This window comes from Enterococcus sp. AZ062, from assembly GCF_051715065.1.
GTDB classification, from domain to species: Bacteria; Bacillota; Bacilli; order Lactobacillales; family Enterococcaceae; genus Enterococcus_B; species Enterococcus_B mundtii.
Genome location: NZ_JBIOTB010000001.1, coordinates 3195685 through 3253355 on the forward strand (window position 1 = coordinate 3195685; position 57671 = coordinate 3253355).

At 38.9% G+C, this 57671-nt stretch carries 48 protein-coding genes (2 of these 48 only partly in view); 11 read left to right on the plus strand and 37 right to left on the minus strand.

From position 1 onward, the window contains the following. From IGJ00_RS14790 to xylA, 3 genes are all read right to left on the minus strand, one after another. On the minus strand, positions 1-802 hold the 5' portion of the coding sequence (locus IGJ00_RS14790) for a sugar ABC transporter ATP-binding protein (protein WP_071866497.1). 710 nt of this gene lie to the left of the window's left edge; only the first 802 of its 1512 coding nucleotides appear in the window; the start codon lies at positions 800-802; the stop codon falls past the left edge of the window. A 40-nt stretch (positions 803-842) separates the two neighbouring features. Next, positions 843-2459 carry a glycoside hydrolase family 43 protein gene (locus tag IGJ00_RS14795; RefSeq protein ID WP_074801494.1) on the minus strand — a complete coding sequence of 539 codons (1617 nt, stop codon included), beginning with the start codon at positions 2457-2459 and terminating at the stop codon, positions 843-845. A gap of 103 nt (positions 2460-2562) precedes the next feature. Then, entirely contained in the window at positions 2563-3870 is a 1308-nt protein-coding gene (xylA, locus tag IGJ00_RS14800; RefSeq protein ID WP_104776019.1) for a xylose isomerase, read from the minus strand. 258 nt (positions 3871-4128) lie between these two features. Here xylA and IGJ00_RS14805 point away from each other — a divergent pair, with 258 nt between their 5' ends. Continuing rightward, positions 4129-5280: an ROK family transcriptional regulator gene (locus tag IGJ00_RS14805; RefSeq protein WP_086335471.1), complete on the plus strand. Its 1152-nt coding sequence runs from the start codon at positions 4129-4131 to the stop codon at positions 5278-5280. 126 nt (positions 5281-5406) lie between these two features. Here IGJ00_RS14805 and tkt read toward each other — a convergent pair whose 3' ends face one another. The 10 genes from tkt to IGJ00_RS14855 all read right to left on the minus strand — a co-directional run bounded on the left by tkt (position 5407) and on the right by IGJ00_RS14855 (position 16332). Further along, complete coding sequence (gene tkt, locus IGJ00_RS14810) at positions 5407-7401, minus strand: transketolase (protein ID WP_142433082.1); 1995 nt, start codon at positions 7399-7401, stop codon at positions 5407-5409. A gap of 268 nt (positions 7402-7669) precedes the next feature. Continuing rightward, on the minus strand, positions 7670-8359 hold the full coding sequence (alsE, locus tag IGJ00_RS14815; RefSeq protein ID WP_074800902.1) for a D-allulose 6-phosphate 3-epimerase: 690 nt from the start codon (positions 8357-8359) through the stop codon (positions 7670-7672). Further along, positions 8360-9013: a fructose-6-phosphate aldolase gene (fsa, locus tag IGJ00_RS14820; protein ID WP_142433083.1), complete on the minus strand. Its 654-nt coding sequence runs from the start codon at positions 9011-9013 to the stop codon at positions 8360-8362. A gap of 31 nt (positions 9014-9044) precedes the next feature. Next, positions 9045-10145 (minus strand): PTS fructose transporter subunit IIC, encoded by a 1101-nt coding sequence (locus IGJ00_RS14825; protein WP_010734015.1) that lies wholly within the window; start codon positions 10143-10145, stop codon positions 9045-9047. A 25-nt stretch (positions 10146-10170) separates the two neighbouring features. Beyond that, the gene (locus tag IGJ00_RS14830; protein WP_010734014.1) at positions 10171-10485 is read right to left on the minus strand and encodes a PTS fructose transporter subunit IIB; all 315 of its coding nucleotides are present in this window, start codon (positions 10483-10485) and stop codon (positions 10171-10173) included. A 21-nt stretch (positions 10486-10506) separates the two neighbouring features. After that, on the minus strand, positions 10507-10956 hold the full coding sequence (locus IGJ00_RS14835) for a fructose PTS transporter subunit IIA (RefSeq protein WP_142433084.1): 450 nt from the start codon (positions 10954-10956) through the stop codon (positions 10507-10509). 15 nt (positions 10957-10971) lie between these two features. After that, positions 10972-11283 carry a PTS fructose transporter subunit IIB gene (locus tag IGJ00_RS14840; protein ID WP_019722933.1) on the minus strand — a complete coding sequence of 104 codons (312 nt, stop codon included), beginning with the start codon at positions 11281-11283 and terminating at the stop codon, positions 10972-10974. A 30-nt stretch (positions 11284-11313) separates the two neighbouring features. Beyond that, positions 11314-11724, minus strand: coding sequence for a PTS sugar transporter subunit IIA (locus IGJ00_RS14845; protein WP_142433085.1), 411 nt, complete (start codon positions 11722-11724; stop codon positions 11314-11316). Continuing rightward, positions 11714-13198, minus strand: a complete 1485-nt coding sequence (locus IGJ00_RS14850) for a BglG family transcription antiterminator (RefSeq protein WP_142433086.1) — start codon at positions 13196-13198, stop codon at positions 11714-11716. The genes IGJ00_RS14845 and IGJ00_RS14850 overlap by 11 nt, the downstream gene beginning before the upstream one ends. Positions 13199-14004: 806 nt before the next feature. Then, a complete protein-coding gene (locus IGJ00_RS14855) occupies positions 14005-16332 on the minus strand; it encodes a WxL domain-containing protein (protein ID WP_071867930.1) in 2328 nt (775 codons plus the stop codon). Between the two features lie 539 nt (positions 16333-16871). On the opposite strand from IGJ00_RS14855, the gene IGJ00_RS14860 reads away from it, so the two are divergent. Beyond that, positions 16872-18359: a helix-turn-helix domain-containing protein gene (locus IGJ00_RS14860; RefSeq protein ID WP_071867931.1), complete on the plus strand. Its 1488-nt coding sequence runs from the start codon at positions 16872-16874 to the stop codon at positions 18357-18359. A 138-nt stretch (positions 18360-18497) separates the two neighbouring features. Here the strand turns inward: IGJ00_RS14860 and IGJ00_RS14865 are convergent, their stop codons facing one another. From IGJ00_RS14865 to IGJ00_RS14905, 9 genes are all read right to left on the minus strand, one after another. After that, complete coding sequence (locus IGJ00_RS14865; protein WP_071867932.1) at positions 18498-19283, minus strand: class A sortase; 786 nt, start codon at positions 19281-19283, stop codon at positions 18498-18500. A 92-nt stretch (positions 19284-19375) separates the two neighbouring features. Then, complete coding sequence (locus IGJ00_RS14870) at positions 19376-21808, minus strand: hypothetical protein (protein WP_071867933.1); 2433 nt, start codon at positions 21806-21808, stop codon at positions 19376-19378. Positions 21809-22033: 225 nt separating this feature from the next. Continuing rightward, positions 22034-22498 (minus strand): hypothetical protein, encoded by a 465-nt coding sequence (locus tag IGJ00_RS14875; protein WP_071867934.1) that lies wholly within the window; start codon positions 22496-22498, stop codon positions 22034-22036. Beyond that, complete coding sequence (locus IGJ00_RS14880; protein ID WP_071867935.1) at positions 22464-23828, minus strand: helix-turn-helix domain-containing protein; 1365 nt, start codon at positions 23826-23828, stop codon at positions 22464-22466. Before IGJ00_RS14880 ends, IGJ00_RS14875 begins: the two co-directional genes overlap by 35 nt. Positions 23829-23975: 147 nt before the next feature. Beyond that, positions 23976-25121 carry a DUF916 and DUF3324 domain-containing protein gene (locus IGJ00_RS14885; protein WP_071867941.1) on the minus strand — a complete coding sequence of 382 codons (1146 nt, stop codon included), beginning with the start codon at positions 25119-25121 and terminating at the stop codon, positions 23976-23978. A 227-nt stretch (positions 25122-25348) separates the two neighbouring features. After that, the gene (locus tag IGJ00_RS14890; RefSeq protein ID WP_115358402.1) at positions 25349-26101 is read right to left on the minus strand and encodes a WxL domain-containing protein; all 753 of its coding nucleotides are present in this window, start codon (positions 26099-26101) and stop codon (positions 25349-25351) included. A gap of 30 nt (positions 26102-26131) precedes the next feature. Next, positions 26132-26908 (minus strand): WxL domain-containing protein, encoded by a 777-nt coding sequence (locus IGJ00_RS14895; RefSeq protein WP_071867937.1) that lies wholly within the window; start codon positions 26906-26908, stop codon positions 26132-26134. Between the two features lie 35 nt (positions 26909-26943). Then, a complete protein-coding gene (locus tag IGJ00_RS14900; RefSeq protein WP_071867938.1) occupies positions 26944-27765 on the minus strand; it encodes a WxL domain-containing protein in 822 nt (273 codons plus the stop codon). Between the two features lie 27 nt (positions 27766-27792). Beyond that, a complete protein-coding gene (locus tag IGJ00_RS14905) occupies positions 27793-28125 on the minus strand; it encodes a hypothetical protein (protein ID WP_071867939.1) in 333 nt (110 codons plus the stop codon). Positions 28126-29611: 1486 nt separating this feature from the next. Here IGJ00_RS14905 and IGJ00_RS14910 point away from each other — a divergent pair. Further along, positions 29612-30079, plus strand: coding sequence for a hypothetical protein (locus tag IGJ00_RS14910; protein WP_081367470.1), 468 nt, complete (start codon positions 29612-29614; stop codon positions 30077-30079). Positions 30080-30196: 117 nt separating this feature from the next. On the opposite strand, the gene IGJ00_RS14915 is transcribed toward IGJ00_RS14910, so the two are convergent. From IGJ00_RS14915 to rplM, 4 genes are all read right to left on the minus strand, one after another. After that, complete coding sequence (locus IGJ00_RS14915; RefSeq protein WP_181880078.1) at positions 30197-31261, minus strand: Fic family protein; 1065 nt, start codon at positions 31259-31261, stop codon at positions 30197-30199. After that, on the minus strand, positions 31242-31418 hold the full coding sequence (locus IGJ00_RS14920) for a hypothetical protein (protein WP_176285333.1): 177 nt from the start codon (positions 31416-31418) through the stop codon (positions 31242-31244). Before IGJ00_RS14920 ends, IGJ00_RS14915 begins: the two co-directional genes overlap by 20 nt. Before the next feature lie 161 nt (positions 31419-31579). Further along, a complete protein-coding gene (gene rpsI, locus IGJ00_RS14925; protein WP_010733940.1) occupies positions 31580-31972 on the minus strand; it encodes a 30S ribosomal protein S9 in 393 nt (130 codons plus the stop codon). 15 nt (positions 31973-31987) lie between these two features. Then, a complete protein-coding gene (gene rplM / locus IGJ00_RS14930; protein ID WP_153830627.1) occupies positions 31988-32416 on the minus strand; it encodes a 50S ribosomal protein L13 in 429 nt (142 codons plus the stop codon). A 376-nt stretch (positions 32417-32792) separates the two neighbouring features. Here rplM and IGJ00_RS14935 point away from each other — a divergent pair, with 376 nt between their 5' ends. The 3 genes from IGJ00_RS14935 to IGJ00_RS14945 all read left to right on the plus strand — a co-directional run bounded on the left by IGJ00_RS14935 (position 32793) and on the right by IGJ00_RS14945 (position 36631). Beyond that, complete coding sequence (locus tag IGJ00_RS14935) at positions 32793-34004, plus strand: argininosuccinate synthase (RefSeq protein WP_071867567.1); 1212 nt, start codon at positions 32793-32795, stop codon at positions 34002-34004. A 101-nt stretch (positions 34005-34105) separates the two neighbouring features. Continuing rightward, positions 34106-35491, plus strand: coding sequence for an argininosuccinate lyase (gene argH / locus IGJ00_RS14940; protein WP_142433089.1), 1386 nt, complete (start codon positions 34106-34108; stop codon positions 35489-35491). Between the two features lie 156 nt (positions 35492-35647). Beyond that, positions 35648-36631, plus strand: coding sequence for a hypothetical protein (locus tag IGJ00_RS14945; protein WP_071867569.1), 984 nt, complete (start codon positions 35648-35650; stop codon positions 36629-36631). Between the two features lie 29 nt (positions 36632-36660). On the opposite strand, the gene IGJ00_RS14950 is transcribed toward IGJ00_RS14945, so the two are convergent. The 3 genes from IGJ00_RS14950 to IGJ00_RS14960 all read right to left on the minus strand — a co-directional run bounded on the left by IGJ00_RS14950 (position 36661) and on the right by IGJ00_RS14960 (position 39204). Then, the gene (locus IGJ00_RS14950; protein ID WP_233433741.1) at positions 36661-36876 is read right to left on the minus strand and encodes a hypothetical protein; all 216 of its coding nucleotides are present in this window, start codon (positions 36874-36876) and stop codon (positions 36661-36663) included. Positions 36877-37016: 140 nt separating this feature from the next. Further along, a complete protein-coding gene (locus IGJ00_RS14955; protein WP_062805959.1) occupies positions 37017-37484 on the minus strand; it encodes a Dps family protein in 468 nt (155 codons plus the stop codon). A gap of 166 nt (positions 37485-37650) precedes the next feature. Next, positions 37651-39204 carry a gluconokinase gene (locus IGJ00_RS14960; RefSeq protein WP_071867595.1) on the minus strand — a complete coding sequence of 518 codons (1554 nt, stop codon included), beginning with the start codon at positions 39202-39204 and terminating at the stop codon, positions 37651-37653. Positions 39205-39260: 56 nt separating this feature from the next. On the opposite strand from IGJ00_RS14960, the gene IGJ00_RS14965 reads away from it, so the two are divergent. Further along, positions 39261-39935, plus strand: coding sequence for a prepilin peptidase (locus IGJ00_RS14965; protein WP_438844565.1), 675 nt, complete (start codon positions 39261-39263; stop codon positions 39933-39935). An 89-nt stretch (positions 39936-40024) separates the two neighbouring features. Here IGJ00_RS14965 and msrA read toward each other — a convergent pair whose 3' ends face one another. The 3 genes from msrA to rpoB form a co-directional block, all read right to left on the minus strand. Then, positions 40025-40549 (minus strand): peptide-methionine (S)-S-oxide reductase MsrA, encoded by a 525-nt coding sequence (gene msrA, locus IGJ00_RS14970; RefSeq protein ID WP_010733927.1) that lies wholly within the window; start codon positions 40547-40549, stop codon positions 40025-40027. A 287-nt stretch (positions 40550-40836) separates the two neighbouring features. Next, positions 40837-44490: a DNA-directed RNA polymerase subunit beta' gene (gene rpoC, locus IGJ00_RS14975; protein ID WP_019722521.1), complete on the minus strand. Its 3654-nt coding sequence runs from the start codon at positions 44488-44490 to the stop codon at positions 40837-40839. Positions 44491-44570: 80 nt separating this feature from the next. Further along, complete coding sequence (gene rpoB / locus IGJ00_RS14980; RefSeq protein ID WP_010733925.1) at positions 44571-48188, minus strand: DNA-directed RNA polymerase subunit beta; 3618 nt, start codon at positions 48186-48188, stop codon at positions 44571-44573. A gap of 476 nt (positions 48189-48664) precedes the next feature. Between rpoB and IGJ00_RS14985 the strand changes: the two genes are divergently transcribed. Further along, positions 48665-49648, plus strand: coding sequence for a biotin--[acetyl-CoA-carboxylase] ligase (locus tag IGJ00_RS14985; protein ID WP_074800989.1), 984 nt, complete (start codon positions 48665-48667; stop codon positions 49646-49648). A gap of 828 nt (positions 49649-50476) precedes the next feature. On the opposite strand, the gene IGJ00_RS14990 is transcribed toward IGJ00_RS14985, so the two are convergent. Beyond that, positions 50477-50710, minus strand: coding sequence for a hypothetical protein (locus tag IGJ00_RS14990; protein ID WP_071867572.1), 234 nt, complete (start codon positions 50708-50710; stop codon positions 50477-50479). A gap of 303 nt (positions 50711-51013) precedes the next feature. Between IGJ00_RS14990 and IGJ00_RS14995 the strand changes: the two genes are divergently transcribed. The 3 genes from IGJ00_RS14995 (at position 51014) to IGJ00_RS15005 (ending at position 54618) form a co-directional block, all read left to right on the plus strand. Further along, the gene (locus IGJ00_RS14995) at positions 51014-52387 is read left to right on the plus strand and encodes a hypothetical protein (protein ID WP_438844566.1); all 1374 of its coding nucleotides are present in this window, start codon (positions 51014-51016) and stop codon (positions 52385-52387) included. Between the two features lie 287 nt (positions 52388-52674). Beyond that, positions 52675-53547 carry a hypothetical protein gene (locus tag IGJ00_RS15000; protein ID WP_438844567.1) on the plus strand — a complete coding sequence of 291 codons (873 nt, stop codon included), beginning with the start codon at positions 52675-52677 and terminating at the stop codon, positions 53545-53547. Positions 53548-53772: 225 nt separating this feature from the next. Beyond that, complete coding sequence (locus IGJ00_RS15005; RefSeq protein ID WP_438844568.1) at positions 53773-54618, plus strand: hypothetical protein; 846 nt, start codon at positions 53773-53775, stop codon at positions 54616-54618. 627 nt (positions 54619-55245) lie between these two features. Here IGJ00_RS15005 and IGJ00_RS15010 read toward each other — a convergent pair. The 4 genes from IGJ00_RS15010 to IGJ00_RS15025 all read right to left on the minus strand — a co-directional run. After that, the gene (locus tag IGJ00_RS15010) at positions 55246-56235 is read right to left on the minus strand and encodes a polyprenyl synthetase family protein (RefSeq protein WP_074800996.1); all 990 of its coding nucleotides are present in this window, start codon (positions 56233-56235) and stop codon (positions 55246-55248) included. Between the two features lie 22 nt (positions 56236-56257). Further along, positions 56258-56824, minus strand: a complete 567-nt coding sequence (locus IGJ00_RS15015) for a Gx transporter family protein (RefSeq protein WP_010733918.1) — start codon at positions 56822-56824, stop codon at positions 56258-56260. 12 nt (positions 56825-56836) lie between these two features. Further along, positions 56837-57247, minus strand: a complete 411-nt coding sequence (locus tag IGJ00_RS15020) for a NusG domain II-containing protein (protein ID WP_010733917.1) — start codon at positions 57245-57247, stop codon at positions 56837-56839. Positions 57248-57489: 242 nt separating this feature from the next. Continuing rightward, positions 57490-57671, minus strand: the final stretch of a protein-coding gene (locus tag IGJ00_RS15025; protein WP_071867578.1) for an NAD(P)/FAD-dependent oxidoreductase. The gene runs 1750 nt beyond the window's last position; 182 of the gene's 1932 nt are visible here — the last part of the coding sequence; its start codon lies off the right edge, out of view; the stop codon is at positions 57490-57492.

Sequence of the window (57671 nt, forward strand, 5' to 3'; positions counted from 1 at the left end):
AAAGATTCAAAACTTGTAAGTAAGTTTCTCCTAATTGGGTAGGTTGTTTCGGATACAGATCGTTGATTTCTCGCCCAACTAAGCGAGCGATGATCGCTTCTTCAGACAAGTTTTTCACTTCATCGGTCAAGATATATTCTCCGTCGCGCATGATCGTGATTCGTTCACCTAATTCAAAGATCTCTTTCATCCGATGAGAGATGTAAATACTTGATACACCTTTTTCCTTCAATCTGCGAATGATAATAAACAAAACTTCGACATCTTTTTCAGACAAAGAAGTCGTCGGCTCATCAAAAATGATCACTTTAGCATTCAAACTAAGCGCTCTGGCAATTTCAACTAATTGTTTATTGGCAGTAGACAGCGAAGCAACCAGTGTAGTAGGAGAAATCGCAGATCCCACTAGATTCAGCCATTGTTGCGTGTCTTCATATAATTTTTTGAAGTCAACAATTCCTAGCGCCTTATTCTTATAGGGCAAACGACCAATAAAAATATTTTCTGCCACAGACAAATCTTCTGCTAGATTCAATTCTTGATGAACAAAGGCAATCCCTAATTCTTGTGCGAAGTCAGGAGTCATTTTAGGGATTTCTTTCCCTTCAAATATGATTTCTCCTTCGTCCTTATCAATCAATCCCGCAAGAATGTTCATTAAAGTAGACTTACCGGCTCCGTTTTCTCCCATAAAAGCATGGATCTCGCCTTTATTTATCTCAAGTCTTGCTTTTTTCAAGACGTGGACAGGGCCAAAACTTTTTTCAATATTAGACATTGAAAATAAACGTTCTTTTTCCATAAAAGATCTCCCCTCTTACTCCTGAAGCGACCACACTGTCCTATTCACTTTGCTTTTCCCGATAATCAAAATAATCAAAAACAGCTGGCAAATCATATCCTGAGTAATCGATGTTGACCATTCCCACAAACGCACCCGTAAAAAATCCACCATGGGTTTGGTTGACATATTCATCGGATAGTACTTTTGCGTCTAACTGGATCGCTAATTCGATCCATGTTTTTCCGTCAAACGAATAAGCATATGTGTAAGTTTCTCTTCTGACGATCGTTTTGAAATAAACAACTGTTACATCCTCTGGAATTGGAATGACCTGTTCCTGCAAATAACTTTTGAATACGCCTTGATTATTCTCAGTGAGTTCAATGACACGACCTTTTTCTTCATGCCAAGTCACTTGGATCATTGACCAATGTTGCGAATTGTAATAATTCGTCAGCCCTGCCATTTGCTGGAAGGTCGTTGGCGAATAGCTCAATGCAGTTTCTGCTTCAAACTCAAATGCTTGCCAACGTCTAGCAACTAGGGAGTTTCCATGTGTATTGGCTAAACTTCCGGCACCTCGTAATGTCAGCTTTCCATCTTTCAAGATGCCGATGTCCTTCGTAAAAGGAACACGTACTGTTTGAAATTGTGGTGGCAGTTCGCTTTGTTCGAAGTTAGTCCTTTCTGGCAGTTTTTCATAAGGGTGAGGTGTCACTCCTTTAGGTGCTTCCACCTCCATGCTCCCTTGTTTTCCACCAACAATTTCTGGCCACAATTCTTTAGACCATGTCACTTTTTGGATCGCTGTTTCTCTGCCTAATGTACACCAGCCACGAGGATCATGGATGGATTCATTTTTGTGATGCCACGGTCGACCAGTCAAATGGGCAAAATACCATTCGCCTTCTGGTGTATCGACTAATGCACCATGCCCGCATTTTTGCAGTGGATTTTCTGGAGAGTCATAGGCAGTTAAAAAGGTCTCTGCTTGGCTTTCAAAAGCTTCTTCTAAAGTTTTTGACCGTGCCACTACTTCTTGGTGCGTATAGACGGTACCACCTTCTGCACAAAACAAATAATAATAACCAAATAACTTATACAGATGTGGGCCTTCCACTAATTTCACGTCAGTACCTTTCCAAATGATCTTACCTGTTTCCGGCAGTAGACGTTGCTCTTCTACTGAATATTCGGTGCATTTGATCCCATTAAATGGATGATGGTATTCGCGATGATCCCATTCCATTTGAACTAGGTATTTGCGGCCATCGTCATCATGGAAAAGAGAAGCATCGAAGCCGACACCGTTCAACCGGATCGGTTGACTCCATGGACCAGTGATCTCTTCTGCGGTAGTCAAATAATTTGTACAATCTTTGAACGCTCCATTGACCACTTTGACATCGGTATAAACTAACCAAAATTTCCCATCCGCATAAGAGAGATCGGGCGCCCAAATCCCTCCTGAATCTTCATTGCCCTTCATATCTAACATCTCGACAGAAGCCAATGGATGTGCCACTAAACGCCAATTCATCAAGTCCTGCGACTCATAGATCTGAACGCCTGGAAACCATTCAAACGTTGAGTTGGCAATGTAATATGTTTCTCCCACACGCACAATAGACGGATCAGCATGAAAACCTGTTAATACTGGATTTTTAATTTTCATCGTACACCTCACTCTATTTTTTTAGGAGAATCCCTTTCAACCATCCAAAGGAGTCAGTGACATCTATCCTTAGCTAACTGAATGAGACTCTCCATAAGTTGGATTAAACTAAATAATCATTCAAACAAGATTTGACATATTCGATATGGCTTGATTCCAGCTCGATATCTTTCAACTTCAATGCATAGTCAGTCAAACTTTCCAAATCTTCCTTGTCGTTGACAATGGATTCCCCAATGCCTTCTTGGAACGTAGCATAGCGTTTCTCTTTTAAGGTATCGAAGAAGCGATCCTCTTTTAATTTCGCTGCTGCCTTCAGCCCTCTAGCAAAGGTATCCATCCCTGCGATATGTGCTAAGAATAGATCTTCCATGGCAAAACTGGAACGACGGACTTTCGAATCAAAATTGATTCCTCCTGGTGCGATACCGCCATTTTCTAAGACACCATACATGGCCAATGTGACATCATAGACGTTCGTTGGGAACTCATCAGTATCCCAACCAAGCAACACATCTCCTTGATTCGCATCTAGGGAACCTAACGCGTTGTTGATCCGTGCTACTTCGATCTCATGTTCAAACGTATGCCCAGCTAACGTAGCATGATTGGCCTCTAGATTCAGTTTGAATTTCTCTTGTAAACCATATTTTTGAATAAATTGTAAAGCCGTTGCGGCATCAAAATCATATTGATGTTTACTTGGCTCCATTGGTTTTGGTTCAATCAAGAATTGTGGCGTATGACCGATTTTTTCACTATACGCGATCGCCATTTTGAACAAACGTGCAATATTATCTTGTTCAAACGCCATATCCGTATTCAACAACGTTTCATACCCTTCACGACCACCCCAGAATACATAATTTTGACCGTTGAGTTTTTTTGATATGTCTAAGCCTTTTTTGACTTGAGCAGCAGCATAGGCAAAGACATCCGCATGATTCGTTGAAGCTGCCCCATTCACGTAGCGTGGGTGGCTGAACATATTTGCAGTATTCCAAAGTAGTTTGATTCCCGTACGCTCCATCTGTTCCTTGATCAAATCTGTGATTTCATCTAAGTTTGCATAGAATTCTTCTAAACTATTCCCTTCAGGCGCGATATCGACATCATGGAAACAAAAATATTCGACACCTAATTTTTCTAAAATCTCAAAAAAGGCCGCTACTCGATTTTTTGCGGTTTCCATTTCAGTCGCACCTAGCCACGTTCTTTGATTGACTGGTGAGCCGAATGGATCACTGCCATCTTGTGTCATGGTATGCCAGTAAGCAACAGCAAATCGTAAATGCTCCTTCATCGTTTGACCGGCAACTACCTCTTCTGGATTGAAATGGCGAAAAGCAAAGGGATTGGTTGTCGTTGTTCCTTCATATTGGATTTTTTCTATTTGTGGAAAATAGCTCATATCATATTCCTCCTAATTTATTCATTCTTTATTAGTTAGTTCATCTAACAAACTAACTTAACAAGCATATAGTATACGCTTTCATAATTATAGTCAAGTTATTTTTTTATTATTATCAAAGCATTTATATTCGAATGAAGTTAATTTATTTACTTTACAAAACGAAATAGCTATAGATAAATAACTAGAAAAATAATGAGATTACCAGTATACTTTAGAACGTATCCTCATTACATAATGAATAGGAAGTGATTTACTTTGAAAAATCCAACGTATACTCGACGGAGCCCAAATGAGTCTCTCTGTTTAGAATTGATTATGAATCAACCAGCTCTTTCTCGTGCCGAGCTTTCAGCCATAACTGGACTAACCAAAGCAACTGTGTCCTCCATTGTGAAAAAATTGATCGATGATCAACTAGTCATCGAGACCGGCATTGGAGAATCTAGTAATGTCGGTGGACGTAAACCGATCATTCTTCAATATAACGGAAAAGCTGGGCTCTCTATTTCCATTGACATCGGCTATAATTACATCCATGGTCTCCTTACTTATCTAGATGGGGAAGAGATCCAACATATCCAAAAAAAGCCAATCACATTAGATGAGGAAGCCATCCATCTATATCTTTCAGAAATCTTCACGTTATTTGAACAACATCTTCCGACGACAGAATATGGGATTATTGGAGTAGCAATTGCCGTGCATGGCCCTGTCTACCATGGTGAGCCAATTTTTGGCCCTCATTACAATTTCGATCACATTCCTTTTCGTAAAATAGCTGAAAAACTGAGAAACTATCCTGTCTATTTAGAAAATGAAGCAAATCTTGCAGCTTTAGGTGAGTATAGCTTTACCTCAGATTCGGAAAATCTTGTCAGTATCAATATGCATAGCGGCATTGGTGCAGGAATCGTCAAAAATGGGAATTTAGAGGTTGGTGCACATGGTTTTGCTGGTGAAATCGGTCATCAGATCATCGTGATGGACGGTAAGGAATGTCGCTGTGGCAACCGAGGTTGTTTGGAAATGTACGCTGCCAACAAAGTCTGCTACGATCGATTTGCTCAGAAAAAAAAGTTGGACTATGTCAATGCCATCATCCTTCGAGAATATGTTCAAAACCAAGATCGTGATGCATTACAGGTCGTGGAGGAAAATATCAACTACTTGACGATCGGTATCAACAACTTGATCGCCCATTATGACCCATCGATCATTATTTTGAATAGCTCACTTTATCGCGAAATACCTGATATGATCGAACAATTAAAAGGGAATCTGCACAATCATTTTTCGAATCAATTAGTCGTCCGCAACAGTTCCTTGAACGAAAAAGCGACACTTCTAGGAGGATTGGTCTTAAATCTCCAACACTTTTTAGAAATCAAACACCTGAAATTAAAATAATCATGAATCAATAAAAAAATCTGCCAAACCGGAAATCATTGAATTCCAGTTTGGCAGATTTTATCTAAATAAAGTACTCGTATCTTTAACTTGAAATTTTAAATAGTAAAAGAACAAAAATACCTTCTACAATTGATCAAACACTTCAACAACATGTTCCACTGTAAACTGATAATTTTGGATGATCGTTTCCCCAGGTGCGCTCGCGCCGAAACGATCAATCGCAATGATTGCCCCTGCTGTCCCTGTATAGCGCTCCCAGCCAAATGAAGCAGCCATTTCGATAGAAACACGTTTCGTCACTGCTTTTGGCAAGACACTTTCTTGATATTCCGCGGATTGTTGTTCAAACAAATCAAAACTTGGCATAGAAACCACTGAGACATCTTTTCCTTGTTCCGCCAATACTTTTTGCGCTTTAACAGCTAGATCCACTTCTGAACCTGTCGCGATCAAGATTCCTTCTGGTTGTTCCCCTTTAGCCGGAGACAAGACATAGGCACCTTTTTTAACCATATCATCTGCCACTTCTTTCGTTGTTGGAAGAACTGGTAGATTTTGACGACTCAAGACTAAGATCGTTGGTGTATCTGTGGATTCCATCGCTACTTTCCATGCCGCACGAGTTTCGTTCCCGTCCGCCGGACGTAAGACATGGACACCTGGCATACTTCTAACCGAAGCCAATTGTTCCACTGGCTCATGCGTCGGGCCATCTTCACCAACTGCTACAGAGTCATGGGTCAAGACATAAATGACTGGCGTGTTTTGGATCGCTGCTAAACGCACAGCTGGTCGCAAGTAATCCACAAAGACAAAGAATGTTCCCCCATAGATCCTGGTACCGCCATGCAATTGGATCCCGTTCATCGCTGATGCCATCGCAAACTCACGAACACCAAACCAAATGTTGCGGCCTTCATAGTGTTCAGGCGTGAAGTCTTTGTCTGCTGTGACCATCGTATTGTTTGATCCGGATAGATCGGCAGAACCACCCCAGAAACTTGGGATCGCTTTTGATAATGCTTGGATCATCTCTTTACTTGAGACACGACTGGCTTGGCTTTCACCTTCGTCGTATGTTGGAAGCTCTGCATCCCAATTCTCTGGTAATTTTCCAGCAAAGGCATCTTCGAATTGTTGCGCTAATTCTGGATACGCTGCTTTGTATGCTGCGAACATCTCACGCCAAGCATTTTCAGCTTTTTCGCCTTCTTCAACCATCGTTTGACGGAAGCGTTCCGCCACTTCTTCTGGTACGGTAAAGTCAGGGTATTCCCAACCATAGATCTCTTTGGCTTTTTGAATGCCTTCTAAGCCAAGTGGTGCGCCGTGGACCGCAGAAGTTCCTTGGTTTGGTGCACCAAATCCGATGACCGTTTTCACTTCGATCAATGTCGGTTTGTCTGTTTCGGCTTTCGCTTCTTCAATTGCTTTTGAGATGGCTTCTAAATCATTGCCGTCTTTGACCAAGAGATGTTGCCAACCGTAAGCTTCATACCGTACGCCAACATTTTCAGTGAAGGCTTTTGAGGTTGGTCCATCTAAAGAAATATCGTTTGAATCGTATAAAACGATCAATTTACCAAGTTTCATATGACCAGCCATCGAACTTGCTTCTTGAGACACGCCTTCCATCAAGTCGCCATCGCCACATAACGCATAGGTATAATGGTCAACGACGTTGAATTGGTCTTTGTTGTAGGTCGCTGCTAGATGCGCTTCTGCCATTGCCATCCCCACAGCCATCGCGATCCCTTGACCTAAAGGACCAGTCGTTGCTTCGACGCCGTCCGTATGGTTGACCTCAGGGTGTCCCGGTGTTTTTGAATCCCATTGACGGAATTGTTTCAAGTCATCAATCGTCACTTGGTACCCTGCTAAGTGCAACAAGCTGTACAACATCGCTGAACCATGTCCCGCAGATAAGACAAAACGGTCACGGTCTGCCCAGTTTTTAGAAGTTTTCGGATTCACTTTCAAGTGTTTCGTCCAAAGGGCATAAGCCATTGGCGCGGCACCCATTGGTAACCCCGGATGTCCTGAATTTGCTTTTTGTACTGCATCAACACTCAATGTACGGATCGTATTCACACCAAGCTGATCTACTTTATCAAACAATATAATTCCTCCTTGTTCATTTCTATAAAATAATGTCCATTCCTTAAATTTCACTTTGAAAATAAGACAGAAGAATCAAAAATGAATGAGGCATTCTCGATTTTCCTGTCTTATTACTCGATGGTGACCGACTTTCTCACGACCTAGATAAATGGTGTTCAAAAAGCTGACCTTCAACATTAAGCTGAAAAATCAAAAAATATAGAAAGCTATTTTCTGATTTCCCATCTTACTGCTCAGGTCAATGCGCTTTTCTCACGACCTTCTTTTACCCGATCGTTTTCCCAGTCATTTCTTCATAATCGGTTTTCATGATTTCCCATGACTTTTCGATTTTTTCATCTAAACCAAACAAGCCACTACGACCAACGATATAAATATCTGGTCCTGCTGCATCGATTCGTTTGAAGGATTTACGGTTAGAAGAGCCGTCCATTTCAATCACATAATTATACCCTTTTTCTTCGCGGAGTTCGCGTAAAGCAACGATTTTATCCAGTGTACTTTCAATAAACCGTTGTCCAGCAAATCCTGGATCGATCGTCATGATCGTGATTTTATCGACCAATTCGATGTATGGGAAGATGGCTTCGATCGGTGTTTCTGGGTTCAAAACGACGCCAGCTTTTAACCCTGCATCATGGATTTGATCGATCAAACGAAAGGCTAAACCATCTAATAATTCGGCGTGCATACAGATCCATTCACACTTTTGCTCGATTAATTGATTCACCCAAAAACTTTGGTCTTTAACCATTAAGTGCGCAGACATTGGTAGATTACTGATTTTACGTACCTCATCAATGAACCATGGAGATAATGTGATATTTGGTACATAATGACCATCCATGATATCGATATGGTAAGAATCGACATGATCATTTAAAAATTCGATTTGTTCTTTGAACTTATCTAAGTCCATCGTCATCAATGAAGGTGAAAATTCCACTTTTCCCATTTATTTGTTCCCTCCTTGAAAGCTTTCCCAGTCCGCCATGAATTGAGCAATCCCTTTATCTGTCAATGGATGGCTCCACAACGTTTGGTACAATGATGGCGGTACAGTGGCAATATGTGCGCCAACTAAACTCGCTTTTTCCACATGTTCCGAATTACGGACACTTGCTGCAATGATTTCTGTAGAGAACCCGTAAGTATCTAGTACTTCACGTAGTTTTGCGACAAGCTCGATCCCGCTTGTTCCGGTATCATCTAATCGACCTAAAAATGGTGAAATAAATGTCGCACCTGCTTTTGCTGCTAGCAACCCTTGTGCCACAGAGAAAATCAATGTGACATTGGTCTTGATCCCCAATTTAGATAATTCGTTCGTCGCTTTCAATCCTTCTTCTGTCATAGGGATCTTGATCACAATGTTTTCCGCCCATTGGACGATTTCTTTCGCTTCTGCGACCATACCGTCTGCTTCCAAACTAGTCACTTCTGCTGAGACAGGTCCGTCAACGATCGAACAGACTTCTTTGATAACTTCTTCAAACACGCGTCCTTCTTTGGCAATGATCGTCGGATTAGTTGTCACCCCATCGACTAAACCTAGCGCATTGATTTTTTTGATTGCTGTTACATCTGCTGTATCTAGAAAAAATTTCATCGATTTTGCCCCTCTTTTTTACGCACTTATTTTAAAAAATCTGAATATCATCTAAACTGATATCTTCTTCCTCTTTCTCTACTACTAAATCCATTTCTTCTTCCGGCACGTTCTTTTTGATCACAGCTAAAACGACGGCTGTTACTAAGACGTTCACTAAGATTGCGATCACACCTGCCCATGGTCGAGACATCGTTGGGATCATCAAGACACCACCGAAAGGAACCGTTGCATCCGCACCTAAGATCATCGTTGTTGCACCACCAGCAAATCCACCGATAGCTGTTGCGACTACGCCACGTACGATATCGTTCATAACTAAAGGAATCACACCTTCAACGATATTGATGACACCCATTGGTACGGCTGATTTCAGTGTTTCTACTTCCACTTTTGTATAGATATTCTTGCGGAACATTTTTGCGATAAAATAAGCTAACCCAAAACCGATCGGTGTGGCTGTATTCACCAATTGCAATGCGGTGATTGGGCCATTCAACCCTTCCGCTTGCATCGTCAAAACAAAGGCAAATACGGTTTTGTTGATTGGACCACCGTAGTCGATCCCACTTAATAAGCCGATCACACCACCAAAAATCAATAAGGAAGAATTGCCTAATCCATCTAAGAAATTCGTTAATAATAGCGTTAATGCTGCGATTGGCGCGCCAATGATATACACCATGACCAAGCCACCAACAATTGAAGCAATAAATGGAATAATCAATGTTGGCATCAATCCTTTTGCCCATTTTGGTACTTTGACATGTTTTAAAATACCTAAAACCAGATACCCTGCTAAGTAACCACCTAAAATCCCACCGATAAAACCAGCACCAATTGCATTTGCTGTTAAACCAATAATGAAACCTGGTGCGATCCCTGGTTTAGCTGCAATGGAATAAGAAATCCCAGTAGCGATCACAACTGGTAATAATCCTAAACCAGCGCCACCCATCGTCGCTAACGCATCCCAAATCGAAAACTCGCCTTGTACAAGTGTTCCTTGACTTGTTCCGCCAAATGCCATGCCGATTGCAATTAGGAATCCGGCACCGCATACGATTGGAATCAAATATGAAATCGCTGTCAATAAATGTCCTTTTAAATTTAACTTTTTAATTGCCTCCATTTTTTTGTCTCCCCCATTCTGGTAATTATTGTTGTACGACTACTTCTTCTACTTTTTCAATCAACTTACTCGGTGATTTTACAGCAACTTCTGTCGGTACTTGTACGATTCGTTTTCCTTCAAAACGTTCACGACCACTGATTTTGACATCTACAGCTAAAATCACGACATCTGCTTGACTGATTTGCTCTGCCGTCAATTCATTTTCGATCCCGATCGTTCCTTGTGTTTCCACATGTATCTCATGCCCTGCCTTTTTTGCGGCATTCTCCAACTTTTCTTGCGCAATGTACGTATGAGCGATACCCACCGTACATGCTGCTACTCCAACGATTTTCATTTTTTTCTTCCTCCTCACTCTCTAGCAAAATGCAGCAACTACTTCATCGATTTCTCTTGCAGCAATCAAACGTTCCACCACTTCATCATTTCCTAACTTACGGGCAAATAAGGACAACAATTTTAAATGTTTTTGCGCGCCCTCCGTATCGTCTCCGACTGCAAACAAGATGATCCCTTTCACGCCCTTACCATCTAATGTTTCCCAAGGGATTTCATTTTCGGTCACCCCGATCGCCACACCGACCTTCTTCACATACGCACTTTTTCCATGTGGAATAGCGATATAATTACCGATCCCTGTTTGACCTTGCGCTTCTCGTAAATAAATATCTTTCACAAATGCTTCGACATCCGTAATGTATTCTTGTTCATATAAACGATTGGCTAATTCATACAAGACCTCATCTTTCGTTTTTCCGTTTAAGTTCGTTTTGATGATTGTTGGATCAATGATTTCTTTGATCTCCATTTTCCTCACTCCTCATTAGTTACTGACAACTTCCATTGCTTTTTCGATTAATTTGTTTGGTGATTTTACCGCGATCTCTGTTGGTACTTGGATGATTTTCTTTCCTTCGAAACGTTCCCGTCCACTGATCTTGACATCCACTGCTAGAATCACGATATCGGCTTGATCGATGGCTTCTTGTGGCAATTCATTTTCAATGCCGATCGTTCCTTGGGTTTCGACATGGATCTCATGACCCGCTTTTTTCGCTGCATTCTCTAATTTTTCTTGTGCAATATACGTATGGGCAATACCCACTGTACATGCTGCTACTCCAACGATTTTCATTATTGGTTCCTCCAATTTTTGATAGTATGTTTATCGTTCTGTGAAATTACCTGCTTTCAATTCATCTAGATAGTCAGGATCAGCCAGTTGTCGCATAAAATCAGCAAGCTGTCGTTTGACTGCCAGTGTTTCGTTTTCTGCTAGTAAGACAACGATGATCAATTCCACTTGTAAGATTCGTTCCGACCATTCAGTAATTGGCTGTTGGGGACGAATCACCCAGACCTGTGTTTTGGCTAACGCTGGATGTTCAAGATGAGGTAAAATCACGCCTTCCTCAATTTGGATATCTCCTACCGCTTCTCGTTGAAACAATGCCTGTTGGATCGCTTGTGCCTCTTCTTTTGAAGCAGGAAAGACATGTTGACTGACCCATTCATAGGTTTCTGCCTTTGACGTTAATGTAATCTGATCGAATGTTTCCACGAAATTATCTATCATGATAAATATCCTCGATTTTCTTTTGGATTCTTGACTGATCATCAGCGGTCAACATCGCACTAACGATCAGAGATTGAACAGGAAACGCTTCTTTCAACCCAACTGTCGTTAAAATCAACTCGATTCCTGGCGTCTTTTCTAACACCGATTGGTAATTTTTAGTACTGATCACATCTACGATTTCTAATTCCGGGAATTTTTTGGCTAACTTCACTTTCAATAATTCAGAAGTCCCTACGCCAGTTGTACACATGATCAGTGTTTGGATTGGAAATTGGTGCGTCTCGATGATTCGTGCAAAATACAAGGTGATAAACCCGATCTCATCAGGCGTGATTGTTGGTAGCTGAAACGTTTGACTCACCTGTTCAGACACTTCAGCAACAGCATTAAAAATCGTTTCATACGTTAATTGGATTTGATCCAACAAACTATTTTTCACTCTGATTTGATGACGCAACCGATTAATCAAAGGTTTGATATGATTAGCAAGATCTGTAAAAATCATCTCGCTTGCTACATTGAGATTTAGTTTCTCACCTACTTGATACAAGTAATAAGAAGTAATCTCAATCACTTCTTCTGTGAACGTTTGGGTCTTCGTTTGACTATTATCCGTTCTGGAAGAAAGTAAATATTGATAGAGATAGTAGATCTCACTTAATGGTAATTTCGTTTTCAAATACACTTCCACTTGGCGGATCACTTCAATGGCAATATCACGGATCAAAGATTCATTATCTAAAACTTGTAATTGTTCCATCGTTAATTTTTCTCCAGTGGCTTGATAATTCGTTTTTCTTGCGCGGCGTACCGCAATGTAGAGATGGGAGAAAATATTGATATTGTATGGGTAAGGAATCGTGCCATTGAGTTTCTTTTCAATTAGCTTGATCTGTTCGATGACAAAATTCGCATCGTAGCGATTAAACGCAAATTCATCCGATAAAGCGATTTCATCAATGTCGAAAATATTCAATCGTTGAATCAACTCAGTGATTGCTCGACGGATATTCTCTTCCTTTCCTTTGATGGCTAGTGTTCGATTTTTGCGGATCAATTGCAGATCATACGCTGAAATCCGTTCCGCAATGATTTTTTCATCATTCGCGATCGCTGAATCACCAACATAATAGGTTTGATACAAATCAATGACTTTAAGGGCTTTCGGCGAGGATAATAATAATTCTTCCATCACATTATTTTGCCGTTCTGACGGTAGCACTTCCACAGAAGACACAATTGTTTGGTTCGTCTGTGCAATATATTTTTCATAATCCAGTTTGTACCCCCGACCCTTTTCAGACAAAATCAGTGGCCCATTCGGAAACTCGTCATTTATTTTTTTAACCAAGCGGTAGACCGTCTTGGTAGAGGTACTCATTAACTCTGCCAACACTTCAGCAGTAACATAATCTCTTTGCTTTGATAAAAGAAGCGTTAATTTATTCCCTCGATCCATTTGACTAGTCATAGCTCTATCCCCCCCGTATCTTTATCATAAGCGATTTTTTTTATTCTGCTTCACTACATAATGTCCCTTGCAGCGGACAAAATGTATTCGGTTACACAAGGTTGTGAAAGAAGTGGTCAGCACTGAGTAATAAGACAGAAAAATCGAAAATGGCTTTTTCATTTTTGATTTTTTTGGCTTATTATTGAAGTGTTGCTTCTTGAACACCGTTTATCATAGGTTGTGAGAAAAGCGTTTTGACCTGAGCAGTAAGATGGAAAATCAGAAAATAACTTTTCATATTTTTTATTTTTCAGCTTACTCTTGAAGGTCAGCTATTTTAACAACCAAATAGTTATATTTTTTGAAACTAAAGATAACTATATGAAAACATAACATTTTGCTCATCAATTTTAAAGCGAACATCATAAATATCCTTTTGAAATATTTTTGATAAGAGATTTTATTTCCCTCATTTGGCTTGATTTAATCGTAATTCCAACTTAAATCACTTGAACAACCTCACAGCTTTAAAATAACTATCACTATTAAATAAGATAACTTTCTTACCAAACTCATGATTTACAAATAAGTTAAACAAGTGGACTCACAAATCACGTAATGTCTTTACTATCGGATACACAATCTGTCACAGAGATAGCTTCCATGCAAATAAGGCGATATCCATAAAAATTCCAATGATTTTTATGGATATCACCTTATTTATTGAGATTAACAACTACCGTCCCACCTCAATTTTTTGATTGTTAAATATTGATTTTTTGAGGATTACCGCTTTTAACAGCAATGAAAAACGGTATTTCTCATCAATTTGCTGGTACATCACTTAATGACCAATTGATGGTCGCTTGGTAAGGTTTTCCTACCGCTATTTTATCGCCATCGACCTGCAACTGGACATCTTCATAACTTAACTCCCAAGCACCTTGACCAGTTCCAGCGGCGGCATCCATGACAGAAACCGCAGCACCATCTTCTTGTAATGTAAAGTCAAGCGCTTGAGGTGCTTTTGCAGTATTCTCTGTCGTTGTGTTTAAAGTGCCTGCATGAAAACTGATACTTGCACCTTTTAAGAATGTACCGAACGGTGCAGTCTCCAAATCAGCCATTGTATCACTCGTAAATTGTTGTGACATTGATGCTGTAACGTGCCAACCTTTGTTTGTATAGGATTCATCGGTGACTTTTAAACCCGTCTGTGTCTCACTGCCGTATGAGTGAGTTCCCGATTTCAATGTCTGTGTGCCAAACTCAACAGTTGGTACTTCATCAAGTGTTGGCATAGCTGGCGGCGCTGTGACATTTAGAGTAAAAGCTACAGTGCCTGCTTGGTAGTACTTATTCGCCCCAGCGGCTAAAGCCTCACTCAGACTTCCATACGTGTTTCCATCAGGTGCTGTCACATCTTTGATTGTGACACCAGCAGGAAGTTCAGGTAACTGCTCGCTAGGATCTTTGATGACCCCACCAGTTACACCTACCTCAGAAGGAATGTCTGGTAAACTTGGTGCTACAGCTCGCGTACTATCGACATAATTGTAGGAAAAGCTCGCAGAGGCACGTTCAGCTGTCAGATAAATACTAAAATGGTTTGCCCACTTGTTATTCGATAGGTCATCAAATGTAGGATTAGCTACAATCGCAGAAGCTAGATCTGGATATGTCTGCCCATTCTTTCCATCTGGCCCCACGATATGATCCACTTTATAGCCAGCTGGTACAGTCAACGAAGGAATATTCGTAATTGAATGACCAAAATCACCGGTAACCAATGCTGGATTTGGGACCGGTAAAGTTGCCGCTACTCCTTCTGTTACTATCATAGTTGAAGACGGATCGCCTCCAGTTAACCCAGTGATAGCATCTGTGACAATACCCGTTCCTGGTGTTTTTTCAGTGTAGTATGTCTTAAAATCCGCCGTTTCGGCTATCGGTGAATAGTACACATTGATTGCATTAGGGTTTGCTTCATTATATTCATCATAGTTTGCGACTTTGATTGAAGTAGAAGAAGAAAAATTATAGCCATTGATTCTAGGCACAACAAATGTGTAATTATCTGATGCATTTGCGAGACTATTTGTTACACCAATCGTATCCCCAGTATTCGCAGTGATTTTCGCAGCAGTTACACCTTTGATTGGCTGATTCGTCGTTTTATCAATAAAATTCACCGGGAAAGTAACTGTTCCGCGTGTTGCAGAGAACGATGCATTCTTAGAAGCATTCGCTCCTTGAATGACTCCTGTGTTATTTCCGGTAATGGCTAAACTCCCAAATGACATGTTCTTTTTTAGGGTGATTGTTCTTGAAATTGTTTGTGGTTTGTATGCGCCATTGTTGTTATACCCACTATCTGGCGCTGCAGTAAGACTCAGTGTACCCGTATAAGTACCATTTTTATTATCCACAATATTTGACCATGTCATTGTTTGCGTTTCAGAACTCCATCTAGTACTTCCTGAACCTTGAAATTGTAACGGTGCCGATATTTGTACCCACGGCACAGTGGTAGAACTTGATTGTTCGATTGCGCCATTAGCATCTGTTTTACGAATTTCAATTTTATCTTGTCCTTTATTGGTGCCACTTGGTCCATCAAATGTTCCGTTATACCAAATATCACGTCCTATAAAGAAACTATCTTTCAAGCCTGCAATTCCTAGCTGCTGTCCTGTTGCATTGGGTGCATTTTGTTTGATCATGTCATTATTTGCCGGAGTCAAAAAGAATCCCGATGCATCCCCCATTTTCCAGACATCTGCTTTATCATACCAATAGGGCGTTTTGATTGTTAATGGTTTAGAAAAATCAAGTGTTGCTCTGATTGATTGATACACCCATGAATTTTTAACTGAGTTCGCTAACCATAAATAATTATTTCCCGAAGGATCCCATTTCCACCATTTGCTGTCACCAGCTAAGATATTCCAGTTATTAGCATTCTGTTGGAATCCGCTATCCAATTCATGGTTGCCTGTATCGGAATTTCCCCCAGGTTCTAATGCTCCCGAAGTAATTACAGCAGCTTCGACCTTCAGCTCAATTCTATGGCTCAAAAGAGTAAGGGTTGGTAGGAAAAAAATTGACATTCCAACAATCACTCGAGCCAGTATTTTTTTCTTTTTGTACATAAATGTTCTCTTCTTTCTTTGGGATAGTTAACCCACTTCATAATTCACTTAGACTATGGTATATATTCAACAACAAAAAAATATCTAATAAATCACTTGATTAATCACTATATAACGTTACCTGTCATCTACTTTTTCATCTTCATTTTTAGATGTTCATGTAAAGAAATGATGTCTCGCATGAATATTTCTTATGTTCCCTAATACTTACCATATTTAAAACTCATCTTGATTTATAGTAGCAGAAAAGACTCGGTCATTATTATATTTTTTTTGAAAAAAAAGGAAAATATCACACAGATATTCATTTTAAAAAGATTCAAATCCTTCCTACAAAAAACATTCGAACAAACGATATAATATAAACATTCCAGAAAAGAAATACCATTTTTTTGAAGTTGGTAGTAGCACACATATTCCCTTATGAGAATTTTTTTATTAAGTGTAGATTACATTAGGATTTCCCTTCATATATCTATATAATATGAGTAAAAGAAAACTTATTTTCAATTAGATATAAACTCAATGGGGGTGAGAGCATGAGAGAGTATTTTTTCAACTATAAAGAAAAGGAAATCATACAATTCTTCCAATATTGTTACATAAACAAAAAAGAATACTATCCTAAAAAAAGTATCCAAGAGGCACTCAATATTTCAGAATATCGCTATAAAGCGATTGGTAATAGTGTGGAAGAAATCAAATTAAAATACCCTACTTTTCAATTTCAATATGACAAACATGGATTGTCTATTCATTTTTCAAAAGAATTTTTATTGCTCAAAGTTTATATTCTACTGTTTAAAGAAACCGTAGGATTTAAATTTCTCCTCTCTATTTATAATGAAAATTTTCAGAATTTGGATCGTTTTGCTGAATCCGTCCACCTGCATCAACAAAGCGTTCTACCTAAACTTAAACCCATTCGTATGTTATTAAAAGAATACTCACTTGAATATTTATTGTTTAAGAAGAAAATCAGTGGCGATGAATATCGTACTCGTCATTTTTTCTTTACGCTGTTCTGGCATTTACATGACGAAGAAGATCCAATTATCCCTGAATATCCTGAAAGTTTTCAGGCTCTAGCAACTATGATTCATGAATGTCTCCCCATGCATTCTCATGAAGACATACGTAAACTTTATCTATTTATGAAAATCACGCAACATCGATTGAAAAATGGCTATATGATCACTGAATTGCCAGAAGTGATTGCTAAAGTAAGAAATCCTTTAATTTCTTATGAGGTTTTTAAACAACAAATACAAGGAAAAGAAATAACTAATCTTTTTTTCAAAAAAAATCTGAATGAAGTTGAGATCAATTATCTGTACTATGTGTTTACCGTCGTACCAACTTATACTTGTTTTGAAGAAAAATTACCACCTTTTCGTGACTTTTATAACAAAGAATACAACAAAATTGAACAAACGATTTTCCACCAGTTATCTCAACATATGAAACGAAAATTAACGACACAAGAAGAAGATTTTCTTTCCGTCAATATAATCTATCGAACGACTTATTTTCTCAGTTATGGCAGTGACGAGTTTGTGCCTCCTTATTCCGACTTAGAGTACTTTGATTTTAATGATCCGACTAGAAACCATTACCATAAAATCATAGATGAGATCATCGCACAAATGCCATTGAAGGAAGAAAAATGGCAACGGATCATTACTAGTCAGTCTTTTCGTTCGTCGCTTTTCCAACTATTGTCGTGTGTTCTTGAAATACACCATGAACCGGTAAAAGTAGCAATACTATCTAAATTCGGAAAAATCCATAAGACAGAGCTAAGTAGCTACTTGATAAAACTCAATCCTCGACCGATTGAAATAGTTGCGTATGATCAATCTCCTGATATTATTTTTTGTGACTTTCCACTAAAAGAGGGACGAATACTCAATCCACAGGCAGAAATCTTTTTTATAAGTGTGAAACCGACACCGTCTCAATGGCTTGAAATAGTGAATTTCATTGATGCAGTTCGAACAAAAAAACAATTTGGTTATTTGTTATAAAATAAAAAATAAGCTGCCAAAACCTAAGTTTGGCAGCCTAATCTATCTAAAATCTCGATTATCCACCATCCTGTACAACTGAAACCTTATCAAACGAAAGGGCAATAACGCTGATAAACTTTTTTGGAGTGTCTTCAGTCACGTACGCCAAACGAAAATCAAGAAGAAAGTAGCTATAAGAATCAAACTAATGAATGGTAGCAGAAACGTAGTGATATATTGCTGACCTTCTACGTTTTTTATTGTTGCAGCCGTTTGGCTGAACTGGCTAGCATTCGGTGATTTCCCTTTGACCTTTCGCGCTTGAATAAACACGCGTCTTGAGGTTTGCTGCACTTGATCACATGTTACTAAGAAAAGGTAATCTGCTCCCTTATTCGCAAGTTGATCAATGTCTTTTTCATCAATCACCGTATTTTCTTCTACCAAGTATTGGTAATAGTGATCAAAATATTGAACATAGATCACATCTCCCTTTTTTAGCTCATCGATTCGAGCAAACAAAAGATTATACTCACCTACATGGTGTCCAATAAGTGTCAATGTCCCTCTTTCAGGTTCACGTTCAGGAAACAAGTCGACAACACCATTGATCATATTTTTTGTCGTTAGTCCAACAAAAATCGGTTGTATGATCTTTACATTTGGAATCACTATCTGACCAATTGCTGAGGTATTTTTTTCTGTTGTATGCGTAAAGATATCTTTAACATTCAAGCGCTCGATCTTCTCTGGTACGTCAATTATTTTTGGTAAATTTGTTCGAAACGCCGTCTGTGTCAATTGTGCATGTGTCGAAATCATAAAATATTTTGAAAATGGAATAGCAAAAAGTATGAGTGAGAGCATCAACAGAAAACTGATCACAAGTTTTAAAGTAACATTGCTCTTTACATATCCCGTTGGTCTATACTTGCTACTCATTGTTTCTACCTCCATTCGTTCAAAAATAAGCTAACTGCAGTTTATTGTCATTTTTTACATGTGATTTCAGCAGAGTGATTTCGAAAGATTTTTTAAGGCGCTAAAATCAAGGACCAGCTGAGAGTTCCAGTAAAACGAGTATTCGTTTTTTGATTAATTACAGGAGCTTCTAAGAAAAATCTTTGATTGACCCAACTATCTGATATATCTGTAAGACCAGTAGATGGTGCATTTTGATTAAAAATGATCAATGGACTACTACTTAAAAATTGATTGCTTGTTCCATCATAAAATCCTAGCCTACCATCAAAAGAGATCCCATTCAAAACAGTTTGGCCAGTTGCATCTACTTCATGAATTGCTTCCCTTTGAGCCACTGCCACAGACCAATTCGATTGATAACTTGAATCTCGACTGTCATTTACCGCAATCTTATCGTCTAGCTTTCCTACGAGTCGCTGTGTTTGGCTCGTTACTTCATTAAGACCAAAGTCAATCGTATGTGGCACAGTCAAGTTAATCTCCCCGCGATCAAGCAAATGGACAATAAATTCGCCTTGATCGACAAAATACGGATTTTCCATTTGTGCATCAGTTATATTATCGTAGGTCTTGCCATTAGGACCAGTTACAGTCTTGATTATTAGGTGGTCTTCCACTTGATCATTCACATCTTTAACAATGTCTGGTAGGTTTTCCCCGGTAGTTCCTTTGTACGATATAGTTTCAGGCAACGCAAAATTTTGCGACGGATCTATTTTCGCAAAAATAATTTGTACCATACTATCTGTACGTGGAGCTAACTGGACAGTAAACGTATTTTTCTCTTGTGTCATCGACGGATAGCTCTTCAATGCTTCAGCAATTGTCTGTTTCTCACTGCCGTCTGGACATGTTACCTTTGCCACTTGATACCCAAGAGGTACATTAGTCATAATTTGTGCTTCTGTCGTCGAAATCTTATCGCCGACATACCCATTTTCAAGAATACTTTTTGGAATACTTGGTGTATGTTGCGCTGTCGGATCATAAGCAAAATCAAAAGTGGTTGTTGCAGGTGATGACTTTTGTTCATACGTAATGGTCAGCACGTTCTTATCCGTTTTACTTACCAATACATCTTCTGCACGAATTGGGCTATAGCCGCTGATTGGCTTCGCATCATACGACCAGCGCGCATTGGCCGCATCCGGTGACAAGCCGTTTACTCCGATCATTGTGTCAACATTTGCTTTGATCGTCGTATTAGTGGCAATGCTTTTCCCACTTTCATCGACATAGTGGACTTCAACAGATGAAGTCGCCACCCCAAATGAGTAATCACCAACCTTAACCGAAGTCGTTAGCGGTTGAGAAGGATAATCTGGAAATGACTGACCGGCAGAAGAGACCGCTTTTCCATGTCCAATTCCTAGCGTCCAATAAGTATTTCTGCCAATACCCAATGAATATATCTGACCTTTTAACTGAGAAGGTATGGTTGTTTGAAAAACAGGCGTCGATCCGACTGCCGCAGATGCTAGATTCCCTATTCCAGTAAAACCTTTGGGAAGTTTCGCACTAGAAGTAATCGTGAGTAAACCGGAGCTTGCAGTATATTTGACACTATAGGTAGCACTTGTAAAATCTTCTGAAGGAGTAGCAATTTCTACACCATTTTCTGCAATAGTCTGGCTATAACCACTAGCTAAGGTGGTTGAACTTCCTCCTTTTTTCCAAATAAATGTCTTTCCTGGATTCTTTGGATCGAACATAGTAGCGCCGCCTTCATAATAAGTCACTCCCAATCGATCGACATTTACATAAGCCATTCTCATGGAGCTCAATTGATCTCCTGAGGCATTCAATCCAAATGCATTTGGGATTTCTGATATTAGATATCCTAATGTAGGGCCTGTTAGGGTAAGTGTTGGCAAGACCGTGCCGCCCATCGGAAATGGCACAGTCCCACCATTCTCATAATTTAACCAATCTTCTGCTCGTAAAGGAGCAAAGTATAACCCTGTTCCTTTGTTACCATAACCCGTACTTCCATCAATCCCATAGGTCATTGTAAAATCAGATGTCCAATCAATCATCGCATCTAAAAAAATGGCTGCTTGCCCGTAAGGTCCTTTTTTTTGTTTGGTGTTGATCTCCGAATTGACGGTCATTCCTGGTGGATTATCCGTACTTGTCAATACGGCTTTTCCAGTTGAATCAAATACTGGATCGACTGCTTTTAGCCCAACGGACGTCCCATTAATATCTGGCATATTCCCTGCCTCATATTCATAGTTTCCAGATCCAAATTTCTTTCTGGAAGAATAGGACATCCAATCTCTCGCAGCCAGAGAACCATCTCCTGTAATTTCCCCATAATCATCAGTTTGTGTGATTGTACTAATATCCTGATTCACTACTTCCTTCGTCTGTGCATTGACTTGCATTGAGATCAATGGTGCAGAAATAAATACAACCGTACTTAACACTAAACCAGTTAGTCGATTTCGATTTTGTCTTACTCTTTTTTTCCCTATCTTCATTTTCATCTCCGTACTTACCTTCGTATGTTTAAATTAGTATTTTCAATATCATCTAAACTTGTCTTACACCCACAAGAATCAAGTATCTCAACAATGTTGGATAAACCAGTGCTGAACTGGCTGACTTATCTTTAAATAAATGGTAACTATCAAACATCATCCCAACTTTATCTACATTTTTGTACTAGCAGCAACTGGCCATTTTGGTCACGTCATCTTTCCCCACTATCCGTCAATACCAAAGAGCATTTTTCCGGACAATGCTGCTAGCATCATCCCCGTATTCGTTTTTCCCACTCTTGCATCTTCATTCGATCCAGCAGTAGAGTGCGTTTTTTTATTTAGTACCACACGCTCTACTGGACGAAAAAAATCATCTTTCTTCACTACTGCTTTTGATTCTTTCAATTGTTTTTGCTGGTTCACATGAGGTTGTGGGACTTGTTTTGTTTCCTCATTTTTTTCTATTTGTTTTTTCTCAGGTGAAGTTACTGTTGCTTCCTCTGGAAGTTGAATATGTTCTGGATTTTTTGGTGTAACCGATTCGGAAGGATTGACTGGATTAAGTATTTCTTCCTCTGCTAGAGCTACCGTGTAATTCGTCTGAAGAAAAAGAACCAAAAAGATACCCGCATAAAGATAACCTTTACTAATTTTATTCATTGATAATTTCGGTTTGTTTTTCATCATTCTTCCCACTCTTCTTTATTTTGACATGTACAATCAAATCGCCCAATTTTTCCCAATCAGAAGATGTAGGAGGTGATAACCAAATCACCTGATGACGATGACTATGAAGCTTTAACATATCTGAAATATAAATATCCGCTTCTTCTTCTGTCGCTCCAATATACGATTCGATATTCAACTTACCGAAAGCATCCACTTGTTCTTGAATGTAGCGGCTGTAACTTTGACCAAAGGAAAAATCGATCACGATTTTTACTTTAGGCGAAAGTAGTTCGATAGGTAAACTAGATAAAAAAAGAAATATATATTCTTTTGCTAATTCATCATAATTTGCCTTAACAGTATCCGTACACCATTCAAATTCTAATAATTCTTGCACGATTCGGTAAGCAAGTGTTTCTGCTAATTGATAGTTTTCTTTGATAAATGAAAATTGTTGAATCGTTGAATTTTCAAAATTTGTCCGCTTCTGAAACAACAGTTTATTATGAATCAATGAAAGTTCCTTAGTCACCTCATGCGTGACACCCCAAGAGGTAATTGCTTGAAATTCAGTTAAGACGCTATGAATAACTTTCTGGTTCAAGATCTCTATTGTTTCTGTTTGCACCAGTTGACAATAAGGAGACAAATTTTCACTACTAATGAAGTATAATAATTCGTAAACTTCTGATTCTTGTAAGTTTTGGAAATATGGATTCAATACTTCTGTGATATTTTGTACTAATTCTTTTTTTTGACAGGTTGATACGATTTTTTCCCCATGATGACCAAAATGATTTCTGACCTTTAAAACAAACAAACGATACAGCAACTTAACCTGCTGAGAATTTGAAAGATCATCGTCAAGAAAGTGAGTGATTAAAGAAAGTTGATGAATGATTTCGACCAATTCATCTTTCATACTATCTGTAAAAGGATACGCATTTACTCCATAAAGCGTGTAGTAATAGCCATACAAAAACGATTGGATATCTCTTTCTTTTCCCACGAATTGACAACTGCTAGAAATTTCTATCTCAAAAATTTCCAATAATTCATTTGCTTTAGCCATAATCTTATAAACAGTTGCCCGCGAAGCATACAGTACGTCTTCTAGATCAAACGTATTTTCCACTTGTTCCATAAGTACTGCCTTGATTAACGGCGTCAACTTACTTTGGCTCGCATAACAGCTAATCAAACAAGAGATGTTCGCAAATGTCTTTCGTGTATATTTTACAGTCTTGGGCTTTACCCCAGTTTCGATCACGAACTGATCGGCTAAATCAAATTCTTTCACATCTGCTTGAACATCTTTTATGCAACTTTCTAACTCGTATCTATTCATCTTCAACTCCTCCATTACATTGGCTTGTAACAGAGGAACTGAAGCATGAGCATCCAGATAGAAGAGGAGTCTAAGTCTGCCTATGGATTTTTTATCTAGAAATTCCAACATCATTTTGTGTCACCTTTTCTAACTGACAGAATCAACTTACGGCAAGGAAATTTTATCTTCTTCATCTTCTTCGTCCTTTTTGCGACGTTTCCAAAGAATAAAGAACAAAAGAAACGCAAGTAATGCCAGAAGGATGCCACCAATCAAGAAGTAAATCCAAGTATTATCCTTTTCGACCGTCACATCTTTTGCATTTAATTCTTTTGCTTTTTCAGCAGTGATAGTAAAGTCTTTTTCAAAATGCCATTTGTAGACATAATGAATATCCGTTTCCTTGCCTTCTTGATCTTTTTCTGTTTGGACATACTCTCCACTAGGATCTTTTTGCCCATACACATCCATGGCTAAATGGTACGTTCCCGCCTTCATCGGTTTGGATGGATTACCACTATCCAACATCCCTTGATTACTGATTGCAATAGGATAATCAAAATTTGTATTTGGTGCCATTTGCATCATTTCTTTGACTGAAGTGAACGTCATGTTTGGATCGTCAACATTGGTGACTGTTGCATCCACTTTCATTTGGTTTAAATAGCCCATTTTTGAATTTTGAAGATTGGCATTGATCACGTTACGAGCATTAACTTGAGAAGGAGCAACATCATTTAACGTTAAAGATGGCGCAACTTTCGTGTTTGTTTGTTGCAACACAAGCGCTTCGACATAACTGTATTCATTTTTCAATGAAACACCTTTTTTATCTGTTGACGAGGTATCTGTTTCGGAGGACTTTTGTTTGAACGTCAAACCGCCCGCAATTACACCATCAAATTTTTCAGAAGGCATAGTTACCTCGATTGCAATACTCGTTTGTGACTGCGGTTGTAAAGCAATTTCATCAGGCATCTTCACATACTCTGCCAAATCATACTTCAATGTTTTATCTTTTTTGTTTTCAGTCGGACTGTATTCGACCACCCCATTGATGTTGGTGGTAGCACTTGCTACACTTGCTTCGACAGTAACTACTTTATCTGTTGAATTATCTAACAAGACTTGGATTGTTTGTTTTTGCCCTGGCGTCATCAATAAATCAAAATAAGAAACATCTTCTGCTTGGTTTTCTGGTAAGACTGGTGTCATTGAAAATTGAAACTCGTTGGCTTTGACAACTTGATTAGTTATCATCATTACCATCACCATTACGAACATCGTTAAATAAAATTTTGCCCTTTTCATTTCTGTTGCGCTCTCCTTCGTTTCTATATGTAGAAAAGTTGTGCCAAAAGCTTCCGAACTTTTCGGATAAACTTTCGACACACTCTCTTCTTTTAAAGATTTATTTTTTTCAAATATGTTGTATTCAAAAAATACTGGAGAATGACGAAAATAGGGGGGTATTTCCGGGTTCTTCCTTTTACTTCCCGAATTCGGACATATCTGGTTTCATTTGTTTTCTACTATTTTTAGTTTGCTGGTGTATCACTTAATGACCAAGTCATTGTTGCTTTGTAGCTGCTTGCTAATTTTGTTGAAGCACCTGGAATTTCCAATTTTACAGAAGAATCTTTTGTTGCATCGTTACCAAAGTCTACCAAGTTTGTACCAGCACCATTTCCATCTGTCGCACCCATGACGATGTCTGATTGAACATTTGGATCTAGTGTAGTGATTGTTTTTACTTTATCCGCAGGTGTTTTAGATGCTGAAGCAATCGTTGCATTAGTCAAGTACACTTTAGCACCATCTAAAGTTGCTCCAGGTTTACCAGCAGAAGCTGAATCTGTCGAAGCAAAATCACCCATTTTAACAGTTAAAGACCAACCAGCTAGTGTCCCACGATTATCTGTCACTTGGACATAGTTTGGACCAGTAGTTGCATTACCTGTAGCATCTTTGTACTTTTGTGCTGCTGCACTATAAACCATATCTTCTGATGTGATTTCTTGTGTTCCAAAATCAAATGATGAAGCAAAGTCGATAGATAATGGTCCAGGCGTTCCAGGAACAACCGGGATAGTTGGATCAGGATTTTCTGGTGTCACTGGCTGTGTTGGGTTCAATGGATCAATAGGGTCAGTTACGTTAGTAGATGGTGTATATTTGATTGCTCCATAGGCATCGTAAGTTGCTACTTCGTCGGCTGATGCAGTTGTTGCTATACCTGTTACGATCAATGACGCTAATACGGCTGTTGTATACAATGTTACTTTTTTCATGTGAATTTCTCCTTTTTGATGACTCATTTTTTATTTGTTTGTTGGTAGATCCGAAAGAATCCAGACCAAATTCGTTTTATAGCTCACTGGATCTTTAGGGGTTGATCCAGGAACAAACAATTGAATCGCGGAAGTGAATGTAGTCGTTTTCTCTTTTCCTTCAATTATTTCTTTTTTTTCGGATAAATCTGTTAAATCTCCCCATCGAGTGATCCATGTCCCAGCTCCTTGATTGAACTCTGCCCTGGTTATTACACTTTCTTGATTGGGAACCATTCCTAATACTTCATAGGCAGTTGGGTTTGGAGAGTTACTGTTACTTACCAGTTCTGGTTTCAGAAAGAACAACGTTGCACCAGTTAATTCTTTGTATTGGACATCTTCTTCAGTGTGAAACTGTTGAGTTTCTTTTACTTTCAGCGTCCATCCAGTCAATGTTCCGCGATTATCTGTGACTTGAACAAAGTTCGGGGTGATTAAACTCGGATCATTAAAATACTTTTGTGCCTGGGCTTCATAATACTCATCTTTATTGGATATTTGATTCATCCCAAAATCTAAACTACTGGCAAAATCAATTGACAACGCCCCTCCTGTTCCAGGATTAGGCTTAGAACCGTCAGGATTCATGGGATCAACTGGAATTTCCGGGTTGGTGGGATCTACAGGAAGTGTCGGTTTTTTCGATGATTGAAATCTTACCGCATCATACTCTCCTAAATCTTCATGATGTTCTGCATCAACCATTTGAGTGGCAGTAACACTAAGTAGCATAGAAAGTACGCTTGCCAATAAAAACTTCTTCATATAGTCCTCCTTCCTTGGAAAATATCTAAATGTCATTAGTTTGCTGGTGTATCGGATAGTGTCCAATTAAGGTTCGTTGTGTAAGTTCCCGCTTTTTTTACTGTGGCACCTGGTACAGATAGTGTGATTGGTGATTTTGTTGCTATAGCATCTGCACTTGTTGCGGTTGTATCATAATCTGTTGGTGTACCCAATCCGTAAGTCCATGTACCCATCCCTTGGTTTTTAGCTGCTGCAACGATTACTGTTTCTGCGGTAGAAACTGCGTACGAACCTGTTTTTACTTCTTTAGGATAGATAGACGAATCTATGCCTTTTTCTGTATTCACATGACCACCACTGAAAGATAATTGTGCTCCTGTTAAATAGTCACCTACTTCAGCACTGCTTTCATCTGTCACACTTGGGTCCACTGTGTCTAAATGGAATTGTGCATCTGTCGCTACTGATAATGTCCAACCAGCGAAATTCCCACGGGTATCCGTTACCTGTACATAGTTTTCAGTCGTATTTCCATTGTCAAATGCTTGAGGATGCGCATAGTAAGTTTCATCTTTAGAAGTAATCGATTGTTCACCAAACGCTAACGAGGAAGCAAAGTCAATCGCTAGTGGCCCGCCCGTGCCAGGTCCTGGAGGATTTGTTGGATCAGTTGGATCAATCGGTACGACCGGAATACTTGGATCTGGGTCTTCTGGATCGACTGGGGGGGTAACAGTTGTCCCTTGTTTAAATTCAACCGAAGACTTTGAATCGTACTGCCCAACAGCTGCTGCATTGACAAGTGTTGCTCCGTATGTAGAGATCATTCCAACACCGGCAAGCATTACTAAAGAATATTTTTGTATTTTTTTCATTTTTTATTTGTTCCTTCCTTTTTTCGCTTAGGCGATTTTTTTATTTAGGCTCAATTTTCGGTATAAAATCAAGCTAGCCAACATAGTAATAACAGTTAGAACGTACATTAGAACATTGGAGCTATCACCGGCAGCTGGTATTTTCATTTGTTCGTCTGGAGCTATCAAAAGAACATTTTTCTCATCCTCTGTTAAATGTCCGGAGCTAGGGGGAGTCATATATTCATATTTACCATAAAATCCGGTCTCTCCATAACTTCCATAAGATTGAGTATCTGCCCTACCGACAGTTGCATTACTGCTTAATAACAGCAAAAGCAAAACCAAACAAGTCATCCATTTTTGCTTTGACTTAAACATCTTTCCCTGCTTCCTCCTCCTTAGTACTCGTTCATCATACCTTTCTGCGGTTTCTTCATCATCTTAATTTTCTGTTAGTTCCTGAAAAAAAATTAAACAAAAAGTCACCTCTGTAAAAGCCTTGGAAAAATATACACTATTTTATCGAGTCACTCTTATAAAAAATTTTAAAAAAAATATAAAATAACTATTAAATTTGTATAAACAAGTTGTCTAATATTTATTTCTTCTGTATTAAATAATTTACAAATCCTTTTATTAATAGAATAATTGGTATTGTCCATTTCATATTTATTAAAATAAAACTTGTAATTAATTAAAATAAATAATAAATAGTATAAAAAAAAAGAACAAAATAATTAAATTTTGATAACTATGAAGATAACTATCTGAAAAATTTCATTCTTTGATCATAGAATGTAGATGCTTACATTCGATCATCCACTCACGTCTTATGTATCCTAATAAATAGATATAAAAAAAGAGGCTACTTCTGTTCCCACCGTTTTTTTGGTTTCAGGAGGTGCGAAAGGACGATTGTCCCAGTCTCTTTATGTGCTGAAGTAATCGCTCTAACACTATTTTTTTATGATCCCATTATTTTCTCTATACTTGTAATCCACCACTTCAATAGATATTCAGATAAATACTGCTCAATGACAAAAAAAATAAATTATCCCTTTATTTTAGGTGGAAGATCTCCAATTTCAATAGTCTTGAACCTTTGTTTTTACTATAATTTTTCACTTAATTAAATTTATTAAAGATATTGTTTGTTATATCAACAATAAATATATTGTTGTTACATTATAATCTAATTCGTTTTCCATAAACTGCAATTGCAAGCGCTTGCTAAAAAAAGTGAGGATAAGTTAGTGAATTAATGAAAAAAGTTTTTAACCAAAAAAGTTTTTTTAAATTTCTATTTTTCTTTTCAGTGTGTTATCTATTATTATGGTTACTCAGAGTATTGTCTATAGTGATCAAATGGCTCCTTCTAATGAAATAAATATTGATACAACAATAATAAATAGAAGAGATTTACCTTCAAATATACTTTAGAACAGGCTACAATAAACTTAAATAAAGAAAAAAATGCTAAACTGGATAACAATAGCTTATCTAAAGGCATCACCGTTGTTTCAGGATATATAATTAGAATGAGTGAAACCACCTGTCAATTATACATTGCTTGGTCGGTACAGACCCAATTAATATATGGCGTGCCAGCAATATTAGAGTAACGAATTTGAGCTTGCTAAATCCATATACTTACTTAAATGTAAATAATTTTTATCAAGGAACAACTGCTGCAGCTACTGGAACCTGTTATGTTAGTACGATGAGTATTCCTACAAGCGAGTCCCGTGCAAATGTTTATGCTTCGACATTACAAGCTTATTATCTTTCTTTTGGCTGGAGATCCGCATTGATAAATAACGCTACTGTAGTAATAAATTGATGACATTTCAGGAGGAACAGAATATTGCTAGATTCGGATTTTCTTTTTGAAAAATATAAAGAAAAAATACATTGTGTGAAAACGAGAAATGAACCTTTAGCTACATTGAAAGAACTAGTTGATGTAAAAGAGACCCCTATTTCCATTATTTATAAAGAACATCTTGAAATGTTAAAAATCAATGTTCTTCACTCGATCTATGCTCGAAAAGAAAAAAAGATCGAATTTCGCCTATTTTATGTATCAGACAATTCAAAAAGCAACATCTATTATCAGTCATATGCAAAAAATCCAATCACACTCCCTGGATTAAAGAAAGAAACAATTTATATTATCTTCGAGGAGTCACTCGGGATTATGGAAACAAATTGCAATTTATTAGCTATCGACTTTAGAATACGCCAAGGAATCGAACAAGAGCACTTAGATAATAGAGATATTTATTTTTTAGACTATGTTTCAAACTTTGAGAATCGCTCTCTTTTTGAATGATTTAAAGAATAAAAAACCAGAGCATACCTAGCAAGCTGAGTATGCTCTGGGGAGTGATGGAAGAAGTACGGTGGATTTTTGTTCTTCTTCCAGTAATAGGTAGTAATTCATATTTTACTATTTAACATCATTTGATAGTTGATACTTAGTCGAACGACCTCTTCCGATTTTTTGAATCTTATTCTCTGTTTGTAGCTCAGCCAGAGCCCGTTCAATCGTCCGCTGGCTAATATCCGGCAATAAGTTCTCTAGGTCAGTTCTTCTCAAAGGTTCAAAAGACTTTTCCAGTTCTTCTATTACCCGCTCTACTGGTGTTAGCTCACGATTGATAATGATCTCAAAGCGTTCCGAGAAATTTTCATATGCTCGCAAAATGATGCCAACAAGATAGCGAACAAACGGCGTATAATCTTGTTCATTTTCCAACCAACCAACAGAACTTGCCTGTAACGATTCATAGTAAGTTTGTTTTGATTCCTCAATCAGCATCTCAATACTGATGTACTTGCCAACTAAATACCCTGACTTATACAGCAACAACAATGTCAACAGTCGGGACATCCGCCCATTTCCATCACTAAATGGATGAATCGAGAGAAAGTCTAAAACAAAGCAAGGGATCAATAGTAACGGGTCTATCTCAGCCTTCTGAATAGCTTGATTGTATTGGTAACATAGCTCTTCAATTAAATCTGGTGTCAAATAAGCTGGTGCCGGTACGAATCGAACACGTTCGTTACCATCCTGATCTTTTTCCGTAATAACATTATCTCCACTTTTGAACTTTCCTTTATAACTTTTAGCTGAGTAATTATAAAGATTCTTGTGTAACGTCAAAATATCATTCGGCACTACTCGGATATGCTCATAACTATCATGAATTAGTTTCAAAACATCTCGATAACCGGCAATTTCTTCTTCATCTCGATTACGAGGCTTAATTTTTTCCGCCACAATTTGCTTTAAGCGACCGTCAGTTGTCGCGATCCCTTCAATTCTATTGGAAGCCTCTGTACTTTGAATCAATGCTAAGTCCGTCAGCTTACTTAAAATCTCTGGTTTTGTTGCAATATAGAGTTCTTGTTTTCCTTTATATTCATGAATCTTGGTCAGCATATTCAACAAGTCATGACTGAGAGTAAGCTTATGCAACTCACGATAATCAAATTCTTTCACCGCCATCCACCTCTTTTCTCCGCCATTTTATATCATTTGGCGGAGAAAAACAACTAATGGCGGAGTAATCGGCTAAATATATCTTAGTTTCTTTAAATTGACTAGATCTTTTTTGCAGTCGCTTCTTTCTGCTTCGATTGATTCTCAATAAAATCACTTCCATTTGAACTCACCAACACTACTTGTCGAAGAGCCAAAAAAAGACACTCCCCAAATTTGGAAAGTGTCTTGAAACGATACAATTGACTGGTACTCGATTTCCTGAGAAATCTCCGTCCCATACTGTATTCGTAAGCGAATAAATTCGCAACGACTCCAGCAATATTAACGTTTTGAGAATTGAGAAGCTTTACGAGCTTTTTTAAGACCTGGTTTTTTACGTTCAACCATACGTGCGTCACGTGTAAGTAACCCAGCGCGTTTAAGAGCTAAACGGAAGTCAGGATCAACTTCTAGCAATGCACGAGCGATTCCGTGACGGATAGCTCCTGATTGTCCAGCGTATCCTCCACCGTTTACGTTAACAAATACGTCATATGCGCCTTTTGTTTCAGTAACGCCGAAAGGTTGATTGATAACTTCACGCAAGTCAGCATGTGGAATATATTCTTCAACATCTTTTTTGTTGATAGTAATTTTACCAGTTCCTGGTACTAAGCGTACGCGAGCAACTGCATTTTTACGACGGCCTGTGCCGATATATTGAACTTGTGCCAATGAAATTCCCTCCTATTAGATTAAGTTTGTGATGTCTAAAACTTCTGGTTGTTGTGCTGCATGTGGATGTTCTGCTCCACCGTATACATTCAATTTTGTAAATTGTTTGCGGCCTAAAGTATTTTTAGGTAGCATGCCTTTTACAGAAGTTTCGATCAAACGACGAGAATTTTTAGCACGCAATTCACCAGCTGAGATTGATTTCAATCCTCCTGGGTAGTTGCTGTGACGGTAATAAATTTTATCAGTCGCTTTTTTACCTGTTAATTTCACTTTATCTGCATTGATAACAATGACGAAATCGCCAGTATCCAAATGAGGGGTGAAAGTTGGTTTATTTTTTCCACGTAGTACAGATGCAACAACTGTTGAAAGACGTCCCAATGGAACATCAGTTGCGTCTACTACATACCATTTACGTTCTACTTCGCCTGGTTTGGCCATATATGTTGTACGCACGTTATTTTCCTCCAATTTAAGTTCTGATGTTTGACATACACTTCGAGTTTCCGGGGCTCTTTGTGGGGCAAACAATACCATTTAACATATTACCTGCAAATACCGATAATGTCAACGTTTTTCTGTGCTTCTGAAAAATTTAATTTTCCTTTCATTTTAGATTTCTCACTAGTTTGATGTCTTTTAAAAAGATATACCCGGTTGTATAAAAAACTGTTTATTTCTATATTTATTGAATATTATTTTTATTTTATCTTTATTTATGTATATTTATTTAATTTATTGATTGCTTTTTTATTTTTATGGTGTTATCATTTGAAACATCTATTTTGAAAACACTTAAAAATAAAGGGGCGATTTTATGAAAGAAAAAATTATATTGGCTTACTCAGGTGGATTAGATACCTCTGTAGCAATCAAATGGTTGGCAAAAGATTATGAGGTGATTGCTTGTTGCCTAGATATTGGTGAAGGCAAAGATACAGCTTTTATTAAAGAAAAAGCACTTCAAGTTGGCGCAATTGCGTCTTATGCCATCGATGCTAAAGAGGAATTTGCTCAAGAATTTGCATTGATCGCGCTACAAGGTCATACGTTTTACGAGCAGTCTTACCCACTGGTTTCTGCGCTTTCTCGCCCCTTGATCGCAAAAAAATTAGTGGAATTAGCTCGAAAAACTGGTGCAACGACGATTGCTCATGGCTGTACAGGAAAAGGCAATGACCAAGTTCGTTTTGAAGTAGCAATCAATGCCTTGGCACCTGAAATGAAAATCATTGCACCGGTTCGTCAATGGCAATGGTCTCGGGAAGAAGAAATCGCCTATGCAAAAGAAAATGATGTGCCGATCCCAGCAGATTTGGAGAATCCATATTCTATCGACCAAAACTTGTGGGGACGTGCTTGTGAGTGTGGTGTGTTAGAAGACCCTTGGGCGACTCCGCCAGCAGGTGCTTATGATATTACGACAGCCTTGGAGTATACACCTGATCAGCCGGATATCATTGAACTCACTTTTGAACAAGGCGTTCCAGTTGCTTTGAATCAAGAAAGTTTACCTTTGTCTGAATTGATCTTGTCTTTGAATCAATTAGCCGGCAAGCATGGAATCGGACGGATCGATCATGTGGAGAATCGTCTGGTAGGGATCAAATCGCGGGAAGTGTATGAATGCCCTGGAGCGATCACTTTGATGCAGGCACATAAAGAACTGGAAGATTTGACCTTCGTTCGTGAATTAGCACATTTCAAACCAATGATCGAGCAACAGTTGAGCCAAATGATTTATGATGGTCTCTGGTTCAATCCATTGACCGATGCGTTGATCTCTTTCTTGAAGGCAACCCAGACTGCAGTCAATGGGACGGTCCGCGTCAAACTTTTCAAAGGAAATGTCATCGTTGAAGGACGTAAATCAGCCAATAGTCTGTATAACGAAGAACTAGCAACGTATACTTCAGCGGATACCTTCGATCAACAAGCTGCTGTCGGTTTTATCAAGCTTTGGGGTCTGCCATCGAAAGTCTATGCGGAAGTTCAAACGAAGCAACAAACAGCCGTAGGATCAGAGTAGCGAGTAAAGCAATCAAAAGAAAAGTAAGGTAAAAGCTGAGTGCGAACTCAAACAGGACCTTTTACCTTCTTTTCTTTCATTCAAAACATAGGAGGAATCACATGGATAAACTTTGGGGTGGACGGTTTCAAGGAAAAAGTGAACAATGGATCGATGCATTCGGCGCCTCGATCTCCTTTGATCAAAAATTAGCTGAACAAGATATTTTAGGTAGTCTCGCCCATGTGAAAATGTTGGTCCATACTGGGATTTTGTCCGAGGAAGAAGCGCAACAGATCATCACTGGTTTGGAAAAACTGCAAACACGCTTAACGAATGGCACTTTGCATTTTTCGGTGGAAAATGAAGACATCCACTTGAATATTGAAAAATGCCTGCATGAGGAAATCGGACCTGTTGCCGGGAAACTACATACTGCTCGTAGCCGTAATGACCAAGTCGCAACAGACATGCACTTGTATCTAAAAGAAACGGTACTTGAACTGATCGACAAACTTCATTCGTTGCGCCAAACGTTCGTGGAAAAAGCAGCGGAGCATACGGCTACGATCATGCCAGGATATACTCATCTGCAACACGCCCAACCGATTTCCTTTGGCCATCATCTCTTAGCGTACTATCAGATGTTTACTCGTGACCATGAACGCTTCACAGAAAGCCTGAAACGAATCGATATTTCCCCGTTAGGCAGTGCGGCATTAGCAGGTACGACATTCCCTATCGATCGTTCATTCACCGCGACTGAATTAGGCTTTTCTGCTGTCTATGCAAACAGTCTTGATGCCGTCAGTGATCGTGATTTTATTCTAGAGTTTTTAAGTAATGCTTCTTTGTTGATGATGCACTTGTCACGTTTTTGCGAAGAAATCATTTTTTGGTGTAGTTATGAATGCCAATATATTGAACTTTCGGATACTTTTTCAACAGGCAGTTCGATCATGCCCCAAAAGAAAAACCCAGATATGGCAGAATTGATTCGTGGAAAAACAGGTCGAGTATATGGTAATTTATTTGGTTTACTCACGTTGATGAAGGGCTTGCCCTTAGCCTATAACAAAGATTTCCAAGAAGATAAAGAAGGCATGTTCGATACGAGTGAAACGATTTTAGCTAGTCTCTCGATCATGGAAGGCATGGTCAAAACCATGGAAGTGAACAAAGCCCGAATGTATGCAGCCACTCAAAAAGATTTCTCCAATGCGACTGAGTTAGCCGATTACTTGGCTGCAAAAGGCATCCCCTTCCGTCAGGCCCATGAGATTGTCGGTAAACTCGTCTTACATTGTACGCAACAAGGTTGTTCATTACAAGACATCCCACTAACAGAATTCCAAGCAATCAGCCCGCTGATCAAAGCCGATATTTACGACACCTTACTTCCGGAAACTGCCGTAAAACGTCGCAATTCATTAGGTGGTACAGGTTTTGACCAAGTAGAAAGACAAATTGAACAAGCACTACATCAGTTGAAAATAGACAAGAACTAAAAGAACATCTTGAGACAATGTTTCCACACGTTGTCTCAAGATGTTCTTTTTTAGTTTACATTTTTCAAAAATATGTAAAAAAAGTTCAGTCTTTCAAGAATAAACATGTCATACTTTATTTTAAAAAACTTTTTCATACAGAAAGGAAAAACTATTATGCATTTCTTCCCCTTTGTCGATCCCAACCGTCGACCACAAGCAGCGATCAAAAAAATGACAGAAGAACTTACACAAAAATTTCATGCAATCGATCCAGATTTGACTTTGATACATAATGATAACTTTATTGATTATGGTCCAGAGGTCTTTCCACAACTTTCGTCGATTTACTGGGATCCTCGTGTGCCAAATCATCCGATGGAACATTTTGTGTATTCGGAGTATCGATTGAAATATCAATTTTATACGCTCTATTGTTTTACACCTTATGGCGAACAAATTGATGAACATTACGGAAAAGTAAATCATTCGGATCGAAAAACGCTACAAGCAATTGACGATATGATATTAACTGTTATTCACACTTATCAAGCAAAAAACTTATCTTACTGGAAGGATTTATTTCCAGAAGAACAATTCCAACAAACAATCGCATCTCATTATCAAAGAACTTCACAGATGATCGGTGAAGGTAGAAAAAGTAGTCGACTAATCACCTTCACTGACCCTAAGCATCGACCTTTGGCCGCTGTAGAAAAGAATACGGAATTTCTAGAAACTCAGTTAAATCAATTAGATTCTCGACTAACTGTGACCCATGATGATTCATTTATTGATTTTGGTCCAAGTGATGGATATTTTCTTGCTGAGTGTCCTTATGATCCAGAGGAAGACGACCTAGACGACGATAGACGTGGTCTATCGGAGGAAGAATATGAGATTTGCTATGAAGATATTCCTCTATTTGGTTGTTCTCCCTATAACATAAGCTTTGGTATATATGGAGATTTTTACAGTAAATGGATGTTGAATATTGATTATCTTGATTTAAGAGAGCGATTGAATAACCCTACTTTAGCTATTATTCATCAATATCAGTTACATAATCTATATTACTGGCGTGATCATTATTCCACTGAAAAATTCCAATCTGAAGCCCTTGATTCCAAAGAACGCGGGCTACGACAAATCCACTCCTGAATATTCAAAAGGGTGTACTCAATGCTCAGTCAATTACAAAAAAATGACAGAAAGACTCTTGTAAGGGTATCCGTAAATCCTCGGAGTTTTACCCATTCGTTCCATGTTTTTTCATCTTTTGCTGGCGATGTGCCACTTAAATCAATCTCAACAGCCGGACGTGAGGTTGCTTCTTTGAAGGATCGATCACTCGCAAAGGCTAAGAGTGTCGGTTGGAAAACCGACGACAACAACATTACAACCATCAACAACGAGAACCATTTCTTTTTCCCATTCTCAGAAAATAAATTTCTGCTGTAATTAATAGAAAAAATAACACCCTGTCGAAACACGTCTCAAAGGATGTGTGTCAACAGGGTGTCTCTTATAGTTGTGATTCGCTTGTTTATGCGTCAATTCCTGGTGCTTTACCTAGATGTGCTTGTATCATCCAGATGCGTTTTTCTGTTGCTGCTTTAAAATCAATGAAGATATCTTGTGTTGGATCGTCGCCTTCTTCACCAGCAGCTTCAATTCCTTTTTGGAAAAGATCTGCTAAATAGCGGTAACCTGCGACTAATGTTTCTAAACGTTCTTCCATCGTGCGATCCCAACGACCAACTTCATCAGGGATTTTTGTGTTGTCTGCAAATTCACGTAACGTTGAATAAGGTGAACCATCTAATGTGATCAAACGTTCTGAGATTTCATCTAATTGTTCATTCAAGTCGTCCATGAAGCTGTCCATCATTGGATGCAATGTCAAGAATCCAGGACCTCTCATATACCAATGAGTTTGGTGGACGATCACCGACATTTGGCTTAAATCTGCTACTAATTGATTCAATACTTCTTTTGTTTGTTGAAATTTCATGTAATTCTGCCTCCTCGCATTTGCCTATATTAAAATCATAGTAAACTTTGAGGGAAAAGTACACTAAAATCCTTTAGATGAGAACGATTTTCATCCCCAGAGTAATGCTTTTTTTAAATAGCAAAAAATCCGCCAACCAAATAGAAAATATAACTAATGTCATCATTTACGATTCGCCTTCTTCATCTATCATCTCTATTGATAGATCCTCTCGTAGTTCCGCAAATAACTGAGAATAGCGGCTTAATTCTTGTTGTGTCGAAACAAACAAAGGATATATTTTGTTGTATATGCGGCTGGCTTTTTTCTGAACAGCCACTTGTTGTGCTAATTCAATATATGCGGAAGCTTCACCTAATGTTTCGATTCTGCCTTGACTCTGCCAACCTAATATGACTGCCCCTAACGCTGAGGCTTCTTTAACTTTTGGAAAACGGATAGGTTGTCCCAATACATCTGCCATGATCTGCCGAAATAACACTGATTGAGCAAAGCCACCAGTTGCACGTAACTCAATCACTTGATCGGGTGGACAGATACCTCGCAAAATTCGTTTGAGATTAAAACAAACCCCTTCCAGGACCGCTCGCATCATGTCTTTTTCTGTATGCCATCGTTGCAGACCAATAAAACTTCCAAATGCCTCCGCATCCCACAAAGGTGCTCGTTCACCCAATAAATACGGTTGAAAAATCAGCCCATTGGCGCCAGGCGGGACAAAAGCGATTTCTGAAAGGACTGCTTGATACGGATCTTCTCCTTGTTCCTTAGCTCGTTGAACGACATCTTGCATCAATGTATGGACCGCCCAATCAAAGATCCCTGCGCCATTACTTGTTGCTCCTCCGATGACCCAGTGTGTTTGATCCAAAACGTAACAAAAGGTTTCCATTGTTGGATGGAGCTTTGGGCGATTCGAAATAAATCGTAATGCGCCACTGGTACCGACAGTCAGCGCTGCCGTCGTCTCACCAAATGCACCTAAGCCTAAATTGGATAATGGCCCATCGGCTCCACCTAAAATAAATGGAATTTCTTGATCAAAATGAAATCTCGTACGAGCTTGTTCTGTTAATTTCGTGAACTGGGTAGTCGCAGGTGCTACTCTCGGTAATTGCTCTTCTTGTATCCCTAACTCTTCAAGAATAGGCTCTGACCATTGGAAACGGTGGATATCGAAGTACCCTGTGCCAGAAGCAGTACTATAATCACTGACTAATTCAGCAAACAGCTCATAAAAAAGATAGTCTTTGATCCCTACAAAATAAACCGCTTGCTCAAATAAATCAGGAAACTCGTTTTTCAACCAATTGATTTTGATCAATGGTGTCATTGGATGGATCGGCGTACCCGTCCGTTCATAGATCACTCGACCTTTTTCAGTTGCTTTTAATTTTTCTGCTTCATTGACGGCACGAGTGTCTGCCCAAGTAAACATACGAGTTAAAGGTTTTTTATTTTTATCTAATAAAATCAAGCTGTGCATGGCTGTTGAAAATGAAATGAATTGGATTGTCTGTGCTGGCAATTGTTGGATCACTTCATTGATGACCGTATACACTGCATGGACGATCAATTCCTGATCTTGTTCAGCCATCCCTTGGATTTCTTGGATCAGCGGGTAATGAAAGTAGGCTGTAGCTACTTCTTCTGCTTGTTCATTGAATGCAACTGCTTTCGTTTGCGTAGTACCGATATCGACCCCGACTGCAATCATTATTTTTTCCACCTCTCTTCTCCTTTTTTGCGTATCTTAATCAAAAGGAGGTTGGTCTGATGTTTCTTTATTTTATCATTGGTTGTTGCTTTGGTTCTTTTTTGTGCTTGGTCGCACAACGCGTTCCTCAAGACCTTTCTATTATTTCCCCTCGTTCACATTGTGTCAACTGTCACCAAACATTGCGTTGGTATGAGTTGATTCCATTACTTTCGATCCTCATGCAACGATTTCGTTGCCGCTCTTGTCAGACCAAACTTTCACCCATGTATCCACTGGCCGAGTTGATCAGCGGTACGCTATTTATGTATGCAGGATGCTATTCGCCAGATACAGTTCATTTGATTTGGCTATTCACTGCTTTTTTATTTTCGTTGATGGATATTTTTTACCTTGCGATCGACACTCGCATCCTCTATTTCTCATGGACTTTCTTATGGGCCTACTGGGTGCTGACTGAGCAGTTTCACTTAGAAACCAGCTTAGCGTTCGGCTTGATCAGTTACGGTTTGCTGCGTTATGGGCAAGCTTATTTAGGCGCAGGTGATACGCTACTCTTACTTAGTTGGAGCGGCGGACTCCCTTCTTCACAGCTACTCATGCTTTTGTTTATCGCCAGTTGTCTTGGTTTAAGTTATTTTTGTATCACTGCTTTACTCCATAAGAAAAGAAAGCATCTCCCCTTCGTTCCTTTTCTGAGTATTGCCTTATGGTTGGTCCTCTATTTCCGATAGCACAAAAAAGAAGAAGCATCTAGAACAAAATGTCCGACCTTCCTCTTTTCTTACTACTTAAAATTCATATTTTCTAGTAACATATACTGCTAGTCTTTCCAGTTTTTTCTAAGGAATCCCGCCCGACCAGAGCCTTCACGATACAACTGATAATGGATCTTGTTTTTCTTGTAGTAATCTTGATGATACTCCTCTGCGGGATAAAAGGTCGTACGAGGTTCGATCTTTGTGACGATCGGTTGATCGAAACGGCCACTTGCTTGTAACTGTTGTTTTGAGTTTTCTGCGGCTTCACGTTCTGCTTCATCACTATAATAAATGACCGGACGATAAGAGTCCCCACGATCAGCAAACTGCCCTAAAGCATCTGTCGGATCGGTCTGTTGCCAATAAATCTCGACCAATTGTGCATAGGTGATGATTTCAGGATCATATTCGATTTCTACCGCTTCAGTATGACCAGTTGTTCCAGTCGTCACTTGTTCGTAGGTTGGATTTGGTACATGTCCTCCAGTATAACCGGAAGTAACGGAGAGGATACCTGGTTGTGTTTCAAACGGTTTGACCATACACCAAAAACAGCCACCTGCAAATACAGCTTTTTTCACTGCCATTTCTTATCAGCTCCTTTGGTTTTATCATACTCGTTTTCATTGAAATAAATAGTAATATGCTTGTTTTACCCCCTACCGGTATTTTTAGCCTATTTTTATTGTTTTTCTTTTATTATTTGAAAACTTGTGGATAAATTTTGGTACACATAATAATTATCCCCTGTGGATATCTATTGCCATTTCTTTTATCCACAGTTACCTTTTACTTTCTTGATTCTAGTTTATCCACAAAAAAAAGGTCAAGTCCCTCAAACAGGAACTTGACCTTCTTTATGTGAACTCATGGTTTATCGTGTTTGCTCGTTCATCGCATCTTCAGCAGCCATTTGTGCTTCGATGTCAGAAATGCTATACACGTTTTCACTTGCAACGCCAACTTCTTTTGGTTCCATGTTGCGGTAACGTGGCATACCAGTACCAGCTGGAATGATCTTACCGATGATAACATTTTCTTTCAAACCAAGAAGTGGATCTTTTTTGCCTCGAATCGCAGCATCAGTCAAGACACGAGTTGTTTCTTGGAAGGATGCAGCTGATAAGAAGCTGTTTGTTTCTAATGATGCTTTTGTGATACCTAGCAAGACTGGACGAGATGTCGCAGGAACGCCACCAGCAACTAACGTATTGTAGTTTTGGTCTTTGAAGTCTGCGATATCTAACAGTGTACCTGGCAAGATTTCTGTATCGCCTGGGTCCATGACGCGCACTTTACGAAGCATTTGGCGAACCATTACTTCGATATGTTTGTCGCCGATTTCTACCCCTTGCATACGGTAAACGCGTTGTACTTCACGTAATAGATAGTTTTCAACAGATAGAACGTCACGTACTTGCAACAATTGTTTTGGATCGATTGATCCTTCTGTCAATGGTGCACCACGATGGATCATATCGCCTTCAGCGACTTTCATACGTGCAGTGTAAGGCACTGTATACGTACGTGTATCTGTTTTCCCTTTGATTGTTACTTCTTTGGTACGTGTAGCAGGATCTTCAGAGATATCGATGACATCCCCTGTTACTTCAGTGATCACTGCTTGCCCTTTCGGATTACGTGCTTCAAAGATTTCTTGGACACGAGGAAGACCTTGAGTGATATCATCTCCGGCAACCCCACCCGTATGGAACGTACGCATTGTTAACTGAGTACCTGGTTCACCGATTGATTGAGCGGCGATCGTACCAACTGCTTCTCCGACTTCAACGTCAGAACCAGTTGCCAAGTTACGTCCGTAACAATGTTTGCAGACACCATGTTTTGTGTTACATGTGAAGACAGAACGGATCGTTACAGTTTCAACACCTGCATCAACGATTTGTTTTGCGACATCTTCAGAGATCAATTGATTTCCGGCGATGATCATTTCGTTGGTTTCAGGATGACGAACTTCTTTACGAGTGTAACGTCCAATCAAACGATCTTCAAGAGATTCGATGATTTCATTTCCTTCACGGATTGCTTGGATCTCAAGACCGCGGTCAGTGCCACAATCTTCTTCACGAATGATGACATCTTGGGCAACGTCAACTAAACGACGTGTCAAGTAACCAGAATCGGCTGTCTTCAAGGCTGTATCGGTCATTCCTTTACGAGCCCCGTGAGTTGAGATAAACATTTCCAAGACAGAAAGTCCTTCGCGGAAGTTCGAAATGATCGGCAATTCCATGATACGTCCATTCGGTGCGGCCATCAATCCACGCATACCAGCAAGCTGAGTAAAGTTGGAGATGTTACCACGGGCACCAGAATCTGACATCATGAAGATTGGGTTTTTCGCTTCCAAACCTTCCATCAGTTTTTGTTGGATGCTGTCTTTCGCAGAGTTCCAAACAGCGATTACTCGTTCATAACGCTCGTCGTCAGTGATCAAACCACGACGGAATTGCTTCGTGATCGACTCTACTTGTTTATGTGCTTCGTCAATGATCACTTGTTTTTCATTCAAGACACTGATGTCGGCAATCCCTACAGTGATACCTGCATGTGTTGAATGTTTGTATCCTAAGTCTTTCATACGGTCAAGCATCTTAGATGTTTCAGTTACTTTGAAACGTTTGAAGACTTCGGCGATGATGTTTCCTAAGTTTTTCTTCTTGAATGGTAAAACTAGTTCTTGTTCTTTGATGTGAGCAGGAATATCTGTTCCAGCTTCAACAAAGTATTTGTCCGGTGTTTGGACAGTCAAGTTGAAGTCAGTTGGTTCATTCAAGTAAGGGAATTCTGGTGGCATGATCTCATTGAAGATGATCTTACCAACAGTCGTGATCATCGTGCGTTCTTTCTGCCATTCTGTAAATGGTTTGTCCCCTAATGTCGTTGGGTTCACACCAATACGTGAATGTAAATGAACGTAGCCATTACGCCATGCGATGACTGCTTCGTTTTGGTCTCTAAAGACCATTCCTTCGCCTTCACGACCTTCTTCTTCCATTGTTAGGTAGTAGTTTCCTAAAACCATATCCTGAGAAGGTGTAACAACTGGTTTACCATCTTTTGGATTCAAGATGTTTTGAGCAGCTAACATCAGCATACGTGCTTCTGCTTGTGCTTCTTCGTTCAACGGTACGTGAACGGCCATTTGGTCTCCATCGAAATCGGCATTGTATGCTTCACATACCAATGGATGCAAACGGATCGCACGACCTTGGACAAGAACTGGTTCAAATGCTTGGATACCTAATCTGTGAAGCGTAGGTGCCCGGTTCAATAGAACTGGATGTTCTTTGATGACGTCTTCTAAGACATCCCAAACTTCATCTTCTTGACGTTCGATTTTGCGTTTCGCATTTTTGATGTTTGAAGCAAGTTCACGTTGAACTAATTCGCGCATCACGAATGGTTTGAACAATTCGATCGCCATTTCTTTTGGTAATCCACATTGGTACATTTTCAAGAAAGGACCTACGACGATAACTGAACGACCAGAGTAGTCGACACGTTTACCAAGTAAGTTTTGACGGAAACGACCTTGTTTCCCTTTCAACATATGAGAAAGAGATTTCAATGGGCGGTTACCTGGTCCTGTAACAGGACGGCCACGACGACCGTTATCGATCAACGCATCTACCGCTTCTTGTAACATCCGTTTTTCATTTTGAACGATGATTCCTGGTGCATTCAAGTCTAACAAACGTTTCAAACGATTGTTACGGTTGATCACACGACGATATAGATCGTTCAAGTCACTTGTTGCAAAACGTCCACCTTCTAATTGGACCATTGGTCGTAGATCTGGTGGGATGACAGGGATAACGTCCATGACCATCCAGCTTGGTTCATTGCCAGAAGCACGGAATGCTTCTAAAATGTCCAAACGACGGATCGCGCGTGTACGTTTTTGTCCTTGTGCAGATTTCAACTCTTCTTTCAATTCAGCCGCTTCGCCATCCAAATCAACGTTATCAAGTAATTGTTTGATTGCTTCCGCGCCCATTGCTGCTTGGAATTCTTGACCATATTGTTCACGTTTTTCGCGGTATTCGCGTTCAGTCAACAATTGTTTTTTCTCTAAGCTTGTGTTTCCTGGTTCAATGACAACATATGAGGCAAAGTAAATGATTTCTTCTAATGCGCGTGGGCTCATGTCTAATACAAGACCCATACGAGAAGGAATACCTTTGAAATACCAGATATGTGAAACAGGTGCTGCTAATTCGATATGACCCATACGTTCACGACGAACTTTTGAACGAGTCACTTCCACACCGCAGCGATCACAAACGATTCCTTTATAACGGATACGTTTATATTTTCCGCAGGCACATTCCCAGTCTTTTGTAGGACCAAAAATCCGCTCACAGAACAACCCTTCGCGCTCAGGTTTTAAGGTACGATAGTTAATCGTCTCAGGTTTTTTTACTTCACCGTAAGACCAGCTTCTGATTTTTTCGGGAGAAGCCAAACCTATTTGCATACTTTCGAATTTATTTACATCGATCAAAAGGGGTTCCCTCCATTTCGTTTAATGGCAAAACCGTAAGGCGGCTGATCTTCGACCGCCTCACAGTATCTCAGACCGGATTAGTCTAAATTATCTTCTGCGGTTTCAAAGTTTTGGATGATATCTTGTCTTTCATCTTCGACTTGTTCAGCAGCTTGTTTTTCTAGTTCTTTTGCTGTTTGTTGTTCAGCGAATTTTGTCAAAGCATCCACTGTGATCAAATCATCGTCTTCGTCATCCATGTCGCGAAGTTCGATCTCGCTGTCTTGGATGTCTAGGACACGCATGTCTAATCCTAGTGATTGTAATTCTTTAACTAATACGCGGAAGGATTCAGGTACACCTGGTTTTGGAATTGGTTCACCTTTGACGATTGCTTCGTATGTTTTCACACGTCCGACTACGTCATCTGATTTGTATGTCAAGATTTCTTGTAAGGTATAAGCCGCACCGTATGCTTCCAGTGCCCAAACTTCCATTTCCCCAAAACGTTGTCCACCAAATTGCGCTTTACCACCTAATGGTTGTTGCGTAACTAGTGAGTAAGGTCCAATTGAACGTGCATGTAACTTGTCGTCAACCATGTGAGCAAGTTTGATCATGTACATCACACCGACAGACACACGTCCGTCAAATGGTTCACCTGTACGTCCGTCATAAAGAACAGTTTTCGCATCGCTAGCCATACCAGCTTCACGAACTGTTTCCCATACGTCTTCATCACTTGCACCATCAAATACTGGTGTTGCAACGTGGATGCCTAATTGACGGGCAGCCATCCCTAAATGCAATTCCAATACTTGTCCGATGTTCATACGTGATGGTACCCCTAGTGGGTTCAACATGATGTCGATCGGTGTTCCATCAGGTAAGAATGGCATATCTTCTTCCGGCATAATACGGGAAACAACCCCTTTATTACCGTGACGTCCGGCCATTTTATCCCCTTCATGGATTTTACGTTTTTGAACGATATACACACGAACTAACATGTTGACACCTGGTGATAATTCATCGCCAGCTTCACGAGTAAAGATCTTCACATCGTGAACGATCCCGCCTCCACCATGCGGTACACGTAGAGAAGTATCACGTACTTCACGTGCTTTTTCACCGAAGATCGCATGCAATAATCGTTCTTCTGCTGAAAGTTCAGTTACCCCTTTTGGTGTTACTTTACCGACTAATAAGTCACCGTCTTGGACTTCTGCCCCAATACGAATGATCCCCATTTCGTCTAAGTCTTTCAATGCGTCTTCACCGACGTTCGGGATTTCGCGAGTGATTTCTTCAGGTCCTAATTTTGTATCACGAGCTTCTGATTCATATTCTTCAATATGGATCGATGTGTACACATCGTCTTTGACAAGACGACGACTCATGATGATCGCATCTTCGTAGTTGTATCCTTCCCAAGTCATGAAACCGACTAAGACGTTTTGTCCTAGAGCCATTTCACCTTGTTCCATTGATGGGCCGTCTGCCAAGGTATCCCCTTTTTCGACTTTCTCACCTAAATGAACGATTGGGCGTTGGTTGTAACTTGTTCCAGAGTTTGAACGACGGAATTTTGTCACTGAGTATTTGTCTAATGCGCCATTGTCGCGACGTACGCGGATCTCAGAAGCATCAACAAATTCAACTACACCATCGTGTTTACATAGTAACGCAGCTCCTGAGTCATGAGCTGATTTATATTCCATACCAGTACCAACCCAAGGTGCTTGTGGATTGATCAATGGCACTGCTTGACGCTGCATGTTGGCACCCATCAAGGCACGGTTGGAGTCATCGTTTTCCAAGAAAGGAATACATGCTGTCGCTACCGCAACTACTTGTTTCGGTGAAACGTCCATATAATCGACTTTATCGATCGATACTTCTAAGTTTTCACTTTGGGCACGAGCCATGACGATTTCTTCAGCAAATGTACCGTCATCATTCAACTTACTGTTTGCTTGGGCAACGATATAATGGTCCTCGATGTCTGCTGTTAAATAATCGATTTGCTCTGTCACACGTCCTGTTTCACGATCAACACGACGATAAGGCGTTTCGATAAAACCAAATTTGTTTACTTTCGCGTAACTAGATAAACTATTGATCAACCCGATATTTGGTCCCTCAGGCGTTTCGATCGGACACATACGGCCATAGTGGGAGTAGTGAACGTCACGTACTTCATAGCCGGCACGGTCACGAGTCAAACCACCAGGTCCTAAGGCAGAAAGACGACGTTTGTGTGTCAATTCGCCCAATGGATTGGTTTGGTCCATGAACTGAGATAATTGTGAAGAACCAAAGAATTCTTTGATACTTGCAACAACTGGACGGATATTGATCAATTGTTGTGGTGTCAATGTTTCTGTATCTTGGATCGACATTCTTTCACGTACGACACGTTCCATACGTGCTAATCCGATACGGAATTGATTTTGTAAAAGTTCTCCGACAGAACGGATACGACGATTTCCTAAGTGGTCGATATCGTCCACGTTGCCGATGCCTTCCATCAAGTTCAAGAAATAGCTCATTGAAGCAACGATATCCGCTGGACGAACAGTTTTCACTGTTGTGTCTGGATAGCCGTTACCGATCACGTTGACTTCACGTTCTGGGTCTTTTGGTGAAAAGACTTTGATCACTTGGACAGTCATTGGATCAGTGACTACGCCATCTTCTGTTGGGTAGTAAGTCACAGAGTTCAAACCATTGTCGATGAATGGTGCTAATGTTTCCATCACTTGATGGGTCAAAGCTGTTCCTTTTTCAACAATGATCTCGCCTGTTTCAGGATCAACCAACGTTTCAGCTAACGTTAAGTTCAATAGACGTGTTTTCAAGTCTAGTTTTTTGTTTACTTTGTAACGACCAACATTTGCTAAGTCGTAACGTTTTGGATCAAAGAAGCGGGCATTCAGCAAGTTACGTGAACTATCTGCTGTTTTTGGTTCGCCTGGGCGAAGACGCTCGTAGATATCTTTTAATCCTTCTTCTGTTCTAGAATCACTTGCATTTTTGTGTAAATCTTTTTCGATCGTGTTACGTAATGTTTCACTATCCCCAAAGATTTCAAAAATCGTGTCATCTGAACCGAAACCTAATGCACGAACTAACACAGTCAATGGAATCTTACGTGTGCGGTCGATACGTACATAAGAGATGTCTTTTGCATCAGTTTCCATTTCTAACCATGCGCCACGGTTAGGGATCACAGTTGAACCGAATCCTTCTTTACCGTTTTTGTCTACTTTCCCATGGAAGTAAACACCTGGTGAACGGACTAATTGGGAAACGATAACACGTTCCGCACCGTTGATGATGAATGTACCTTGCTCTGTCATCAATGGGAAATCACCGAAGAATACTTCTTGCGCTTTGATTTCACCTGTCTCACGGTTTGTTAAACGTAAAGTCACATGTAATGGTGCAGAGTAATTTGCGTCATGTGCGCGTGCTTCTGCTACTGTGTACTTTGGTTCTTTCAATTCATAATCTACAAATTCCAAAGAAAGATTGCCATTGAAGTCATCGATTGGCAAAATATCTTCAAACATTTCTCTTAGTCCTTCATCCAAGAACCATTGGTACGAGTCTGTTTGAATTTCGATCAAATTTGGTAATTCCAACACTTCACTGATTCGTGCGAAACTTCTACGTTCGCGATGTTTTCCGTATTTTACTACGTGTCCAGCCAAGCTCTTCACCCCTCTAAAATGTCATTCAAAAAGACTACCCGATCAATTGTTACAATAATATTAAAAATATTATATTTAGGTAACAACAGACATTTTTTGCGGCTTTTAGGCAAAAAAAAACCAAAAATAGAACGTTCTCTTGAGTACTTGCCTACGTGAGCTTCTACTTTTGTTTCCTTATATTAAAGCCGAAACGGACAATATTTCGTTTCTGCCTTCGCTTCATCAGATAGTTTTTGCAACTTCATATAATACACTGTTTAAACGTAAAAGTCAACACTTCCTGGCGTTTCCTGTAAATTTTCGTAATTGTTTCTTAATCTTTCTTTTTTGTTCCAATTTCGTCCAATCCTAATTGAGTGACTCTTTTCTACAAAACCTCTTTGTCTTTACAGATACTAAAACAAAAAGGATGGCACACTGTCCTCATTCGATCATAAATCTGCTAATATATATAGTAGAAAGGAGTTTGATCCATGACGACAAAAGCCAAGGTACTACACCTTTTAAAAAGCACGCCCACATTTTTATCCGGAGAGAAAATCGCGCAACAGCTGAATGTTTCTCGGACAAGTATTTGGAAAGCCATCAAAGAATTAGAAAAAGAAGGGTTTCGCTTTGAGCACCAAGCAAAAGGATACCGTTATCTCCCATCCGATGTGTTAGATGCTACAGAAATCGCGCAAGAATTACGCCCTTTTGACGTGCAAGTGAACGTGCTAGCTCAATCTGAATCCACTATGAAAGATGCGAAATTTGCTTCTGGCATCGACACGACGAAACCTAGTTTGTTCGTTGCTGACACGCAAGAACAAGCCCATGGTCGTTTTGGGCGTTCCTTCTTTGCTCAGCCTGGCCAAGGAATCTATATGAGCCTATTATTACATCCACAAAAACATTTTGAGGAATTGCCACAATATACGTTGATCGCTGCCAGTGCTTGTGTCAAAGCAATCCAAGAATTGACAGGAAAACAGGCAACCATTAAATGGGTCAACGATATCTACCTTGAAGGGAAGAAGATTTGTGGCATTTTATCCGAAGCAGTGAGTGATATGGAAGCTGGTGAAATCCGTTCGGTGATTATTGGTGTGGGCTTGAATTTTTCGATCCCTCAAACGCAATTTCCTGATGAGATCCAGCAAAAAGCGACCTCCTTGTTTCCTGATGGTGAAGCATCGATGACTAGAAATCAATTGATCTGCGCGATTTGGAAACATTTCTTTAGGTATTTAGCCGACCCTTCGCACACCTATTTTGATCTTTACACAGAACGGTCATTTGTCCTAGGTAAGTCTGTCAGCTTTACCCGACAAGGAAAATCTTATCAAGGAATTGCCCAAGCAATCGGTCCAAAAGGAGAACTGATCGTAGATACGCCAAACCAGCGCTTCCAACTACTCTCTGGTGAAGTCAGCTTAACAGAAATCGATGGGCTACCATCAGCAAAAAGAGGCTAGTTCGTTTCCTAGCCTCTTTTTTATCAATGGTGGATTTGTCATGCTCGCTTTATTTTCATAAGCTTGATGTCGCGAGAAAACATGCAAGCTTCTTTACGATGTACTATATTTTTTCTACTATGTGCTTGGTTCTATGTTTGAGGTCCTACATGATGTGTTTTATTTTACTTCTGAGTCTACATCTAATTTCTATGTTTGTTCTATGTTTTAACTATATGTTTTAGTTCTATATGTTTGTTCTATGTTTTAGTTCTATGTTTTAGTTCTATGTTTTAGTTCTATGTTTTAGTTCTATGTTTTAGTTCTATGTTTTAGTTCTATGTTTTAGTTCTATATGTTTGTTCTATGTTCGATTCCCTATTTTAAATAGGATAGTACTATGTGCTATTGTCAGTAGCAGTAGAACAATCAAACTACTGCCTGTCAATACTAATGGACACCTGATAACATTTGCCTACGCTTTTATCTAGATGCTCTGTCGCAAACTGTGATGCACGTCGTCAAGCAATTGAGACCGAGTAACTATTTTTCCCCGAAATAGTTTTCGGCAATCAAGTGGTGTTCTATGTGTGTGTTGTTTCCTCTATTTACTACTTCTAATTCATTCATAAGCGTATCTATTGAAGACCAACGATCGCTTTCTCAGCTTCTTCCTATACAGAACCCTCTTCCATTTAACGCCCCCTTTTTTGTTTTGCTGTCGTTCTGTTTGTATCATAACGCACAAGAAAATGAATGAATTGTTTTGTATTGAATTACAACATTTTTTATTTCCACATTAAATTCAACGATCTCTTACTGGCTAATCCCAACCTCAATTAACTATTCTCAAATTTTGCAAAATTGTAATTGATTTGCTTTAGAAGAAGAAAAATATTCGATCTTCAAGTTGAATTTTTTTACAATCAAACAGCGGATCAAAAATTTATCTGCCGCAGACAAAGGTTGCTGATACTCTTCTTCAATATCACGAAATGAAAAATTTCTTTTCTTCTCACTTAATTTTGTTACGATTTCAATCACCGTTAATTGCGTTAATTCTGATGTATATTCTTTTCTCACAGCTGCTCTCCTTTATTCATAGCGTTCTTTAATCCAGAATATAGCATGGAATTTTTCTTGTTGGGGACAATTTTTTTCCAAAAACAAAAAAAGATTGTTTTAAATAAACGAATCGATCCATTTGAGTAATTTAATCCATAACATGAACGAAAGTCACCTCTGCTCTGCAATCCATCCAAAATAACATCTTTTAGCAAAAGATCAATACTAAAAATTTACATATTATAGAAATAATCGGTACATACCAACAGTTGAAAAATGATATTTTTTTTATATATTAATAAAGATAACTGAGGAGAAACAATGGAGAAACTTAAAAAAAATATAGAGGTGACAAGATTTTTAAATACAGCCATTAGAGATGGTGTTTTAAACCCACAAGCAATCGGTCAAGAAAGTTTATCTCGCTTGAGATTACACATATTGATAAAAGAGCAATCGTTAACTATAAATTTAAAAGCGCCGAATCTTTCTGACAACGCCTTTCATAGGATCAGTAAACAATTAGATGTTGTGAAAAGATTCTCACAACAGACAACATCGATCACAGCTGAAAATATCCAGTTGTCTGCTAAACAAATCGACCAGAAAATTGAACGTTTAAACGAAAAAGACAGCGAGTTGAATGAACAAATCAAGGAAATTAAAAGTGAAGTAAAAAAATATTCGAGCAGAACAGCCAATCCGGATCAATATAACAAGGCAACAACAAAACTCAATAACGTAAATAAAGAACTAAACAATAATCGAAATAACATCTACAGTCATCGCGCAATGAAACTTGTCCTAAAAGAACAAGAACGCCAACAAGTAAAAAGCAATCGTCGAGAATCCGTTGATCAGTCGCCGAGACGACAATCCGTTTCTCAAGTAAAATCTGAACCTCGTCAGTCCGTTGTACAAAAGCTTTCTACGCCCCGGCAATCACTCGCACAGCAACAGGAAAAACGAACAGAAAAAATAGACAGCCTGACAGAAAAGATCATGAATACAGAAAAAATAATACAGGCGCTTGCAAAAGAAAGAGATGGTCTCGTTAGCAATCCTAACGTAAAAGAAGAATTCGCTATATACACTGAAGGTATCCAACTTCATCGAAAACAAGCAGATAATCTTTACCATCAACTGGGGACTATTGATTCAAAAATTGCAACGAAGTTAGAAAAAAAATTTGCTGATTCCCCTTATGGCAAAGTCGCTTGTCCACTAACACCTAAAGAAATTTCTGCAATCAAAGTAGCGAAGGCCAATGAAAAGTTCAATCAATCTTACCGCAACTCATCTCCTGAACCTAAAATGAACAAAAAGCTAAGAATAGACACGGGAAAAACCCTGTCCGAAAGCGAAAAAATAGCTGAGAAGAAGAAGTTGATGCAAGCAACTAAACATAATTTGCAGAAAATCGAGAAAAAATTACAAAAGTACCAAAATCGTAAAAAAAATATTTTCGGTCTGATTGCGAATGCCTTTCAAAGAAAAAAAATCCAAAGTTTAAAAGATAAGAAAACTGATTTGATAAACACTCTCGAACAACCGCAAAAAAAACCGCAAAAAGGTATCCTAAAACCAACATTTAAAGAACAAGTAACTGACGCTCATAATAAACAAGAACAACAAATGAAAAATCAAAAACAGCGTGGAGATCGAACACAATCCCCTGGTTTTAGCAGATCATGATCATCGCCCAAACAGATAAAGATTTTCTAGCTAAAGTGGCTCAAGCAATCCATATATTTATAGTTAGTTATTTTATTTACTTTGTTTCATTACAAAAAGATACACGAAATCCCAAAGAGGAAGTTCTATCATTCGATCAATATACATGTTTTATCATTCATTTTACAACGTTTTACAATTACACGTTTTATATCAAAAATTTTTCTTAATAGAAATTATCGGCACTGTATATCAATGAGAAAATGTTATGTTTGTTTATATATAACCAATAAGAAAAGGAGATAGATATGGCTAAGAATGAGCAAGATAAACAACCTATCACACAGGGGGAGAAAACAGCAATCACTCAACTGTCGAATCAAATTATCAACTCTGAAAATAAGATCGAAGAGTTAAAAGGAAAACGAGAGGCACTTGGGGACATTTCGAAATCTTCAGAAAAATATCAAGAACTAACAGAAGCTATCAGAACCCATAGAAAAAGAGTTCATGTTTTGTATGAAAAAATCGAAAAAATTTCACCCCCACATGCCGACAGATTGGAGAAATACATAGATAACCATTTCAGCCAAGACAAAAACGTCACGAAGAGCAATGAGAAAATCGTTAATGAACCTATCTATGAAACCATTCCTGGAGATAGGAAAAATAGGATGGAAGAGGTCGATGTCCCAATCACATCAAAAAGGCCTCGATCAAAAGAAGAAATTCAGTCGGCTGTTAAATCTGCTAATGATAAATTCAATGAATCCCATAAAGATATATCTTCAAAATCATATGATAAAAGAGAGAGAACAATCGAAATCAAAAAACAACCTATTAAGGATGATAGGAGTCAAAAACTTACGCTAGATAAAGCCAACAAAAAGTTACACCAAACGGAAAAAAACCTAGCTACTTTCAAAAAAAGAAATAAGACGTTAACTGGCAAAATCATGAATTTATTTGGTGGGAAAAATAAAGAAGAATTAATGAACCAAAAAAAATTATTGATTGATCAAATAAAAATTTTAAAAGGAGAACCTGTAAAAGGAATTCTGAAACCGCCGTTGACTGAGAAGTTAGCTAACGCACAGGAAAAGGTCAAAGCTAACGCCCAAGAAAAAGCAAATCCAACACTAAATAATCGACCAAAAACTAATCCTGCTCTTTCAAAGTAAAACAACTTTAAACTAAATAATCTAGGATATTGACCAAAAAATAATGGTCAATATCCTTTTTTATGCTACCAAACAAGCTTTTCCCTTCTTTGCTTTCTCGCTCATGTTTCAAGAGCAAGAAATGGTCACACTAATTTTCCTTACTTAGAAATTATCGGTATAAATCAAGAAGATTAAAATGCTATTTTTGTTTATGTAACCAAGACAAGAGATGAGGAACTAATTATGGATAATCGTAAAGAAAACAATATGTCAGTAGAAAAGATGAGACAGCGCTCAAGGGAATTAAGTAAGCACCTACCAAAAAGTCCAGGTACAGAAATCAAACAACTGACAAAAAGCCTGATGAATACAGTAGCTCGGATTCACGAGCTAAAGGGAGAAAGAGAACAGCTTACCGATCGTTCCACATCTTCAAAAAAATATAGAGAACTAACCGCTGGCATCAAAAATAATGAACAAAGAGCGCAGGATTTACTTGATAAAATCGACAAGGTGTCACCAAAACAAGTGGATAAACTGGTAGAACGATATACAGACTCTGCTGAACCGGTCTACAAAATGATGTCTGATGATACGAAAAGCAGGGAAAAAGATGTGCCACTCCCTGAAATACGTGACCGCATAAAAAAAGAAGTGCCTGATGCTGTTGTGGAAGCGAATCGTAAGTTCAATGAAATACATAAAAGTATTTCTAAAGAACCTTATGCGAATCGACAGCAAAAAGTAATGTTTGATACAAAAAAACTAGCAAATGGAATAGATAGAAAAGTGGATTCCAATAAAAAGTCTCACAGGAGAGATGAACCGATCTACGAAACGATTCCTGAAAATGCTAAAAGTAATGCGAAAGGGACTGAACCTCCCAGAAAACGTGACCACACAGATAAAGCAATTGGGAAGTCTAGTCATAAGTTACAGGCCACATCATTACAAAAAAAGAGTTTACCTGAGACTCAGAAACTTACATTGAAAGATAGGATCAATCATGCGCACCACCAAAAGGAAAACAATCGTCTAAACCAAACACTAAGCAATCGACCACAAACTAGCCCGAGCCTTGGAAGATAAAAAATAAAAAACCAGAGAAATCCTTATCAGTCAAGACTGCATAAGGATTTCTCTGGTTTTTATCGACTCATTTATTCTTGTCATTCAGCGACATTTCCCCCAAAATGTTAACACTACTGATTGTCAGAATAAACAAAAAAATGAATGTTTTAACTACTTGTTTTGTCCATGGTTCACTCAATATTATGTATTATTTCTTATGTGCTTTGATTTCCCTCCTTTATTCTTCCTCCGTCATTTTATGTACTTACGTCCATAAATAAAACGATGTAAGCTCCTGTTCGATAAACGATCCATGTCCATTCTATTAATGGTTCATGTTTTTAAGAGCAACAAATTACTGATACGTATGGAACTACTAAATGGAAATCAGTAACCATGCGATACCTATTATTTAGCATACCTCTTTCTTTCAGAGGGTGCAAAACCACTTTTTCTGTGCAAAGAAAAAAATGAGCTTGGGACATTAGTCACCTTGCATCCCCTAGAACCGAATAAACGGTGTTCCAGAAGTAACTCCTTCAGAAATAAGCGTGAAACCCCAAAAAATTTGAAAAACAATTTTCGGGGTTTCACGCATATTTCTCGGAGGTGAACACTTCTGTCACAACCTCAGTTTTATATAACTTAGTCTACTCGTCTTAGAATCAATGACGTCAAAGTTTCTAATGTTTCTTTTGTTTGTACCGAAGTATTTGGTAATTTTTTTATTTCTTTTAGTGCTTGTTTCGTATAGGATTCTGCCAACTTCTGGGCGCTTTCGACCCCTTGTGCCTCAACAACTAGTTGTTGAACCTTCTCAGCTTCTGCTTGTGTCATTTGTTTTTCTTTGGACAAATATTCAAGTAATTCTGCTTTTTTGTCTGTTTGTAACGCATAGATCAAAGGGAGTGAATACACCCCTTGACGAATATCTTCAAGTACAGGCTTACCGATATCTTCGCTCTGTTTTGTATAATCTAAAATGTCATCAATGATTTGAAAAGCCATACCGATCGCTAAACCGATATCCCCGGCTTTTTTTGCAAAACGCTCGCTTGTCCCACTTTCATATGCCCCTACAAAACAACTCAATTGAAACAGTTCAGCGGTTTTACCAGAAATATTCTGTAAGTATTCCTCAACCGTCAACTGGGTATTGTATCTATCATCCATTTGCCCAAGCTCGCCATTCAATACTTTTTCCATACTTCGTGCATTTAATTGCATACTCTTTAAGGAAGAGGTATATTCGGATAAAAGTTTGAAACAACAAACAAATAAATAATCCCCGGCATAAACAGCGACACTATTGCCAAAACGGCTACGTAAGTTGGGCTGTCCTCTGCGTAAGTCAGCTTCATCAACGATATCATCATGGATCAACGTAGCAATGTGTAGCATCTCAATAGATGCTGCCAACGAAATAGCTTTTTCGCGATCTTGCTCCGGCCCAAATTGAGCAAATAATAATTGATACGCCGGACGCAGTAACTTTCCACCTGCATGAATCGTTTCTTTTATCGCTTCTTCTACTGGTTTGTTTTTCAGCCGAACAACACTTTCCATTTTTTTTAGTGTTTGGTTCAATTCCACTTGGATCGTTGGATAGTCCACCCACATTTGATGTAACTTCATAAAAAAACTCCTTGTATAACGCTTATTTTTTCAGAAATACCGATTGCCATTGACTATTAGTCTGCCGATCATAGTCTGCTTGGAATCGCTGAAGTGTTCTCACGTGTTTCAGCAGATAATTAGCAGCTATCCCTATAGCCAATCCTGATAGAATGCCTAGAAATGATAAAATCGGTAAGTAGAGCATGACTGTCCATGATTGAGCGATAAACGACGCGGTCAATAACTGACCAACATTATGCATAAATCCACCTGTTGCGCTGATCCCAATAATGCTAACCCTTTTAGGACCCAGTTGTTTGACTATCAACATACCTACATAACTCAATAACGCACCACTCATACTGTAAAGAAACGTCGAAATCGTGCCGCCTAATAACGTGGTTAAAAATAAACGCAACCAAAGTAATAAGAAGCTATCTCGTTTTTTCATTGTAAAAATTGCCACAATCGTAATCAAATTAGCCAATCCTAGTTTTGCACCTGGCGCAAAAGCGAAAGGATAAGGAATCATATTTTCCAATAAACCGATGATCACACCTTGGGCAACTAATAAAGATATATAGATCATTTTTTGTAATTTACTCATGACGTGAACCGTCTAATAAATCAGACTGTCTTCCCCACTCCCGTCTGTTGATCGCACTTCGATCACTAATTTGTGAGGCAAACAAACGATTGTTTCACCATTATTCGTTGCCCAGCCTCGGCGAACGCAAATCTGGTCGTCGCAGTCTGCTTCTTTGATCCGAATTCGTTCCCCATCAATCTCAATCACGTTTTTATCACCATGATCATCTTCGTATAAATAGGTATAAGCTTTGGTTTCAGTTACCAACGGAAAAGTCTTGATTTCTGTTCCATCGACTCGTAGCACCGCTTCTTTATTTGGTGTTGCATCCACTTGTTGATAACTAAAGATGACAACCGGTAAGAATGAGAGCATGACTAACAAAAGAATAATGATGATATCCCAAGGTTTTAATAAACTTTTTTGAATAAATTCTTTCAAGTACTCACTCCCTTTTTCTCCTCATTTGATTGCTCCAATTTTACCATGAATAACGAAGGTTGTGAATGAGAGGCACAACTCAGCTAATCGAAGGATTTGATCCATTCATCATTTCTATACGAACCTATTTAAGAAAAAGACGAGCTTGGAATGTTTGCACACCCCAAGCTCCTCCTTATTTCTTCTCATGTCATGATTTTAGTTGCTAAAATCATTTTGATTGTTTGAATTGTTAACTTTCTCTATTCGCCGTAACGTGCCTTTGGTTTCCCGTACCACCAATTACCGAGTGTTTTTTGTAACCAAGGAATCACCCAACGATCCAAACCGATCGCACGACCTGAACCATTCATCAATGCAAAAGCCACAAAGATGAACCAGATGTTTACCCAATAGAACATACCAGAAATACAGAAAGTGATGA

Bases quoted from the DNA above. Each gene is read 5' to 3' on its own strand.
- IGJ00_RS14795 (WP_074801494.1), bottom strand. From the start codon at position 2,459: ATGAAAATTAAAAATCCAGTATTAACAGGTTTTCATGCTGATCCGTCT.
- alsE (WP_074800902.1), bottom strand. From the start codon at position 8,359: ATGGGAAAAGTGGAATTTTCACCTTCATTGATGACGATGGACTTAGAT.
- IGJ00_RS14875 (WP_071867934.1), bottom strand. From the start codon at position 22,498: ATGATGAAAAACAAACCGAAATTATCAATGAATAAAATTAGTAAAGGT.
- IGJ00_RS14955 (WP_062805959.1), bottom strand. From the start codon at position 37,484: ATGAAATTTCAACAAACAAAAGAAGTATTGAATCAATTAGTAGCAGAT.
- fsa (WP_142433083.1), bottom strand. From the start codon at position 9,013: ATGAAATTTTTTCTAGATACAGCAGATGTAACAGCAATCAAAAAAATC.
- IGJ00_RS14890 (WP_115358402.1), bottom strand. From the start codon at position 26,101: ATGAAAAAAGTAACATTGTATACAACAGCCGTATTAGCGTCATTGATC.
- IGJ00_RS15010 (WP_074800996.1), bottom strand. From the start codon at position 56,235: ATGAAGTTACATCAAATGTGGGTGGACTATCCAACGATCCAAGTGGAA.
- IGJ00_RS15005 (WP_438844568.1), top strand. From the start codon at position 53,773: ATGGATAATCGTAAAGAAAACAATATGTCAGTAGAAAAGATGAGACAG.
- IGJ00_RS14950 (WP_233433741.1), bottom strand. From the start codon at position 36,876: ATGGTTGTAATGTTGTTGTCGTCGGTTTTCCAACCGACACTCTTAGCC.
- IGJ00_RS15000 (WP_438844567.1), top strand. From the start codon at position 52,675: ATGGCTAAGAATGAGCAAGATAAACAACCTATCACACAGGGGGAGAAA.
- IGJ00_RS14915 (WP_181880078.1), bottom strand. From the start codon at position 31,261: ATGGCGGTGAAAGAATTTGATTATCGTGAGTTGCATAAGCTTACTCTC.
- IGJ00_RS14860 (WP_071867931.1), top strand. From the start codon at position 16,872: ATGAGAGAGTATTTTTTCAACTATAAAGAAAAGGAAATCATACAATTC.
- IGJ00_RS14840 (WP_019722933.1), bottom strand. From the start codon at position 11,283: ATGAAAATCGTTGGAGTAGCAGCATGTACAGTGGGTATTGCCCATACG.
- xylA (WP_104776019.1), bottom strand. From the start codon at position 3,870: ATGAGCTATTTTCCACAAATAGAAAAAATCCAATATGAAGGAACAACG.
- IGJ00_RS14845 (WP_142433085.1), bottom strand. From the start codon at position 11,724: ATGATAGATAATTTCGTGGAAACATTCGATCAGATTACATTAACGTCA.
- IGJ00_RS14850 (WP_142433086.1), bottom strand. From the start codon at position 13,198: ATGACTAGTCAAATGGATCGAGGGAATAAATTAACGCTTCTTTTATCA.
- IGJ00_RS14985 (WP_074800989.1), top strand. From the start codon at position 48,665: ATGACGACAAAAGCCAAGGTACTACACCTTTTAAAAAGCACGCCCACA.
- IGJ00_RS14965 (WP_438844565.1), top strand. From the start codon at position 39,261: ATGTTTCTTTATTTTATCATTGGTTGTTGCTTTGGTTCTTTTTTGTGC.
- IGJ00_RS14855 (WP_071867930.1), bottom strand. From the start codon at position 16,332: ATGTACAAAAAGAAAAAAATACTGGCTCGAGTGATTGTTGGAATGTCA.
- IGJ00_RS14935 (WP_071867567.1), top strand. From the start codon at position 32,793: ATGAAAGAAAAAATTATATTGGCTTACTCAGGTGGATTAGATACCTCT.
- IGJ00_RS14920 (WP_176285333.1), bottom strand. From the start codon at position 31,418: ATGGAAGTGATTTTATTGAGAATCAATCGAAGCAGAAAGAAGCGACTG.
- IGJ00_RS14885 (WP_071867941.1), bottom strand. From the start codon at position 25,121: ATGAAAAGGGCAAAATTTTATTTAACGATGTTCGTAATGGTGATGGTA.
- IGJ00_RS14880 (WP_071867935.1), bottom strand. From the start codon at position 23,828: ATGAATAGATACGAGTTAGAAAGTTGCATAAAAGATGTTCAAGCAGAT.
- IGJ00_RS14830 (WP_010734014.1), bottom strand. From the start codon at position 10,485: ATGAAAATCGTTGGAGTAGCAGCATGTACGGTGGGTATCGCTCATACG.
- IGJ00_RS14835 (WP_142433084.1), bottom strand. From the start codon at position 10,956: ATGGAGATCAAAGAAATCATTGATCCAACAATCATCAAAACGAACTTA.
- IGJ00_RS14865 (WP_071867932.1), bottom strand. From the start codon at position 19,283: ATGAGTAGCAAGTATAGACCAACGGGATATGTAAAGAGCAATGTTACT.
- IGJ00_RS14870 (WP_071867933.1), bottom strand. From the start codon at position 21,808: ATGAAGATAGGGAAAAAAAGAGTAAGACAAAATCGAAATCGACTAACT.
- IGJ00_RS14900 (WP_071867938.1), bottom strand. From the start codon at position 27,765: ATGAAAAAAATACAAAAATATTCTTTAGTAATGCTTGCCGGTGTTGGA.
- msrA (WP_010733927.1), bottom strand. From the start codon at position 40,549: ATGGCAGTGAAAAAAGCTGTATTTGCAGGTGGCTGTTTTTGGTGTATG.
- IGJ00_RS14895 (WP_071867937.1), bottom strand. From the start codon at position 26,908: ATGAAGAAGTTTTTATTGGCAAGCGTACTTTCTATGCTACTTAGTGTT.
- IGJ00_RS14995 (WP_438844566.1), top strand. From the start codon at position 51,014: ATGGAGAAACTTAAAAAAAATATAGAGGTGACAAGATTTTTAAATACA.
- rplM (WP_153830627.1), bottom strand. From the start codon at position 32,416: ATGGCCAAACCAGGCGAAGTAGAACGTAAATGGTATGTAGTAGACGCA.
- IGJ00_RS14825 (WP_010734015.1), bottom strand. From the start codon at position 10,145: ATGGAGGCAATTAAAAAGTTAAATTTAAAAGGACATTTATTGACAGCG.
- IGJ00_RS14905 (WP_071867939.1), bottom strand. From the start codon at position 28,125: ATGTTTAAGTCAAAGCAAAAATGGATGACTTGTTTGGTTTTGCTTTTG.
- argH (WP_142433089.1), top strand. From the start codon at position 34,106: ATGGATAAACTTTGGGGTGGACGGTTTCAAGGAAAAAGTGAACAATGG.
- IGJ00_RS15015 (WP_010733918.1), bottom strand. From the start codon at position 56,824: ATGAGTAAATTACAAAAAATGATCTATATATCTTTATTAGTTGCCCAA.
- IGJ00_RS14945 (WP_071867569.1), top strand. From the start codon at position 35,648: ATGCATTTCTTCCCCTTTGTCGATCCCAACCGTCGACCACAAGCAGCG.